This is a genomic window from Nocardia sp. NPDC004711, assembly GCF_053601595.1.
The window spans coordinates 124020-180904 of the sequence record NZ_JBSGCB010000016.1 but is presented as its reverse complement, the minus strand read 5'-3'; the positions used below and the strand labels follow the sequence as shown (position 1 = coordinate 180904).

48 protein-coding genes, 2 tRNA genes and 2 pseudogenes (1 of these 52 only partly in view) are annotated in these 56885 nt (G+C 67.2%); 22 read left to right on the top strand and 30 right to left on the bottom strand.

The features are described 5' to 3' along the window. The 4 genes from ACWEKS_RS18545 to ACWEKS_RS18530 all read left to right on the top strand — a co-directional run. Nucleotides 1-494, top strand: the 3' portion of a protein-coding gene (locus ACWEKS_RS18545; RefSeq protein ID WP_452341205.1) for an LppX_LprAFG lipoprotein. Its footprint begins 337 nt before the window's first position; 494 of the gene's 831 nt are visible here — the last part of the coding sequence; its start codon lies beyond the left edge, outside the window; the stop codon is at nt 492-494. 377 nt (nt 495-871) lie between these two features. Continuing rightward, nucleotides 872-2281, top strand: a complete 1410-nt coding sequence (locus ACWEKS_RS18540; protein WP_452341227.1) for a fatty acid desaturase — start codon at nt 872-874, stop codon at nt 2279-2281. Between the two features lie 137 nt (nt 2282-2418). Beyond that, complete coding sequence (locus tag ACWEKS_RS18535; RefSeq protein ID WP_452341226.1) at nt 2419-3585, top strand: type III polyketide synthase; 1167 nt, start codon at nt 2419-2421, stop codon at nt 3583-3585. Between the two features lie 36 nt (nt 3586-3621). After that, nucleotides 3622-5544: an ATP-binding cassette domain-containing protein gene (locus ACWEKS_RS18530; protein ID WP_452341204.1), complete on the top strand. Its 1923-nt coding sequence runs from the start codon at nt 3622-3624 to the stop codon at nt 5542-5544. Between the two features lie 71 nt (nt 5545-5615). On the opposite strand, the gene uvrA is transcribed toward ACWEKS_RS18530, so the two are convergent. Together uvrA and ACWEKS_RS18520 are read right to left on the bottom strand one after the other, a co-directional pair. Beyond that, entirely contained in the window at nt 5616-8615 is a 3000-nt protein-coding gene (gene uvrA, locus ACWEKS_RS18525; protein ID WP_452341203.1) for an excinuclease ABC subunit UvrA, read from the bottom strand. A gap of 107 nt (nt 8616-8722) precedes the next feature. Then, complete coding sequence (locus tag ACWEKS_RS18520) at nt 8723-9565, bottom strand: sigma 54 modulation/S30EA ribosomal C-terminal domain-containing protein (protein ID WP_452341202.1); 843 nt, start codon at nt 9563-9565, stop codon at nt 8723-8725. Nucleotides 9566-9819: 254 nt separating this feature from the next. Here ACWEKS_RS18520 and ACWEKS_RS18515 point away from each other — a divergent pair, with 254 nt between their 5' ends. Next, nucleotides 9820-10467: a response regulator transcription factor gene (locus ACWEKS_RS18515; protein WP_452341201.1), complete on the top strand. Its 648-nt coding sequence runs from the start codon at nt 9820-9822 to the stop codon at nt 10465-10467. Between the two features lie 72 nt (nt 10468-10539). Continuing rightward, the gene (locus tag ACWEKS_RS18510) at nt 10540-12270 is read left to right on the top strand and encodes a GAF domain-containing sensor histidine kinase (protein WP_452341200.1); all 1731 of its coding nucleotides are present in this window, start codon (nt 10540-10542) and stop codon (nt 12268-12270) included. 46 nt (nt 12271-12316) lie between these two features. Here the strand turns inward: ACWEKS_RS18510 and ACWEKS_RS18505 are convergent, their stop codons facing one another. Further along, nucleotides 12317-13513 carry a beta-ketoacyl synthase N-terminal-like domain-containing protein gene (locus ACWEKS_RS18505; RefSeq protein WP_452341199.1) on the bottom strand — a complete coding sequence of 399 codons (1197 nt, stop codon included), beginning with the start codon at nt 13511-13513 and terminating at the stop codon, nt 12317-12319. Between the two features lie 176 nt (nt 13514-13689). On the opposite strand from ACWEKS_RS18505, the gene ACWEKS_RS18500 reads away from it, so the two are divergent. Both ACWEKS_RS18500 and ACWEKS_RS18495 read left to right on the top strand, forming a co-directional pair. After that, complete coding sequence (locus ACWEKS_RS18500) at nt 13690-15021, top strand: diguanylate cyclase domain-containing protein (RefSeq protein WP_452341225.1); 1332 nt, start codon at nt 13690-13692, stop codon at nt 15019-15021. Between the two features lie 161 nt (nt 15022-15182). Next, nucleotides 15183-17459 (top strand): HelD family protein, encoded by a 2277-nt coding sequence (locus ACWEKS_RS18495; protein WP_452341198.1) that lies wholly within the window; start codon nt 15183-15185, stop codon nt 17457-17459. 89 nt (nt 17460-17548) lie between these two features. Here ACWEKS_RS18495 and ACWEKS_RS18490 read toward each other — a convergent pair whose 3' ends face one another. The 3 genes from ACWEKS_RS18490 to ACWEKS_RS18480 all read right to left on the bottom strand — a co-directional run bounded on the left by ACWEKS_RS18490 (nt 17549) and on the right by ACWEKS_RS18480 (nt 19862). Continuing rightward, nucleotides 17549-18001, bottom strand: coding sequence for a universal stress protein (locus ACWEKS_RS18490; protein ID WP_354846161.1), 453 nt, complete (start codon nt 17999-18001; stop codon nt 17549-17551). 460 nt (nt 18002-18461) lie between these two features. Further along, entirely contained in the window at nt 18462-18878 is a 417-nt protein-coding gene (locus ACWEKS_RS18485; RefSeq protein ID WP_452341197.1) for a DoxX family protein, read from the bottom strand. A gap of 87 nt (nt 18879-18965) precedes the next feature. After that, entirely contained in the window at nt 18966-19862 is an 897-nt protein-coding gene (locus ACWEKS_RS18480; protein WP_452341196.1) for an AraC family transcriptional regulator, read from the bottom strand. A gap of 56 nt (nt 19863-19918) precedes the next feature. On the opposite strand from ACWEKS_RS18480, the gene ACWEKS_RS18475 reads away from it, so the two are divergent. Beyond that, nucleotides 19919-20389, top strand: a complete 471-nt coding sequence (locus tag ACWEKS_RS18475) for a VOC family protein (RefSeq protein ID WP_364619470.1) — start codon at nt 19919-19921, stop codon at nt 20387-20389. Nucleotides 20390-20589: 200 nt separating this feature from the next. Here the strand turns inward: ACWEKS_RS18475 and uvrB are convergent, their stop codons facing one another. Continuing rightward, the gene (gene uvrB, locus ACWEKS_RS18470; RefSeq protein ID WP_364619473.1) at nt 20590-22755 is read right to left on the bottom strand and encodes an excinuclease ABC subunit UvrB; all 2166 of its coding nucleotides are present in this window, start codon (nt 22753-22755) and stop codon (nt 20590-20592) included. Nucleotides 22756-23372: 617 nt separating this feature from the next. On the opposite strand from uvrB, the gene ACWEKS_RS18465 reads away from it, so the two are divergent. Continuing rightward, a complete protein-coding gene (locus ACWEKS_RS18465) occupies nt 23373-23750 on the top strand; it encodes a DUF402 domain-containing protein (protein WP_354846149.1) in 378 nt (125 codons plus the stop codon). A gap of 66 nt (nt 23751-23816) precedes the next feature. Here ACWEKS_RS18465 and ACWEKS_RS18460 read toward each other — a convergent pair whose 3' ends face one another. After that, nucleotides 23817-24239 carry a hypothetical protein gene (locus ACWEKS_RS18460; RefSeq protein WP_354846146.1) on the bottom strand — a complete coding sequence of 141 codons (423 nt, stop codon included), beginning with the start codon at nt 24237-24239 and terminating at the stop codon, nt 23817-23819. Between the two features lie 210 nt (nt 24240-24449). Here ACWEKS_RS18460 and ACWEKS_RS18455 point away from each other — a divergent pair, with 210 nt between their 5' ends. Continuing rightward, nucleotides 24450-24974 carry a DUF402 domain-containing protein gene (locus tag ACWEKS_RS18455; protein WP_452341195.1) on the top strand — a complete coding sequence of 175 codons (525 nt, stop codon included), beginning with the start codon at nt 24450-24452 and terminating at the stop codon, nt 24972-24974. A gap of 79 nt (nt 24975-25053) precedes the next feature. On the opposite strand, the pseudogene coaE reads toward ACWEKS_RS18455, so the two are convergent. Then, nucleotides 25054-26022 (bottom strand): annotated as a pseudogene (coaE, locus tag ACWEKS_RS18450) (dephospho-CoA kinase); the annotation flags it as partial. Nucleotides 26023-26290: 268 nt separating this feature from the next. Between coaE and ACWEKS_RS18445 the strand changes: the two are divergent. Further along, nucleotides 26291-26509, top strand: coding sequence for a hypothetical protein (locus tag ACWEKS_RS18445; protein WP_364619486.1), 219 nt, complete (start codon nt 26291-26293; stop codon nt 26507-26509). 144 nt (nt 26510-26653) lie between these two features. On the opposite strand, the gene ACWEKS_RS18440 is transcribed toward ACWEKS_RS18445, so the two are convergent. Beyond that, nucleotides 26654-28177 carry a phospholipase C gene (locus tag ACWEKS_RS18440; protein WP_452341194.1) on the bottom strand — a complete coding sequence of 508 codons (1524 nt, stop codon included), beginning with the start codon at nt 28175-28177 and terminating at the stop codon, nt 26654-26656. 233 nt (nt 28178-28410) lie between these two features. On the opposite strand from ACWEKS_RS18440, the gene ACWEKS_RS18435 reads away from it, so the two are divergent. After that, nucleotides 28411-30666 carry an MMPL family transporter gene (locus tag ACWEKS_RS18435; protein WP_452341193.1) on the top strand — a complete coding sequence of 752 codons (2256 nt, stop codon included), beginning with the start codon at nt 28411-28413 and terminating at the stop codon, nt 30664-30666. Here ACWEKS_RS18435 and ACWEKS_RS18430 read toward each other — a convergent pair. Then, complete coding sequence (locus ACWEKS_RS18430) at nt 30612-31244, bottom strand: TetR/AcrR family transcriptional regulator (protein ID WP_452341192.1); 633 nt, start codon at nt 31242-31244, stop codon at nt 30612-30614. The genes ACWEKS_RS18435 and ACWEKS_RS18430 overlap by 55 nt on opposite strands. A 78-nt stretch (nt 31245-31322) precedes the next feature. Beyond that, on the bottom strand, nt 31323-32786 hold the full coding sequence (rpsA, locus tag ACWEKS_RS18425; protein WP_040856871.1) for a 30S ribosomal protein S1: 1464 nt from the start codon (nt 32784-32786) through the stop codon (nt 31323-31325). Between the two features lie 281 nt (nt 32787-33067). On the opposite strand from rpsA, the gene ACWEKS_RS18420 reads away from it, so the two are divergent. Further along, entirely contained in the window at nt 33068-33940 is an 873-nt protein-coding gene (locus ACWEKS_RS18420; RefSeq protein ID WP_452341191.1) for a class I SAM-dependent methyltransferase, read from the top strand. Between the two features lie 88 nt (nt 33941-34028). On the opposite strand, the gene ACWEKS_RS18415 is transcribed toward ACWEKS_RS18420, so the two are convergent. The 3 genes from ACWEKS_RS18415 to ACWEKS_RS18405 all read right to left on the bottom strand — a co-directional run bounded on the left by ACWEKS_RS18415 (nt 34029) and on the right by ACWEKS_RS18405 (nt 36558). Continuing rightward, complete coding sequence (locus ACWEKS_RS18415) at nt 34029-34187, bottom strand: hypothetical protein (RefSeq protein ID WP_452341190.1); 159 nt, start codon at nt 34185-34187, stop codon at nt 34029-34031. Beyond that, nucleotides 34187-35065: an SPFH domain-containing protein gene (locus ACWEKS_RS18410; protein ID WP_452341189.1), complete on the bottom strand. Its 879-nt coding sequence runs from the start codon at nt 35063-35065 to the stop codon at nt 34187-34189. The genes ACWEKS_RS18415 and ACWEKS_RS18410 overlap by 1 nt, the downstream gene beginning before the upstream one ends. A gap of 128 nt (nt 35066-35193) precedes the next feature. After that, nucleotides 35194-36558 carry an FAD-binding oxidoreductase gene (locus tag ACWEKS_RS18405; protein WP_452341188.1) on the bottom strand — a complete coding sequence of 455 codons (1365 nt, stop codon included), beginning with the start codon at nt 36556-36558 and terminating at the stop codon, nt 35194-35196. A gap of 71 nt (nt 36559-36629) precedes the next feature. On the opposite strand from ACWEKS_RS18405, the gene ACWEKS_RS18400 reads away from it, so the two are divergent. Further along, nucleotides 36630-37550, top strand: a complete 921-nt coding sequence (locus ACWEKS_RS18400; RefSeq protein WP_452341187.1) for a LysR family transcriptional regulator — start codon at nt 36630-36632, stop codon at nt 37548-37550. 7 nt (nt 37551-37557) lie between these two features. Here the strand turns inward: ACWEKS_RS18400 and ACWEKS_RS18395 are convergent, their stop codons facing one another. Next, nucleotides 37558-38022, bottom strand: a complete 465-nt coding sequence (locus ACWEKS_RS18395; protein ID WP_452341186.1) for a DUF4383 domain-containing protein — start codon at nt 38020-38022, stop codon at nt 37558-37560. 135 nt (nt 38023-38157) lie between these two features. On the opposite strand from ACWEKS_RS18395, the gene ACWEKS_RS18390 reads away from it, so the two are divergent. Then, a complete protein-coding gene (locus tag ACWEKS_RS18390) occupies nt 38158-38589 on the top strand; it encodes a helix-turn-helix domain-containing protein (RefSeq protein WP_452341185.1) in 432 nt (143 codons plus the stop codon). Beyond that, nucleotides 38586-39425 (top strand): alpha/beta fold hydrolase, encoded by an 840-nt coding sequence (locus ACWEKS_RS18385; protein WP_452341184.1) that lies wholly within the window; start codon nt 38586-38588, stop codon nt 39423-39425. Before ACWEKS_RS18390 ends, ACWEKS_RS18385 begins: the two co-directional genes overlap by 4 nt. A 75-nt stretch (nt 39426-39500) precedes the next feature. Here ACWEKS_RS18385 and ACWEKS_RS18380 read toward each other — a convergent pair whose 3' ends face one another. The 4 genes from ACWEKS_RS18380 to ACWEKS_RS18365 form a co-directional block, all read right to left on the bottom strand. Then, nucleotides 39501-40253 (bottom strand): amino acid ABC transporter ATP-binding protein, encoded by a 753-nt coding sequence (locus ACWEKS_RS18380; RefSeq protein WP_452341224.1) that lies wholly within the window; start codon nt 40251-40253, stop codon nt 39501-39503. Nucleotides 40254-40343: 90 nt separating this feature from the next. Then, the gene (locus ACWEKS_RS18375) at nt 40344-41294 is read right to left on the bottom strand and encodes an amino acid ABC transporter permease (RefSeq protein ID WP_354846108.1); all 951 of its coding nucleotides are present in this window, start codon (nt 41292-41294) and stop codon (nt 40344-40346) included. 6 nt (nt 41295-41300) lie between these two features. Further along, on the bottom strand, nt 41301-42209 hold the full coding sequence (locus tag ACWEKS_RS18370; protein ID WP_452341183.1) for an ABC transporter substrate-binding protein: 909 nt from the start codon (nt 42207-42209) through the stop codon (nt 41301-41303). A gap of 153 nt (nt 42210-42362) precedes the next feature. Continuing rightward, nucleotides 42363-43448 (bottom strand): isocitrate/isopropylmalate dehydrogenase family protein, encoded by a 1086-nt coding sequence (locus tag ACWEKS_RS18365; RefSeq protein WP_452341182.1) that lies wholly within the window; start codon nt 43446-43448, stop codon nt 42363-42365. Between the two features lie 89 nt (nt 43449-43537). Between ACWEKS_RS18365 and ACWEKS_RS18360 the strand changes: the two genes are divergently transcribed. After that, a complete protein-coding gene (locus tag ACWEKS_RS18360) occupies nt 43538-44053 on the top strand; it encodes a 2'-5' RNA ligase family protein (protein WP_452341181.1) in 516 nt (171 codons plus the stop codon). A gap of 81 nt (nt 44054-44134) precedes the next feature. Then, nucleotides 44135-44500, top strand: coding sequence for a thioredoxin (gene trxA, locus ACWEKS_RS18355; RefSeq protein ID WP_120739276.1), 366 nt, complete (start codon nt 44135-44137; stop codon nt 44498-44500). Nucleotides 44501-44644: 144 nt separating this feature from the next. Here trxA and ACWEKS_RS18350 read toward each other — a convergent pair whose 3' ends face one another. The 3 genes from ACWEKS_RS18350 to polA form a co-directional block, all read right to left on the bottom strand. After that, entirely contained in the window at nt 44645-45076 is a 432-nt protein-coding gene (locus ACWEKS_RS18350; protein WP_379389778.1) for a 2-isopropylmalate synthase, read from the bottom strand. 91 nt (nt 45077-45167) lie between these two features. Further along, a complete protein-coding gene (locus ACWEKS_RS18345) occupies nt 45168-45311 on the bottom strand; it encodes a hypothetical protein (protein ID WP_452341180.1) in 144 nt (47 codons plus the stop codon). Between the two features lie 337 nt (nt 45312-45648). Continuing rightward, a complete protein-coding gene (gene polA / locus ACWEKS_RS18340) occupies nt 45649-48408 on the bottom strand; it encodes a DNA polymerase I (RefSeq protein WP_452341179.1) in 2760 nt (919 codons plus the stop codon). A 122-nt stretch (nt 48409-48530) separates the two neighbouring features. On the opposite strand from polA, the gene ACWEKS_RS18335 reads away from it, so the two are divergent. Further along, nucleotides 48531-48603 (top strand) — tRNA-Trp (locus ACWEKS_RS18335). A gap of 62 nt (nt 48604-48665) precedes the next feature. Here the strand turns inward: ACWEKS_RS18335 and ACWEKS_RS18330 are convergent. From ACWEKS_RS18330 to ACWEKS_RS18305, 6 genes and pseudogenes are all read right to left on the bottom strand, one after another. Next, nucleotides 48666-49361 (bottom strand): ABC transporter ATP-binding protein, encoded by a 696-nt coding sequence (locus tag ACWEKS_RS18330; protein WP_364619648.1) that lies wholly within the window; start codon nt 49359-49361, stop codon nt 48666-48668. A gap of 171 nt (nt 49362-49532) precedes the next feature. Beyond that, nucleotides 49533-50474 (bottom strand): annotated as a pseudogene (locus ACWEKS_RS18325) (ABC transporter ATP-binding protein); the annotation flags it as partial. Then, nucleotides 50471-51703, bottom strand: a complete 1233-nt coding sequence (locus tag ACWEKS_RS18320; protein ID WP_452341178.1) for a branched-chain amino acid ABC transporter permease — start codon at nt 51701-51703, stop codon at nt 50471-50473. The pseudogene ACWEKS_RS18325 and the gene ACWEKS_RS18320, both read right to left, overlap by 4 nt. Then, entirely contained in the window at nt 51700-52740 is a 1041-nt protein-coding gene (locus ACWEKS_RS18315) for a branched-chain amino acid ABC transporter permease (protein ID WP_452341177.1), read from the bottom strand. The genes ACWEKS_RS18320 and ACWEKS_RS18315 overlap by 4 nt, the downstream gene beginning before the upstream one ends. A gap of 75 nt (nt 52741-52815) precedes the next feature. After that, nucleotides 52816-54027 (bottom strand): branched-chain amino acid ABC transporter substrate-binding protein, encoded by a 1212-nt coding sequence (locus tag ACWEKS_RS18310; RefSeq protein ID WP_452341223.1) that lies wholly within the window; start codon nt 54025-54027, stop codon nt 52816-52818. Nucleotides 54028-54273: 246 nt separating this feature from the next. Then, the gene (locus tag ACWEKS_RS18305; protein WP_387460346.1) at nt 54274-54897 is read right to left on the bottom strand and encodes an ANTAR domain-containing response regulator; all 624 of its coding nucleotides are present in this window, start codon (nt 54895-54897) and stop codon (nt 54274-54276) included. 222 nt (nt 54898-55119) lie between these two features. On the opposite strand from ACWEKS_RS18305, the gene ACWEKS_RS18300 reads away from it, so the two are divergent. Beyond that, nucleotides 55120-55206: transfer RNA gene (locus ACWEKS_RS18300), tRNA-Leu, on the top strand. Between the two features lie 226 nt (nt 55207-55432). On the opposite strand, the gene ACWEKS_RS18295 is transcribed toward ACWEKS_RS18300, so the two are convergent. Continuing rightward, entirely contained in the window at nt 55433-55843 is a 411-nt protein-coding gene (locus tag ACWEKS_RS18295) for a winged helix-turn-helix transcriptional regulator (protein WP_452341176.1), read from the bottom strand. A 106-nt stretch (nt 55844-55949) separates the two neighbouring features. On the opposite strand from ACWEKS_RS18295, the gene ACWEKS_RS18290 reads away from it, so the two are divergent. Next, nucleotides 55950-56438, top strand: a complete 489-nt coding sequence (locus ACWEKS_RS18290; RefSeq protein ID WP_452341175.1) for an SRPBCC family protein — start codon at nt 55950-55952, stop codon at nt 56436-56438. The last annotated feature ends 447 nt before the right edge of the window (nt 56439-56885 follow it).

Below are 56885 nucleotides of genomic sequence, written 5' to 3'. Positions count from 1 at the left end.
CCCAGGTCAAGGTCAAGCCGGACGCCGACTTCACCGACACCAAGTTCATGGTCGTCGACAAGACCCTCTACACCGGCGACGGCAGCAAGTACTCCCCCGTCGGCCCCGCCGAGAAGATCTACGATCCGGGCGTCCTCCTGGACAAGGACAAGGGCCTGGCCAATGTCATTGCGCAGGTGAAGAACGCGAAGGCCGAGAGCCGCGAGAAGATCGACGGCGTCGACACCGTGAAGGTGAGCGGCACCATCGACGCCTCGGTGTTCGACCCGGTCGTGCCGCAGATCGGCAAGGACGGCGGCACCTTCCCCATCACCCTGTACATCAAGGACGTCGCTCCGCCGAGCGGCGCCGGCACCACGCTGCCGTCCACGGCCGCCTCGCCGGGCACCGGTCCCAACCTGGTGCGTGCCGTGGTCACCAAGGACACGGGCACCGTCACGGTTACCCTGTCCGACTGGGCGAAGCCGGTCCACGTCACCAAGCCCGGCAGCTGATCGCGCACATCCCTGTCATGTGAGTTCGGAGCCGGTTCGGGGAAAAAGCAACGGCGGCAACGCCTGTCGTCCGCCCTCCCCGGACCGGCTTTCGCATTTCGGCACACGGTCCGAAATACCCATTGCTTACAACCAATTCCGGCTCGCTCCGCGAGCCGGTTAGTCCGCAGCTATCTCGGCTGCACGCTTAAGAGATTGTTCAGTGAAATGCAAGGCGCAGCAGCGACGATTTCGTCTGAAAGTTCAAACGTCGTGCCTGTGTGTGGAGGGATGAGATGACGATCGAACGACCAGAGGCCGAGGCGACGATCGAACGCCCAGAAACCGCAGTGACGATCGAACGCCAGGAACCCGAAGGGGAGTTCCGCCGGCCCCCGATGGACGGCCCACCGCCGGTATCGAATGTCTGGGTCTACAACGGCAAAGCCTACGACCTCAGCGACTGGATTTCCAAGCATCCGGGTGGCGAGTTCTTCATCGGCCGGACCAAGAATCGCGACATCACCTCGATCGTCGGTTCGTACCACAAGAATCCGGAGGCCATCGGCCGCATCCTGAAGAAGTACGCGCTGGATCGCGACGCCCTGCCGGAGGACATCCACCCCAAGGCCAACGCGCCCGCCTTCCTCTTCAACGAGGGCTTCGACAGCTGGCGCGACACCCCGAAGTTCACCTTCGACAACAAGGATGACCTGCTCCACCAGGTGAAGGCCCGGCTCAAGGAACCCGAGCTGGCCGCCCGCATCCGGCGCATGGACACCTACTTCAATATCGTGGTGGCCACGCTGGCGGTGCTGTACTTCGCGGTGCAGGGCCTGCGGCTGTTCGAGCGCAGCTGGATGCCGCTGCCCGTGTTCGTGATCGCCATGGTGCTGCTGCGCAGCTCGCTGGCCGGCTTCGGGCACTACGCCATCCACCGCGCCCAGAAGGGCATGAACAAGATCTACACGAATGCCTTCGACTTCAATTACGTCGCACTGGCTTTCGTGACCGCGGACGGCCACGCGCTGCTGCACCACCCGCACACCCAGAGTGAAGTCGACATCAAGAAGAACGTCTTCACCATGATGATGCGGGTCCCGCGGCTGTACCGGGTGCCGATCCACACCCTGCACAAGTTCGGTCACACCATCACCGGCATGACCATCCGCCTGCTCGACGTCTGCCGCCTCACCCGCAAGGTGGGCATCAAGGACATGTACGGCACCTGGGGCGGTGCGCTGCCGCACTTCATCGGTTCCTTCGGCGTGCGCTTCCTGCTGCTGGGCGAGCTGATCGTCTTCACCGTGATGGGCGACTTCTGGGCCTGGGCACTGCAATTCGTGATCACGCTGTGGATCTCCACCTTCCTGGTGGTGGCCAGCCACGACTTCGAACTGGAGACCGAGGAGATCGAGTCGAACTCCGAGGACTGGGGCGTCAACCAGATCGAGCAGGCCTACGACCTCAAGGTGGTCGGCAACCGGTACGTCGACTGCTTCCTGTCCGCGGGCCTGAGCTCGCACCGGGTGCATCACGTCCTGCCCTACCAGCGCAGTGGTTTCGCGAACATCGCGACCGAGGACGTGCTGCGCGAGGAGTCCGCGAAGTTCGGGGTGGAGTGGCTGCCGGCCAAGAGTTTCTTCACCGACCGCTTCCCCAAGCAGATCCGGACCTACATTCTCGCGCCGTCCGACGACGCGGTGGAGCGCAAGTGGGGGTTCGCCAAGGAGCACTTCTCACCACTTGCCCTGAAGACCTGCGCCGTCTACACGGTTCAGGGCTTCACCGGAATCGGAACCGTCTGAACCGATTCCACTACCGCGGTGCGTCCGTACATGCGGCGGCCGCACCGCGGGTCGTCATATCGAAACGAGGGGAGAATTTCGTGTCAATCACCATCGATGAAGGGGGCGCCCGCCCCTCGGCGGCGGCGACCCGGCTCGTGGGGGGCGAGCCCGGCTCGGCCTTTCTATACCGGGAAGGCTTCGCACCCGCACCGCTGCCGCCGACCCCGCCGACCACCGTCGGCGTCATCGAATCCATCGCGACCGGTTCGCCGAGCCAGATCTTCTCGCAGGCCGACGCCGCCGCCCAGGTGGCCGGACTGTTCAGCGATCCGGCGCAGCAGGCCCGGATTCCGCGGATCTACCAGAAGACCCGCATCACCACCCGCCACCTCGCGGTCGACCCGATCGACCCCGAATTCCTGTCCTACAGCAAGGAAGTCGGCACCATCCGGGACCGCATGAACACCTTCTACGAGCACGCGGTGCCGCTGGCCGTGGATGTGGCCGGACGCGCCACCGCACACCTGGAGGACCGGGCGTCGGAGATCGGCATGCTGGTCTTCGCCACCAGCACCGGCTTCATCGCACCCGGCGTGGACGTGGCCGTGGTCAAGCAGCTGGGCCTGTCCCCCGCCGTCAACCGTGTCATCGTGAACTTCATGGGCTGCGCCGCGGCCATGAACTCGGTGCGCGCCGCGGTGGACTATGTCCGGGCGCACCCGGACAAGAAGGCGCTGGTCATCTGCATCGAACTCAGCTCGGTGAACGCCGTGTTCGACGACGATATCAACGATGTCATCGTCCACAGCCTCTTCGGAGACGGCTGCGGCGCGGTGGTCATCGGGGCCAGCCAGCCGCACCAGCCGCTGCCGGCCGGCGCGGTGGTCATCCGCGACAGCTTCAGCTACCTGTTCGACGACGCGGAGGACGGAATCGTCCTGGGCGTCAACGACAATGGCATCACCTGCGAGCTGTCGGAGAACCTGCCGCAGTACATTCTGCGCGGCGTGGACCCGGTGGTGACCAGCGTGCTGGCGCGCAACGGCATGACCAAATCCGACATCGACCTGTGGGCGATCCATCCGGGTGGCCCGAAGATCATCGAGGAGTCCGTGCGCTCGCTCGGCCTCGGCTCCGAGCAGGCGGCGACCAGCTGGGACGTGCTCGCCGAGTACGGCAACATGCTCAGCGTCTCGCTGATCTTCGTGCTCGAGCAGATGATCGCGCAGCAGGCCACGCAGCCTATCTCGACCGGGGTGGCGTTCTCGTTCGCGCCCGGCGTCACCCTCGAGGGTGTCGTCTTCGACATCATCCGCCCCTGATCCGGGCATAGCTTCCGTCCAGAGAGCCCAGCAGCCATGCAACTCATCAGATTCCTCATCTCCATCTCGTGGATGCGGATCGCCGGCGTCATCGCCTCCGGTCTGGTCTGCGGTGCGGCCAATACCTACCTGGTGACATTGATTCGGGGAGTGGTGTCACCGGAACCGCATCCGGGCGTCACGGTCCAGGCGTTCGTCGCGACCGCGCTGATCATCCTGATCAGCGGCGTGATCTCGCAGGTGCTGCTGATCCGGCTCGCGCAGGAGGCCATCTACCGCCTGCGCGCGGACCTGAGCGCCCGCATCGTGTCCGCGCCGCTCGAACACCTCGAGCGGCTCGGGCAGCACCGCCTCATCGCGACCCTGACCGAGGATGTGCGGTCACTGTCGCAGGCGGTCACGGCCATTCCGAGCATCTGCATCGACCTGGCGACCATCATCGGCTGCTTCGTGTTCCTCGCGATCGTGTCCGGCCCGATCTTCGCCACCACCGTCGCGGGTACCCTGCTCGGAATCGCCTGTGTCGAAACGGTTCTCAAGAAGGTGCGGCACCTGTACCAGGCCGCCCGCGAGAACGAGGACGGCCTGCTGCGGTCCTTCCAGGAGGTGTCGCTGGGCATCAAGGAGCTCAAGCTGCACCGCGGGCGGCGGCGCGACTTCATGGATCGGCAACTGCTCGGCTCCGCCGAGAAGCTGCGGGTGCAGAACGTCGACGCCGGCTCCAAATTCACCTTCGCCCAGGGTTTCGGCCAGCTGCTGCAGCTGGGCACCATGGCCCTGATCCTGTTCGGCCTGGCGCGCGCCCTGGACCTGCCGCAGAACGTCATGGTCGGCTACGTCCTGGTCACCACGTTCCTCTCGATGCCCATGCAGAACTTCATGCACCGCATTCCCGACCTGCTGCGCGGTGACGTGGCACTGGCCAAGATTCGCTCGCTGAATCTGTCCATCCAGACCGCGCACGACGAATCCACGCTGCCCTACACCGAGCGTCCCGCCGCCACCGCAGCGCGGCTGGAACTCAACGACGTCAGCTACAACTACCTGAGCGAGGCGCCGCCGGCCTTCCCGCCCGTGCCGGGTGGTCCGCCGCCCGGTACCGGAGCCCACCCGGGTGGCGGTGCGCGGCCGCACCCGGGCGGCGGTGGGCGGCCCGGCGCACCCGGTGCGCCCATGGGCGGACGCCCCGGCCCGCATCCGGGCGGACGCCCCGGCGGCCCGCCGCCCGGCCACGGCCCGCGCGACACCGATCGGCCGGATGTCAACGGCCACCGGTTCGTCGACCACGGCGGCCACCCCGTCCCGATGGGCGCGCCCATGGCGCCGCCGCAGGCCGACGGGTCCGGCTTCCACCTCGGACCGCTGGACCTGACCTTCTCACCCGGTCAGATCAGCTTCATCGTGGGCGGCAACGGCAGCGGCAAATCGACACTGGCCAAACTGATCACGGGTCTGTACGTCCCGCAGCACGGCCACCTGTCGCTCAATGGCGAGGCGATCGACCACGAGAACATCGAGTGGTTCCGGCAGAACTCGTCGGCGGTCTTCACCGACTTCCACCTGTTCGAGGACTACCTGGGCTTCGACGAAGGCGTCGACGACGAGGTCCGCAAGTACCTGAAGGAACTCCAGATCGACCACAAGGTCACCGTGGAGAACGGCCGGCTGTCGACGATCGCGCTGTCCCAGGGGCAGCGAAAGCGCCTGGCGCTCTTGACCGCTCTGCTCGAGGATCGCCCGATCTACATGTTCGACGAGTGGGCCGCGGACCAGGAACCGAAGTTCCGCGACGTCTTCTACCGGGAAATCCTGGTGAAGCTCAAGGAACGCGGCAAGACCGTCATCGTGATCACCCACGACGACCGCTACTTCGACTGCGCCGACCAGATCGTGAAACTCGACTTCGGCCACATCGCCGAGGTCAAGGAACTCAGTCCGCCCCTGGCGGCCGCCGAGTAGGCACGAAATACGAAGGCCCCGCACCGATTCCGGTGCGGGGCCTTTCGTCTGCGGTCCGCCGTCTCTCGGCGTCAGCGGAGGGCGGCGGCCTTGCGGCGGGCGGCGGCTGCCTTCTTGGCGGCGGTGGCCTGGGCGTCGGTCTTGGGGGCCGCCTTCTTGGCCGGAGCCTTCTTCGCTGCCTTCTTTGCCGGCCTGGGTTCGGCGAGGGAGGCGGGCTGGGCGGCGAGGACGTGCTTCAGGAACTGGCCGGTGTAGCTTTCCGGGACTTCGGAAATGTCCTCCGGGGTGCCCTGGGCGATGACCGAGCCGCCGCCGGAGCCACCCTCGGGGCCCATGTCGAGGACCCAGTCGGAGGTCTTGATGACGTCGAGGTTGTGCTCGATGACGATGACCGTATTGCCCTTGTCGACCAGGCCGTTGATGACCGCCAGAAGCTTGCGGATGTCCTCGAAGTGCAGGCCGGTGGTGGGCTCGTCGAGGATGTAGATGGTGCGGCCGGTGGAACGCTTCTGGAGTTCGGCGGCCAGCTTCACGCGCTGCGCCTCACCGCCGGAGAGCGTGGGGGCGGACTGGCCGAGGCGGACGTAGCCGAGGCCGACATCCACCAGGGTCTTGAGGTAGCGGTGGATGGAGGTCACCGGCTCGAAGAACTCCGCTGCCTCCTCGATCGGCATATCCAGGACCTCGGCGATGGTCTTGCCCTTGTAGTGCACCTCGAGGGTCTCGCGGTTGTAGCGCGCGCCGTGGCAGACCTCGCACGGGACGTAAACGTCCGGGAGGAAGTTCATTTCGATCTTCAGGGTGCCGTCACCCGAGCATGCCTCGCAGCGGCCGCCCTTCACGTTGAAGGAGAACCGGCCCGGCTGGTAGCCACGCACCTTGGCCTCGGTGGTGGCCGCGAACAGGGTACGGATCTTGTCGAAAACGCCCGTGTACGTAGCCGGATTCGAGCGCGGCGTACGGCCGATCGGCGACTGGTCGACCTGCACCAGCTTGTCCAAGTGGTCCAGGCCGTTGACGCGAGTATGACGACCCGGAACCTGCCGCGCGCCGTTCAGCTTGTTCTGGAGCACGGTCGCCAGAATGTCGTTGACCAGCGTCGACTTACCCGAACCCGACACGCCGGTGATCGACGTCAGCACGCCCAGCGGGAAACTCACGTCGATGTTCTGCAGGTTGTGCTCGACCGCGCCGACCACCGTGAGCTGCTTGCGCTTGTCGACGGGTCGCCGCACCAGCGGCACCTCGATCTGCTCGCGGCCGGAAAGGTAAGCGCCCGTGAGCGATCCCTTGTCCTTCAGCAGCCCCTCGTACGGACCCGAGTACACCACCTGACCGCCGTGCTCGCCGGCCAGCGGGCCGATGTCGACCACCCAGTCCGAGGCGTGAATGGTGTCCTCGTCGTGCTCGACCACGATGAGCGTATTGCCGAGATTCTTCAGCCGCGTGAGGGTTTCGATGAGCCGGCGATTGTCGCGCTGATGCAGACCGATGGACGGCTCGTCCAGCACGTAGAGCACACCCACCAGGCCGGACCCGATCTGGGTGGCCAGGCGAATGCGCTGCGCCTCACCGCCGGACAGCGTGGCCGCGGCGCGCGAGAGCGTCAGGTACTGCAGGCCGACATCCAGCAGGAAGCCCAGGCGCGCCTGGATCTCCTTGATCACCTGCGCCGCGATCGCCGCCTGGCGATCATCGAGGGTCAGGGTGTTCAGGAACTTCGCGGCATCACCGATGGACAGATCCGACAGGTCCGCAATGGATTTGCGCTCCGGGCCCGCCGACAGCGTGACCGCCAGAATCTCCGGCCGCAGTCGCGCGCCATTGCAGACGGGGCACGGGATGTCCCGCATGTACCCGTCGTAGTGCTCCTTCATCGCCTCCGATTCGGTGGCGTCCATGCGCCGCTGCAGGAACGGCATCACGCCCTCGAAATCGGCGTAGTACGAACGCTTGCGGCCGTAGCGGTTGGTGTAGGAGACGTGCACCTGCTCGGAGCTGCCCTCCAGCACCGCCTTGCGGGCCTTGAGCGGCAACTGATTCCACGGCGTGTCCATGGAGAAGCCGATCGCCTCGGCCAGGCCCGACAGCAAACGGGTGAAGTATTCGGCGGTCTGCCCGCGCGACCAGGGCGCGATCGCGCCGTCATTGAGGCTCAGATCCGGGTCCGGCACAACCAGATCCGGATCGACCTCCTTGCGGATCCCCAGACCCGTGCAATCCGGGCAGGCGCCGTAGGGCGAGTTGAAGGAGAACGACCGCGGTTCCAGATCCTCGATATCGAGCGGGTGCCCGTTCGGGCAGGCCAGCCGCTCGGAGAAGCGCCGCTCCCGATCGTGGGCGTGCTCGTCGCGATCCACGAAGTCCAGCACCACGATGCCGTCGGCCAGCCGCAGCGCCGTCTCGATCGAATCGGTCAGGCGCTGTTTGGAACTCGGCTTCACGGCGAGGCGGTCCACGACCACCTCGACATCGTGCTTCTCCTGCTTCTTCAGCTTCGGCGGATCGGTCAGCGGATGCACCACGCCGTCGACCCGGACGCGCGAGTAGCCCTGCGAGTTCAGCGACTCGAACAGGTCCACGAATTCGCCCTTGCGGGTGCGCACCACGGGCGCGAGCACCTGGAACTTGGTGCCCTCCTCCATCGCCAGCACCTGATCCACGATCTGCTGCGGGGTCTGCTTGGCGATCAGATGACCACAGACCGGGCAGTGCGGGGTGCCCGCGCGCGCGAACAGCAGACGCAGATAGTCGTAGACCTCGGTGATGGTGCCGACCGTGGACCGCGGATTGCGGTTGGTCGACTTCTGGTCGATGGACACCGCCGGGGACAGACCCTCGATGAAATCCACATCCGGCTTGTCCATCTGGCCGAGGAACTGCCGCGCATACGCCGACAGTGATTCCACGTACCGCCGCTGGCCCTCGGCGAAAATCGTGTCGAAGGCGAGCGAGGACTTTCCGGACCCGGACAGACCAGTGAAAACGATGAGACTGTCGCGAGGTAGGTCGAGATCGACCCCTTTGAGGTTGTGCTCCCGCGCTCCGCGCACCGTCAGGCGATCCGCCACTGGCCATCCTTCCAACGTTTCAGCATCCAGACATACCCCCGACGCCATGCTAGGGGCACCCACCGACAAGTTTGGTTACGCGTGCTGAAACGCTGGTCACAGTGTGTTTATTGCGAGATGTGACTAGGACCGCCGATCGGCCGCACGGCCGTGACGCCCGCCACACCGGGCAGCGCCCGACGGACACAGCTCGTGATGGCCCGCGGCTGCAGCACCCGATCCCGGTCCCGATCGCGCGAGCGGTCCTCGGCGCCGGCCGCGGTGACCAGCGCGAGATCGCCGTCGAAGCGCCGATACAGCAGCCGGCCGCGGCGGGTATCGGCATCGGTGAAGAACAGATAGGGCAGCCCGCCCAGGCACAGCCGGGCCACCGCCTCGTCTTCGAGCAGGACCGGCACACCGTCGCGCATCCGGCCCAGGGTCCGCACCCCGAGCGGACCGGTCCAGCAGACCACCGCCTCGGATCCGGTCTCGGCATCGATGAACAGGTGCGCGTCGTAATCCATGGCATCGAGCACCCGCGCCGCCGCGGCGGGTGTGGCCACCTGTAGTCGACAATCCTTGCGCCGCACGATCGGTCGTGGCTCGGTCACCGCGGACAGCGACGGCCGCGCGGGATCCGGCCAGGGCCGGGACAATTCGTCCGGCGGGCGGCCCAGCCGCAGATCCAGCCGCTCCAGCGCGAAGGTGGACGCGAACCGTCCCGGCCCGGCGACCTGCACCCGGAATGCCTTCCCCAGCGTCCGGACACCCACCTGCACCAGCGTCGTCTCCTCCTCGGCGGCCGGCCAGCGCAGGCGTGCCCGCACCGGCCCCGCGACCCCGTGCCGGCGCAGGATCCTGCCCAATCCGCGCACCACCCGGGTCACCTCCCCCGACGGGACGGGCCCGTGCGTGGTCACCACGAAATCCGGATCGATTCCACTCGACCACACATCGAATGCGCCCATAGCCGACCCCGCTCTCCCTGTTCCGCCCCCGGCAACCCGTCTCCATGGCAACACACCCATGTCACCCCCGACAGTGCCGAAAGTCCCGAACCAGACCACTTTCGGGGAAAATTCTCCGACAAAAATAACCGGACAAATTCCGGACGGTCCGGACACCGGAAATTAGGGACCTTCGGCGGTATCCGGGCGTCTTCCCGCGAGATACGTTTGCCACTACCGTTTCGCGCGCCCGCGACCCGAGCTTGGAGGCCGTCGTGATCAAAGTCTTCCTGGTCGACGATCACGAGATCGTCCGCCGCGGTCTGACCGACCTGCTGGAGGAGGATCCCGAACTGACCGTCGTCGGCGAGGCGGGTGACGTCGCCCAGGCGCTGGCCCGCATCCCGGCGCTGCGCCCCGACGTGGCGGTGCTGGACGTCCGCCTGCCCGACGGCAACGGCATCGAACTGTGCCGCGACCTGCTCGCCGACATCGACGACCTGCGCTGCCTGATCCTCACCTCCTATACCGACGAACAGGCCATGATGGACGCCATCCTGGCCGGCGCCAGCGGCTACGTGGTCAAGGACATCAAGGGCATGGAGCTGGCCAAGGCCATCAAGGAGGTGGGCGCGGGCCGTTCGCTGCTGGACAATCGCGCGGCGGCGGCGCTCATGGACCGGCTGCGGCGCAGCACCGAACTCGACGGCCCGCTGGCCGGTTTGACCGATCAGGAGCGCAAGCTGCTGGACCTGCTCGGCGACGGCCTCACCAACCGGCAGATCGCGGAACGGATGTTCCTGGCGGAGAAGACCGTCAAGAACTACGTGTCCCGGCTGCTGGCCAAACTCGGCATGGAACGCCGCACCCAGGCCGCCGTGCTGGCCTCGAAATTGCGTACGGGACAGTCACGTTCGGCATGACAACCTCTCGGCATCCTCGGCTCGCATAGAATTCCGCTTGCCGTGTCGTATCCGCCGGACCGCAGGACAACCATGCACGACACACCCCGCACCGGTCCCTACTCGGTGCGTGAAACGCTGTCTCAGCTGCGATTACGCGAATTGCTCAGCGAGGTCAAGGACCGGGTCGAACAGATCATCGACGCCCGGGACCGCATCGACGGGCTGGTCGAGGCCATGCTCGCGGTCACCTCCGGCCTCGATCTGGACCAGACCCTGAGCACGATCGTGCGCGCCGCCACCATTCTGGTCGACGCCCGCTTCGGGGCGCTGGCGGTGCGCGGGCACGAACAACAGCTCAGCCAGTTCATCTTCCACGGCATCGACGAGCAGACCCGGGTGCGGATCGGCGCGCTGCCCGAGGGCCACGGCGTGCTCGGCCTCATGCGCGGCAAGCCCGAACCGCTGCGCCTGGACGATCTCGCGCGCCATCCCACCGCGACCGGATTCCCTGAGCACCATCCGGTCATGCGCACCTTCCTCGGCATGCCGGTGCGGATCCGCGGCGAGATCTTCGGAAACCTGTACCTCACCGAGAAATCCGGCGGGCACCCCTTCACCGAGGACGACGAGGTGCTGCTGCAGGCGCTGGCCGCTGCGGCCGGTATCGCCGTCGACAATGCCCGCCTCTACGAGCAGGCCCGCACCCGGCAGGCCTGGATCGAGGCCACCCGCGATATCGCCACCGAATTCCTGGCCGACACCGAACCCAGCAAGGTGCTGGCCCACGTGGTCGAGCACGCCCGCGAGCTGACCGCCTCCCAGCAGGCGCTGCTGGCCGTGGTCGCTGATCCCGACGACGCGCCCGAGGATGTCGCCGAACTCGTTGTGGCGCAATGGTCCGGCCCCGACGAGCCACCGGCCGGACACGCGGTGCGCACGGCGGCCACCGCCGTCGGGCAGGCCCTCACCACTCGCACCCCGCTGCGCTTCGACGACGCCCGCCACATCGACCTGGGCACGCCCATCGCCGATATCGGCCCGGCCCTGGTGCTGCCGCTGCACACCCCGGACTCCACCCTGGGGGTGCTGATCACGCTGCGCGCCGCCGAATCCGCGCCCTACACCGACGAATTGGTGGAGCTGATCGCCGCCTTCACCGATCAGGCCGCGCTGGCCATGCAACTGGCGGTGGCGCAGCGCCGGATGCGCGAACTCGACATCCTCACCGACCGCGACCGGATCGCTCGCGACCTGCACGACCACGTCATCCAGCGGCTGTTCGCCATCGGGCTCTACCTGCAGGGCACCGTGCCGCGCGCCCGGGTGCCCGAGGTGCAGAAACGGCTGGCCGATGCCATCAACGATCTACAGGACGTGGTGGAGGAGATCCGCACCTCCATCTTCGATCTGCACGGCGGCGACGGCCACAGCACCCGGCTGCGCCAGCGCATCGAACGCGCGGTCAAACAGCAGACCACCGCCACCGACATCCGGGCGCTCATGCACATCACCGGACCGCTGTCGGTGGTCGAGCCGGCGCTCGCCGATCATGCGGAAGCCGTGGTGCGCGAAGCGGTTTCGAACGCGGTCCGGCATTCCGGGGCCGACACCATCACCATCGACATCGGCGTGGCCGACGATCTCACCATCGTGATCTCCGACAACGGCCGCGGCATTCCGGACGACATCACCCCCAGCGGGCTGACCAACCTGGCCCGGCGGGCCGAACAGTCCGGCGGCAGCCTGGCGGTGTATCCGCGGCGCGATCCCAGCGGCGACGGCACCGGCACCAAACTGCACTGGTCGGTGCCACTGCATTGACTCGCCGAGATCGACCGTTCTCGACTCACTGAGATCTCGGATCTCGTCAGCCGACCGGGCCGAGCACCACCGCGGAGTTGTTGCCGCCCATGCCGAGCGCGGTCTTCACCGTGATGCCGTCGACGCCGCGCCGGACGCCGTCGACCAGATTGGGATGCGCGGGCGCCACGATCGGGGCGGACACCAGCAGCCCGCGCTCGTAACCCAGTGCCGCGACGGCCACTTCGACCCCGGCCGAGGCGGCCTGGCAGTGCCCGGCCAGCGGCTTGAGCGCCACCACTGCCGGGCGATCGTCGAAAAGCTCCGCCAGCAGCGCGGTTTCGGCGGCGTCACACTGCGCAGTGCCGGAACCGTGCGAATTGAGGTACGCGACCTCGCCGGGATGGACATCGGCGCCGACCAGGGCACGGCGCACGCACTCGAAGATCTGGGAGTAGGACGGCTCGACGGAGATCACGTGGTGGCCGTCGTTGGACATGGCCCCGCCGAGCATCGCCGCATAGGGCCGTTCGGCGTCACGTGTCGCCAGGAACGCGACCGAGGCCTCGCCGAAACCGAAGCCGCGACTGCCCTGCTGGAAGGGACGGCAGGCGTCGAGGGGGTCGGTGTCGTCCACCGCCGCGCCCAGTACCACGAACGGCTGCACCATCTCCGGGATCCCGGACAGGTCGGTCGCGACCACCAGCACGTCGTCGGCGATGCCCTGGGCCAGCCACAGCTGCGCGGTGACCAGGGCCACGTTCGCCGAGGAGCAGGCGGCGGTCACATTCATGGCCGGGCCGTGAAACCCGAACTCGCTCATCAGCATCGACACCGGGGTCGAGGGAAGTAGTCGCAGATAGTCGCGCGAGCGCCGCTGCCCGCCGTCGACGGTGTAGAAGTCCCGCCACTCGCAGGCGTCTCCGAGCACGATGGCGTGCAGCAGGCCGACCGTCCGGCCGGGCCGCCAGCCGCGTTCGCGCGCATCGGCCACCGCCTCGCGCGCCGAGCCGATGACCGCGCGTAGGTAGCGGCTGGGCGGGAGCTCCGGATCGCCGCCGTCCGGCACGCGGGCGATCCACCCCTGCCGATCGCCTTCGGGCCCGTACCCTGGAAAGAGCCGGGCTGCGGGTTTGCCGGTCAGCAAACCTTTCCAGAGGGTTTCGCGGCCCCAGCCGTACCCGGTGACAGCGCCGATGCCGGCCAGGGTCATATGATCTTGATGCCGACCTGCGGTCATCGGGACGGGGATGATGCCTGGCATTTGCATCGCTCCTCTCGGGCCGTTGCCCGTAATGGTCACCACTCGCGGGCCGATGCTGTGCGGAACTGCAGCTCATTCAATACGGTCGGCAAGGGGCACCAGCAAATTTATAGATAACAGAATGGTGCCGTGCTCCAGTGACGTGTCGGAACGACGATCAGGGGGTGCATGACGTGATGGGTAACGATCGGGCAAATGACTCGGCCAATGCCGAACAGCTGGCCCAGCGATACCGGTCCCTGGTGGATTACAGCCCCGACGGGGTCGTGGTCCACGAGCGTGGCACCGTCGTCTACGCCAACCCGGCGATGCTGCGGCTGCTGGCGGCCGCAGATCCTGACGACGTGATCGGGCAACCGGTCACCAATTTCGTCGAACGAAGTTCCGTCCCTCCCATGCTCGACCGCATCCGCCGCCTCACCATCGCGGGCACCGCGTCCGACCCCGCCGAGATGACACTGATGCGATGCGACGGCGGCTGCGTCGATGTGGAGACCGTGTCGGTGCTCACCGCCTGGCACGAACACCTCGCCTACCAGGTGGTGGTGCGCGATCTCACCGCGCAGCGCCGCGCCGAGGCCGCCCAGCAGCGCGCCGAACAGTTCTTCACCACGGTGGTGTCGCAGCTGGAGGAGGGCGTGGTGGTGATCGACCGGCACGGGCGCATCGAATCCGCCAATCCGGCCGCACGACGCATCTTCGGCTACGACTCCGACGATCTCGTCGGCACCCACATCTACGACATCCCGCTGTCCCTGCTGGACGCCAATGCCCAGCCCATGCCCACGTCCTGGTATCCGGTGATCCGTACCCTCGCCACCGGAGAGACGGTGACCCGCTTCGTGTTCGGGCTCGACCGGCCCGACGGGCAGCGGCGCTGGCTCTCGGCCAACAGCCGGCTGCTCAATCCCAGCGATCCGGAGTCGGCGGCGGTGTCGTCGTTCAACGACATCACCGAATTCCGGGCCAGCCGAAGGCAATTGGAGTACCAGGCCACCCACGACCCGCTCACCGGGCTGGCCAATCGGGCGCTGGTGCTGTCGCGGCTGGCGGCGGCGCTGGGCACCACCGAGACTCTGCCGGTGTCCAGCGTGCTGTTCATCGACCTCGACGGGTTCAAGGCCATCAACGACACCCTCGGGCACGCCATCGGCGATACCGTGCTGCAGATCGTGGCGCAGCGACTGCAGCGCGGACTGCGCTCCGAGGACATCGTGGGCCGAATCGGCGGTGACGAATTCCTGGTGCTGCTGTCCGGCCGCACCCTGGGCGACGATATCGACACGCTCATCGCGCGGCTGCGCCAGACCATGGCCGAGCCGATCATCGCGCGCGGGCACCGCATCCAGGTCGACGCCTCGATCGGGGTGACGGACCTGTGCATGGGGGACGATCGCAGCCCGGAGGCCGTCCTGCACGATGCCGACGTGGCCATGTACCAGGCCAAGCCGCCCAACCATCAGAACGGAACCCTCGGACGCCGCAGCGACAGCACCCACGCCTCCTGAACCTGGCAGTTTCAGGGCCTGTTACCTGGCGGTACGGCGCGCGAGGGAATCGCGAACTAGACTAGACAACTCTGTTCTCGATGCTTCGCGCCCCGTACCCAACACGGCGGACGTGGTGAACAAGGAGTTCCGTTTTGCCCGACCTCACCGAGGAGCGTTCCGTGTCCGATTCCGCTAACGCGGCTTCCCCGGACCTGGAGCGCGAGCAGCAGTACCTCACGAAGCTCTACGAACAGCTCGACGGCATGCGCGCCTACGCCCAGCGGCGGCTGCGCACCGTGCTGTTGGAGACCGGCGGCACGCCGCAGGCCCGTAGTGAGCGCGAGTCGTTCACCCAGCTCTACTCCGAGGACCTGGCCAAGTACGACGCCGCCGAACACGGCCTATGCTTCGGCCGCATCGACATCGCCGAGAACGGTGACAGTGAGCACCGTTACATCGGGCGCATCGGCATCCTCGACGAGAGCGCCGATTACGAGACGCTGCTGCTGGATTGGCGCGCTCCCATGGCCCGGCCCTTCTACCTCGCCACCACCGCCGCGCCCGACGGCGTGACCCGGCGGCGGCACATTCGCTCGCGCAACCGCACGGTCACCGGGGTCAACGACGAGTACCTGGACCTGGATGCCGCGCATCGCGCCGGGGTGATCGGCGGCGAGGGCGGCGTGGGCAGCGAGAGCGCGCTGCTGGCCGCGCTCAATGCCGCCCGCACCGGGCACATGAACGACATCGTCGAGACCATTCAGAGCGAGCAGGACGCCATCATCCGCTCGGAGCACAAGAGCGTGCTGGTGGTGCAGGGCGGGCCCGGCACCGGCAAGACCGCGGTGGCACTGCACCGCGCGGCCTACCTGCTGTACACCTACCGGCAGCAGCTGGACAAGGCCGGCGTGCTCATCATCGGCCCGAACTCCACGTTCCTGGATTACATCGGCCAGGTGCTGCCCTCGCTGGGTGAGACCGGCGTGCTGCTGTCCACCGTCGGCAACCTGTATCCGGGAGTGCAAGCGACACTGGAGGATTCGCTGCGCGCCGGCGAGCTGAAGGGCTCGCTCGACATGCTCGAGGTGCTCAAGAAGGGGGTGCGGGACTGGCAGGAGGTGCCCCGGGAGCCGATCCAGCTCTACTTCGACGGCCACCAGCTGGAGCTGGACCGCAAGATCGCCACCAAGGCCCGCGGCCGCGCCCGCTCCTCGCGCCGCCCGCACAACCTGGCCCGGCCCGTCTTCGCCGCCGCCGTCGTCGACGCGCTCACCGATCAGCTGGCCGCCGCCATCGGCTCGAACCCGCTGGGCGGGCGAAACCTGTTGAGCCAGACCGATCTCACCGAGATCCGCGACGAGATGCGCGCCGATCCCGAGATCCAGCGCGCCATCGCCGGACTGTGGCCCATCCTCACCCCGCAGGAGGTGCTGGGCGGGCTGTGGGCCGACCCCGAGCGCCTGGCCGATGCCGCCGGGCAGCTGAGCCGCGCCGACCGGGCCGAGCTGTACCGGTCCGACAGCGGCGAGTTCAGCGACGCGGACGCGCCCCTGCTGGACGAGCTGGCCGAACTGCTCGGCATCGACGACAGCGAGGAGCGCGAGCGCTCCCGCCGCCGCTGGCGCGCCCAATTGGCCGAGGCCCAGGACGCGCTCGACATCCTCACCGGTTCCGCGCCCCAGGATCTCGAGGACGACCTGGATCCCGAGCTGCTCATGGCCTACGACCTCATCGACGCGTCCCAGCTGGCCGAACGCCAGCAGGTGCGCACCCGGCAGACCACCGCCGAACGCGCCGCCGGCGACCGCACCTGGACCTACGGCCACGTCATCGTGGATGAGGCGCAGGAGCTTTCGGCCATGGCGTGGCGAATGGTCATGCGCCGCATCCCGAATCGCTGGATCACCGCCGTCGGCGACGTGGCCCAGACCGGCGACCCGGCGGGCGCCTCGTCGTGGCAGCAGGTGCTGGAACCCTATGTGGCCAAACGCTGGAAGCTCACCGAGCTGACGGTCAACTACCGCACCCCGTCGGAGATCATGGCGGTGGCGGCGGACGTGCTGACCGCCATCGACCCGGCCGCGCCCGCGCCGCGCTCGGTCCGCGACTCCGGCTTCGAGCCCACCGCGACCCGGGTGGCGGCCGCCGAGCTGGCCGACGAGATCAAGCGGCTGATCGCCGCGGAGGCCGAGCATCCCGGCACCACCGTGGTCATCGCGCCGCACGACCTGGCCCCGGAACTCGCTCACCTGACCGATGATTCGGTGCGCGTGCTCACCGTCCACGACGTGAAGGGCCTGGAGTTCGACGCGGTCATCCTGGCCGAACCGCACCGGATCCTCGGCGAATCGCCGCGTGGCCTCAACGACCTGTACGTGGCGCTCACCCGCGCCACCCAGCGCCTGGCGGTCGTGCATTCCGCCGACCTGCCGGAGGTCCTGCACCGGCTGCGCTGACCAGGACGGCGAACAGCGAAGCGGCCGAGCCCACATGGGGCTCGGCCGCTTCGCTGAAAGGGGTCCGCTCTCCTGGAACGGAGGTTCGCTCAGCGCACGGTGTGCACGATCAGCACGTCGCAGCGGGACTTGCGGGCCACGTCCGACGGCACCGAGCCGAGCAGGCGGCCGGCCAGGGTGTTGAGGCCGCGGTTACCGACGACGAGCAGGTCGGCCTCCACCTCCTTCACCAGGTCCAGCAGCGACTCGACAGGCTCGCCGACGACGGCCTTCTCCACCACGTTCACCGCGCCGACGGCGACGGCCTTGTCCCGCGCGACGCGCAGGATCTCGCTGGTCGGCGCGGAGCCGCGCACCTGGTAGGCCTCGTCCTTCAGCACGTCCGCGGCCGCGGCCACATCGCGGTCGTCGGTCGGGAAATACGCGCAGGCGATGTACAGCGTGGCGCCCTCGTCGCCGGCCAGAGCCGCGGCCCGCTCGACGGCGACGTACGACGAGTCCGAGCCATCGGTACCGACGACGATCGTCCGGTAGGCGGTCATTTCTCCTCCAAGTACAAGGGTCGGGGCCGCGGAATCCTCGACAGTGGGGTTTTCACCGCGGCAACTTCGCCTGACAATAGCGGCATAACCGGCGGAAATATTCGATATCGCAACACATCACACTTCCGTGGCGTGATCGGATCCGGGCACATTCCGGTTCCCACCGCGAAGACAGCCCGGACTACCAGCGAATTTCCCGAGCGCCGCGACGTAGCCCACAATATGCCAACGGTGTTGCCTCCCTGGGAGATTCGTCACAAGCCCGATATCCCCCGGACCGGCCGCGGGCCGTTCGTTGTGACACCGCACAACGAACGGCCCGCGATACAGTGACTTGGCCTTACCTCACAGCTCGCGATATTCGGCCCACAACCAGCCGAGAATCGCGCTGAGGATGGACATGCGATCCTCTTCCCTCCGGCCGATCAATGACGCGCAATACTAACGCGCCCGGATCGGATCAGAGGCTGAAAAGCGGTCCGGTGAGCGTCAATCCGAGATCCCCGCCGGTGTGGGCGAAGAAGGCGAACAGCATCAGCGCCGCGCCCGCGAGCGCGATGTCCTTGTTGAAGTTGACCATCTCGGTCTGCTTGGCCTCCGCGTCGGTCTCCTTCCAGAAGGGGTGCATGAGGAGGGCGGTCGGCACCAGGAAGACGAGCAGCAGCAGCACACCCAGGTCGGCCCAGACGCCCAGTAGCACGCTCAGCCCGCCGGCCAGCAGCAGCACACCCGATGCGGGCACCGCCAACTCGGCCATGGGCACCCCCTTGAACTGCGCGTACTGCACCATCGTCTTCCGCTGCGCGAAATGCCCGAAGCCCGAGCCGAGGAACAGCAGTGCGAACAGGATCCGTCCGATCAATACCAGCACGTCCATAGCCCGCTCCTTCGATGATCGATATGTCATTGGGTGACACGGCAACCAACTTCTGGGGTACCGACATTATTCCCGGACCAGCAGTTGTCAGGATGGTAACGAGATGCGGGCGTATTCGAGCGGAGGCAGCCCGATCTCCTTGGCGAACTCGTTGGAGAAGTGCGCCTGATCGAAGTAGCCGAGCTCGACGGCCAGCGCGGCCAGGTCCGAGGTGCGGCCCTCGGCCAGCAGATGTGCGCCGTCCTGGAGGCGATAGCGGCGCAGCACCCATTTCGGGCCCGCACCGACATAGCGGCGGAACAGCCTTTGCAGGGTTCGGACGGGAATGCCGAAATGCTCGGTGACCTGGTCGACCCGGGTCAGATCGCGATCATGCTCCATGGCCTCGATGATGGCCAGCACCTGGCGGTAGGCGGTGTCGTCGCCCCCACCGGCCTCCTCGCGCCGGACCCCGACCAGGAAATCCTCGATCAGATCCCGGCGGCGTTCGGCATCGGCGGTCGCCAGCACGGCCTCGGCGAGGGCGTCGGCCGCCGGGAAGATATCGGTTGCCGGGACCGAGGTATCACTGAGTGCCCCGACGTCCAGGCCGGTGAACGCGCCGAAGCCGCCGGCCCGGAACTTGACCCCGAAAGTCTCACCCTCCCCGGCCAATTCCCGCACGTACTTGGTGGTCCACACGCCGGTGACGAAGGCGCCGGTGCGTTCGTGGGTGCGCTCGAAGGTGAGGTTCACGCAGGGGTACGACAGCACCTCGGCCTGGAAGGGCGGCTGGCCCCGGCGATCCCAGCGCACCGCCCAGTACCACTCGACATAGCGGGACACCCGCGGGCTTGCGGGCAGCCGGGAGTGATTGTTGGCCTGGTTCTGCTGACGGGGCCGCAGAATGCCCTTGGCGGTCTCCGGCGGCGGCACCGGCCGCGGCGAGAACCGGCCTCCGGCAATGCTTCCACCGCCTCCTTCGGCAGTGTTTCCACTGGTCATCGCGCCTGTCGCTTTCTTACAAGACCATCGCCGCCGCGGCGGCGAGAGTAGTGCGCATGAGCAACGCAGTGAATCCGATCCCCGAGGGCTACCACTCCATCACCTGCTTCCTGGCCGTCCCGGACGCCAATGCGGCCATCGAGTTCTACTCCGCCGTCTTCGGCGCGAAGGTGCTGAGCCGCAACGATCTTCCCGACGGCCAGGCCGCGCACGCCGAACTCCTCATCGGCGACTCCACCATCCAGGTCGGCATGCCCATTCCCGACGAGGGCCTGCGCGCCCCCGCCGACGACTGGGTCCACACCAGCGTCGTCCACTACTGCCCGGATGTGGACGCCGTCTCGAAGCTGGCCTCCGAGAACGGCGCCCGCTTCGTCGCCGAACCCGCCACCTTCGTCACCGGCGACCGCTTCGGCCGCGTCATGGATCCGTTCGGCCACCGCTGGATCGTCATGACGCGAGTTGAAGACGTCTCCCGCGAAGAGGCCGAACGCCGGGTAAACGAATGGATGGCCCAGCAGGCCTGACAAAGCGACTCCCCCGCCCGGCAGACCAGCTGCCGGGCGCGGAGCCTTGTCCGTCATCCGCGCGTGCGTTCGGCTGGAATCCAACCGATTTGCCGCGAATCCCGGCCGAGAGCATGTGGTCATGACAAGGGTCACTGCCGTCGGTCGCGCGGCCGGCCGGCCACCTGCCCGCCGAAGGTCCTTGCGCCGCAGGCTTTCTCTCACGACAGGCCGGCGGCGTCCATGCCGCGTAGTTCCTTCTTCAGATCGGCGATCTCGTCGCGGAGTCGTCCGGCGAGCTCGAACTGCAGTTCACGGGCCGCGTTCATCATCTGCGCGGTCATGTCCTTGATGAGATCGGCCAGTTCGGCGCGCGGCATGTTCTTCACATCGCGGCCCTCGTAGACACCGGCGCTCACCGCCCGGCCGGGCTCGCCCTGGGCGCGGCGGCCGCGGCTGACATTGCGGCCCGAGCCGCCCACCTCGACCTCGGTCTCCTCGGCCTCGCGATACACCTGGTCGAGAATGTCGGCGATCTTCTTGCGCAACGGTTTCGGGTCGATGCCGCGCTCTTCGTTGTAGGCGATCTGCTTGGCCCGGCGGCGTTCGGTCTCGTCGATGGCGTGGCGCATGGAGTCGGTGATCTTGTCCGCGTACATGTGGACCTCGCCCGAGACATTGCGCGCCGCACGGCCGATGGTCTGGATGAGGCTGGTGGCCGAACGCAGGAAGCCCTCCTTGTCGGCATCGAGAATCGCCACCAGTGAGACCTCGGGGAGGTCCAGTCCCTCACGCAGCAGGTTGATGCCGACCAGTACGTCGTATTCGCCCAGCCGCAGCTGCCGCAGCAATTCGACGCGGCGCAGGGTGTCGATCTCCGAGTGCAGATAGCGCACGCGCACACCGAGTCCCAGCAGATAGTCCGTGAGATCCTCGGCCATCTTCTTGGTCAGCGTGGTGACCAGCACGCGCTCGTCGCGCTCGGTGCGCAGCCGGATCTCGTGCACCAGATCGTCGATCTGCCCCTTGGTCGGCTTGACCACCACCTGCGGATCCACCAGGCCGGTGGGCCGAATGACCTGCTCGACGAATTCGCCTCCGGTCTGGCCCAATTCGTACGGGCCGGGCGTGGCCGACAGGTACACCGCCTGCCCGATCCGATCGGCGAACTCCTCCCAGGTGAGCGGCCGGTTGTCCACCGCCGACGGCAGCCGGAAGCCGTACTCCACCAGGTTCCGCTTGCGCGACATATCGCCCTCGTACATGCCGCCGATCTGCGGCACGGTCACATGCGATTCGTCGATGACGAGCAGGAAATCCTCGGGGAAGTAATCCAGCAGCGTGGCCGGCGCGGTTCCGGCGGCACGGCCGTCGATATGCCGCGAATAATTCTCGATACCGGAGCAGAAACCGACCTGCTTGATCATCTCCAGGTCGTACTGGGTGCGCATCCGAAGTCGTTGCGCCTCCAGCAATTTGCCCTGCTTCTCCAAATCCGCGAGCCGCTCGTCGAGCTCCGCTTCGATATCCCGCACGGCCCGCTCCATGCGTTCCGGGCCCGCCACATAGTGGGTGGCCGGGAAAATCCGGACCATATCCACCTGACGCACCACATCACCGGTGAGCGGGTGCAGATAATAGAGCGCCTCGATCTCGTCCCCGAAGAATTCGATGCGCACCGCCAATTCCTCGTAGGAGGGAATGATTTCGACGGTGTCGCCGCGCACCCGGAAACTACCGCGGGTGAACGACATGTCATTGCGGGTGTATTGCACATCCACCAGCAGGCGCAGCAGCCGATCACGATCGATCTCGGTGCCGACCTCCAGCTGCACCGACCGATCCAGGTACGACTGCGGCGTGCCGAGGCCGTAGATGCACGACACCGACGCGACTACCACCACATCCCGCCGCGAGAGCAGGCTCGACGTGGCCGAGTGCCGCAGCCGCTCGACATCGTCGTTGATCGAGCTGTCCTTCTCGATATAGGTGTCGGTCTGCGCGATGTAGGCCTCGGGCTGGTAGTAGTCGTAGTACGAGACGAAGTACTCGACCGCATTGTTCGGCAGCATCTCGCGCAGCTCGTTGGCCAGCTGCGCGGCCAGGGTCTTGTTCGGCGCCATGACCAGCGTGGGCCGCTGCAATCGCTCGATCAGCCAGGCCGTGGTGGCGGACTTACCGGTACCGGTGGCCCCCAGCAGCACCACATCCTTCTCGCCGCCCCGGATGCGCCGCTCGAGCTCCTCGATGGCGGCGGGCTGGTCACCGGCCGGCCGATGTTCGCTGACGACCTGGAACTGCCCGTCGACGCGCTCGACGTCGCTGATGGGCCGGTGCTCGGAATGAGCCAGCGGCAGGTCGTCCGGGATCTCGGTTGCAAACGCCATGACCCCAGCCTAGGACCCCCCACCGACAGTTCCGCCTCGCAATCCCGCCTCCCCGCGTCTTCAGCGGACGGCTGAGAGCCGTTGACAGTGATAACCCGTGCCGGCGGTTGGGTGCCGAACCGATTCTGGTCGTCCCCGGCGAGTTACCCTCGGCTCACGAAATCAGTTGTCGCTTCGGGCGCGGTTGCCGGGGGGTCTAACTCCGAGTCGGCGGCGTCGCCGCTGCTCGGTTCCCCATGGCACGCACACGGTTTCGTAAACCATCGGTAAATGTCCGAATTGACCGTTACCCCAAGGGTTTTCGTGTCGGCGGTGTCGCGTAGATCTCAGTCGGTTCACGACGGTTTGAATCGCGGTTCCCGGGTGTACTCTGAGCTCGCTGGTCGCACGATTCGAGAAGAGGCAGGGCGATGACCGGTCTGCATACGCCACAGCGGAATTCCACTAATGGCGCACATCCCTACGGCACGATCGGCAACACCCCTGCGGTGTCTCCGCATCGCCCAAGACTCGAATACTTCAATCTCGCGGATCTGTCGTGGACCGATTATCGCGGGTTTCTCCACCCCGTGGAGCGTTTACATGCAGAACCGTTCGGTCTGTATGTCGAACGGACAGTGGACAACCCACGTTTCCACTACATCGAGTCCTGGCTGCTGCCCGAGCTCACGCTGCGCGCCACGGTCTACCACCTGCGGCCCGGCCACGATCGCAGCCAGACCTACTACCTCGACATCGGCGAGTACGGGCCGTGCGAGGCCAAGAAGTGGCGGGCCGAGAGTCACTACCTGCACGTGGTGGCGCGCCGGGGCCAGGCACCCGAGCTGGTCGGCATCGACCAGCTGCTGAGCGCCCATGCCGCAGGGCATTTCGACACCGCGCGCACCCATCTCGCCATCGAGCGGGCCACCGCCGTGGTGGACGGCATCGCCGGCTGCGGTCACGATGTCGACCGCTGGCTGGCCGGCCAGGGCATCACGCTCAGCTGGCTGTAGAGGCAAACGCGCCCGGTCCGTGCGGCACGGACCGGGCGGGCTCGAACGGGTCTGTCCGTCCTCCGACTAGCCGGACAGGCTCGGCAGCAGTCCGTTGAGGCCGCAGCCGAAGCTACCGAAGCTGCTGGCCGGATCCACCTGCACGGTGATCGACTTCGAGATGAGGGTCTGAGTGGCCTTCAGCTCGTGCGAACCGGCGGTGCTCGGGGTCCAGTTGATGGTGACCTTGTTGCTCAGCAACGAGGGCGACACCGGGCTGCCCGTCAGCTCGACGCCATTGTCGGTGAACGACACCGAGGTCAGGCGGTCGACCTCGACGCTCGCGGTGAGCGTGTAGGAGCAGCCGACATTGTGGGTGGAGCCCGAGACCTCCAGATTGGACGGCCAGGCACCGGCCTGCGGAGCGACCAGGACGACGGTCCCGGCCACCGCGCCGAAGGTCGTCAATCCCATGCCGACCCGGCGAGCACGGGTTGTGTGTGCGTTCATGCAGTACTTCCCTTGGGTTGAGGCACCCGCCCAGGCGCGGCGAGTGTCGTGCGCGACGAAACGGCGCAGCCGCACATTAGCGAAACACGACCGCTTCAGATCGCGTTTTCGGAAAATTCGCCCCGGTCGGCGCCGGATTCCAGCAATCTGCCGGCGACGCGACATCCGCTCCCCTGGACGACCGCCGCCCGACACGCGATGCTGAATGGCATGACTCGGGCACCCGCGGTAGATCTGCACCGACCCAAGGTGGAGTACTTCAATATCGACGAGCTCACCAATATCGATCCCAAGGGTTTCGTGCGGCAGGTGGAGCGGTACCAGGTCGAGCCATGGGGGATGTACATGGCCCGCACCTCCGACCATCCCGAGTTCCACTACATCGAATCCTGGCTGCTGCCAACGGTGTCCATCCGCGCCACCGTGTTCCACTTCACCCCCGCGCACCGGCGCGACCAGGACTACTACATCGACATCGGCGAATTCGCGCAGGTGGGCCCGAAGCAGTGGAAGTCCGTCGACCACTACCTGGATCTGGTGGTACGCCAGGGCCGCGAGGTCGAGCTGCTCGACGTGGACGAGCTGCTCGCCGCGCATGCCGCCGGCTACGTCACCCTGTCCGAGGCTCAGCAGGCCATCGAGTCGGCGACCGCGACCATCGACGGAATCGCCGCGCACGGCCACAGTTTCGAGGCCTGGCTGGCATCCGAGGGCATCACGCTGACCTGGATGTAGGCCCGAGACAGAGGGGCCGTCCGCACCGAGGGGTGCAGACGGCCCCTCTACCGTCGAGGCGGCGTCGGCGGCCGGGTCAGACGCCGACGATCAGATTGACCGGGCGGCCCGGGTCGGCGTTCGCGTGCAGCCGCTCCCCCGCCGCAAGATCCACCCCCGACGCGGCGAGCAGCCCGTCCCCCGCGGCGACCGGCGGGAAACCGATGTCCGTCAGCCGATCCCGCAGGCCGTCCACGGCGGCGCCGTCGGCGACCGTGATCCGGATGTCGAGGACATCGGCGGCCGGTTTGCCCGCCACCGCGGTCGGCCCGACGTGTTCGATGCTTCGCGCGTCCGCGCCGCACGCCACGGCGAGCCGCGCGATCACCCGCCGGGCCTGCGCGGGCCACTCCGGATTCGCCTCCGCCACGGGCAGTTCCGGCCGAGCGGCGGGCGTGCGGGTGCGCAGGTTGCGTTCGAAGGGAACCAGGCGCTCGTCCCACAGCCGGTGCACCGCGGCATCGATGAGGCCGGTCGCGCCATTGTTGTCGAGCAGCACGTCGGCCACGGCCCGGCGCTGGGCGTCGGTGGCCTGGGCGGCGATGCGGGCGCGGGCATCGGCCTCGTCGATGCCGCGGAACTCCACCAGGCGGCGCAGCCGGGTCTCCTCGGCGGCGTCCACGATGATCACCAAGTTCATGAAGGGCGCGAGGCCGTTCTCGACCAGCAGCGGGATGTCCTGCACCACAATGCCGTCCGCGGGGGCGGCGGCGATGAGCTCGGCGGTGCGCCGGCCGACCAGCGGGTGGGTGATGCCGTTGAGGGTGGCGCGGGCCTCGTCCGAGGCGAAGGCCTTGGCGGCCAGAGCCGGTCGGTCGAGGCTGCCGTCGGCGGCGAGGATGTCCGCACCGAAGGCCGCGACCAGGGCCGCCAGCCCCTCGGTGCCGGGCGCGACCACCTCGCGGGCGATGACGTCACTGTCCACCAGTACGGCTCCGCGCTCGGTGAGAATGCGGGCCACGGTGGATTTGCCCGCTCCCATGCCTCCGGTGAGACCGATTCGCAACATTCGTTCAGTCTCGCATCAGCGCCGGTCATCGCGCCCATCAGGGTTACCCCCTCCGGGCTGCGGTTTCACCTGCAAGTGCAGTAGTTGGCCATTCCGTGACACCCGTGAGACCGTTTCGCAACTTTTTCGGCGAATACGGACCGTATGTCGGCAAGATTCCGACACGCCGGGGTGAATGTCGCGCAATATTCGGTGACGCACACTTTTGTTCGGCTATGGTTCGCCGCAGGCGATCTTAGGCCGGTAACACGCAAGAGAAGGAACATCAGTGGGCACCAAAAAACTCCAGACGGGTCGCCACCGTCTGGGCCTGGCGGGCACCGTGCATTGCATCGAGATCCCCGCCGTCGCAGCCGCTCTCGTCGAGCACCGTCGTTCCTGGCTGAGCACTCTGCTCAACCCGGCCCGGCACAGCGTCGCGGCCCAGCGAAAACGGTCGCCCGAGACTCGCGTCGTGCGGCGCTGGGTACCCGCCACCGCCGGCTGATCCGGCGCGGCCGGCCGATCCGCCGCCCGGGTTGATCCGCTCCCCCGAAACACGCAGTGGCCCGGTCCGATTCGGACCGAGCCACCCTTGTGCGTGCGTGTCACGTGATGCCGCTCAGCCGTGCACCCAGCGACACCGGAACTCCTACACGATTCCGCTGGGCCGCCGCCGTGTGCCGGGATCCTGCTTGGGCATGGAGTTCGGCGGCACCGGATAGGGCGTGCCGACGGTCGCGGTGCCCAGGGCGATATTCGGCCCGCACTGCGCCACAGCCGCATCGACCTTCCGATTCGCCGGGGCGAAGGCGGGTTTCGTGGCGTCCGGGGCCGAGGCGAAGTCGAAGGCCGAGGTCATGTCGCCGGTCACGCTCCGCCGCCACGCCGTCAGGTTGGGCACGTCGACCCCGAAGCGGCGCTCGATCAGGCGCAGCTGCGAGGTGTGGTCGAAGGTCTCCGAGGCCACCAGGCCGCCGCGACTGTAGGGCGAGATCACAAAGCACGGAACGCGATAGCCGAGGCCGATCGGACCGGTGATGCCCTCGAACTTCTTGTCCGTCGGCACCGTGACGAACTCACCCGGCGTGCCAGCGGGCGCGGTCGGCGGGGTGACGTGGTCGAAGAAGCCGCCGTTCTCGTCGTAGGACACGATGAGCGCGGTCTTCTCCCACACCGCCGGGTTGGAGGTCAGGATGTCGAGCACCTGCATGATGCCGACCGCACCGAAAGCCGGTGGCAGCGCAGGGTGTTCGCAGTTCAGCAGCGGCGGGATCACCCAGGAGACCGAGGGGAGCGTACCGGCGGCCACGTCGGCGGCGAAGTCCTTCGGGTACTCCGGGGCCTTACCGCGCCGCGCCAGTTCGGAATTCGGGTCGGCGGCCTGCTTGAAGCAGCCCATCATGCCGTCCAGCAGCACCGAGGACAGCGGGCCGATGTCGCGGTTGTTGTAGATCTTCCAGCTGACGCCGGCCTCGGAGAGGTTCTCCGGCATGGTGCGCCAGCTGTAGGCGTTCTGCGGAATCAGCGTCGGGGTCTCGAGCAGCGGTCCGCCGTTGAGGCCGTCCGGATCGATGGTCGCCGAGACCCAGTACAGGCGGTTGGGGTCGGTCGGGCCGAGCACCGAGCAGTGGTAGCTGTCACAGAGGGTGAAGGCATTGGCCAGGTCCCAATGCACCGGGATGTCGTCCTGGGTGTAGTAACCCATTGCGGCAGGGCCGTTTCCGGCGCCGACGGAGGCGATGGACATGGGCATCCAGCCATCGTTGCGGCCGTTGTTCCACGCCTTGTGCATGGCCGGCCAGCTGTGGTCGGGGTCGTTGATGCATTCGCCGTCGAGGGTCGCGCCGCGGGTGGTGTCGAGGCGGAAGGGGTTGATGAAGCCGTCCGCGGTCGGGCCGACGCCGGGCGCGTACCCGTACTGGTTCCAGGCCGGGGACGGGTCGTCGAATCCGCGCACGCCGGACATGGCGCCGAAGTAGTGGTCGAAGGACCGGTTCTCCTGCATGAGCAGCACGATGTGCTCGATGTCGCCGAGCCCGCCCATGCCGGCCGGATCGGCGGCGTAGGCCCGCTCGATGATCGGTCCGGCCAGTGCGGCGAGCGAGGCCGCACCGCCCGTGGCCATGGCTTTCGCCAGAAAGTCGCGCCTGTTGATTCCGGCGAACACGCCCATGCTCCGGTAGTGCCTTCCCGCTAGGAGTGAAAGGAATTGAACGCGGCGAACACACCCGGTCGCCCGTCCAGTTCGCATCCAACCTTCGAATGGTGACGGCTCAGCGAACCATTCGTAACCGTAGTGAGTCCAGTCGTGGATTCCTGACAGTGACTTGCACCTCATTGCCGGGTCGGCCTAAGCTGTCGGCCATATCTGAGAGTGACTTTCAGGTATCGACCGTGGGAGCCTCCATGACCAGTCCGGCGCTCGCCGACCCGCCCCGATTCCCGGACTCCGCACCGCGATTCGGCATCGTCGGACGCTGGGGCGAATTCATGGCCCGGCATCCCCGAATCGTGATCGGCGTGTGGCTGGTGCTGATCGTGGCGTGCGGCGCGGCGTATCCGGCCCTGCACGCGCGACTGGGCGCACCCGACTACAGCGTGCCGGGATCCGCGTCGGCCACCACCGAAGACCGCGTGGCACAACACTTCTCGCAGCTCGGCGCGGAGCAGGACCTGATCGTGCTGCATTCGGACCGATACACCGTGGACGACCCGCGCTTCCGGGCGGCCATCGAGCGCGTGCTGGGCGCGGCCCGCGGGGTGCCCGGCGTCGCGGGCGCGATCGGGCCGTTCGAAGGCGACGCGAGACAGCAGATCTCCGCCGACCGGCACACCGCGCTGGGCATCGCGGGGATCGACGGCGGCATGTCCGACCGGATCGACGTGGCCGTCCGCCTGCAGACCGCGCTGACCGCCGCCTCCGATGCGGAGGTGCGGGCCGGCCTGACCGGATACTCACCGGTCGAGGGCGAACTGATCCGGATGGAGACCGCCGACATCACCCGCGGCGAGGCCATCGGCCTGCCGATCGCGGCGGTCGTGCTGGTGCTGGCGCTCGGCGCGGCCGTCGCCGCCACCCTCCCCATCTCGGTCACCGCCGCCGGGATCGCGCTCGCCGTGGGCGTGCTGTTCGGGCTGGCCGGTCTGCTGACCTTCGACTCCTTCGTGCTGTCGGTGGCGACCATGATCGGCACCGGCACCGCCATCGACTACGCCATGTTCCTGGTGAGCCGATTCAACGAGGAACTGACCCGGCGCGGGGTGCGGGATCGCAAGGCTCGCCGGGAGATTCGGGCCGCCGTCGGCGCGACCTTCGATACCACGGGCCGCACCATCCTGGCCTCCGGGCTCATCGTCATGATCTCGCTGTGCTCGCTGACCGTGGTCGGCCTGCCCATGCTCGATGGTGTGGCGCTGGGGGTGGTGACCGCCGTGACGGGCACCCTGGCCGCCGCCTTCACGCTGCTGCCCGCCCTGCTGTCCGTACTCGGCCCGGCCGTCAATCGGGGTGCGCTGCCCGCGCGGTTGCGCCCGGCCGAGACCCGATCGACGGCGGCGTCGAGCGCCTGGGCGCGCTGGGCGCACCTGGTGATGGGCAGACCGGTGGTGTTCGGCGTGCTCGGAATGGCGCTGCTGGTCCTGGCGGCACTGCCGATCGCCGGCATCCGCTACGGCATCGACATGGGCCTGAACTCGCTGGGCGATCGGCCCACCGGGCAGGCGACTCGCCTGGTACAGAACGACTTCGGCCCGGGTCTGCTCTCCCCCATCCAGGTCGTCGCCGCCGGACCCGGTGACACCGCGCTGTCCGCCGACGGCCGCACCGAGGTGCTGCGCCTGGTGACCGATCTGGCCCGGGATCCCCGGGTGGCCACCGTGCTCCCCCAGCAGGCCGATGGCCGCTACCTGGCGACCATCGTCCCCAGGGACGCCTTCGACTCGACGACGGTCGGCACGCTCACCGCCGATATCCGTTCCCGCGCAGCGACTGTCGAGTCCGCCGAGGTCCTGGTGGGTGGAACGCCGGCGATGTTCACCGATGTGTCGCAGTTGATCTCACGTGGCTTCCCGTGGGTCATCGCCCTGGTCCTGACCGCCTCGCTGGTCTTCCTGACGGTGACCTTCCGCTCGATCGTGCTGGCGCTCAAGGCGATCCTGCTGAATCTGCTGGCCACCGGTGCGGCCCTGGGCATTACGGTCACCGTCTTCCAGCACGGTGTCGGCCAGGCCGTGCTGGGTTTCCACAGCGCCGGCTTCCTCCAGGTCTTCCTGCCCATGCTGGTCTTCGCCGTCCTGTTCGGATTGTCCATGGACTACGAGGTTTTCCTCATCCGGCGCATGAAGGAGGCCTGGGAGCGCACCCACGACAATGCCACCGCAGTCGCCGAGGGCCTGCAGCGCACCGCCCGGCCCATCACCGCGGCGGCCGCCATCATGGTCGCGGTGTTCGCCAGTTTCCTGAGCGCGGATGTCATGGAGCTGAAGGAGATCGGCTTCGCCCTGGCGGTCGCGGTCGCCATCGACGCGGTGATCGTCCGCCTGATCCTGGTCCCGGCCTGCATGCGGCTGCTGGGCCGCTGGAACTGGTGGCTGCCGGCTCCGCGCCGTCAGCGGAACATGGCCTCCAGCGCGACCACGATGGATTCGACGACGTCACGGTAGACGTCGCGCAGCCGCACGGCGAAACCCGTTCCGGCCCAATGATCCAGCGCCGCCATGGAACCCCAGATGGCGATCGCGGCGGCCAGCCGCATCTGCACGTCGTTGCGGTCGCGACCGGTACGATCGGCGAGCAGGACCCGGAACTGGTCCTCGAGCTCCCGCATCTGCTGCGCCTGGCCGAGTTTCACCTCGGGAATGGTCCGGACATAGCCCATGCGCAGCCGCGTCCGGTACTCGACCTCATCGGTCACGATCTCGTCGATGAGGACGGGGATGAGCGGCCGCGCGGACGCCAAAAGGTCGAGAGGAGCCCGGGTTTCGCCGCCGCCGACCGTCCGCACGATTTCCAGGAGCTTCGGATCGGTCTCGTCGTAGAGGACCAGATTCTCCTTGGTCCCGAAATAGCGGTAGATCGAACTCGGTGACACCCCGGCGGCACCCGCCACCCGCTCGACGGTGACCTCCCGATAGCCGTGCTCGTCGAACAGCTCCAGCGCTACCCGCTGGATACGGCCCATGGCCTCGATCTTGCGGCGCTCCCACAGCGATGGGCTCGACTCGACGGTGGATTCGGACATGTCACTTCCGAGAATAGCGAAGGTCCCCGAGCCATCGGCTCGGGGACCTTCGACTATCGCTTATCGCGTGTCAGCGAATCAGGCGTTGCCCGACAGCTTCTCACGCAGCGCAGCCAGCTGGGCGTCGCTCGCGAGCGAGCCACCGGCCGGCTCGGAGGACGAAGCCGCAGCCTGCGAACCCGACTCCGAGGAGTAGTTCGACGGACCACCGTTGGCAGCCTCGGCGGCGGCGTCGGCGGCCATCTTCTCCATCTGAGCGGTGTGCATCTTGTGGCGACGCTCGGCCTCGGCGTACCGGGTCTCCCACTCCTCACGCTGCTTCTCGAAGCCCTCGAGCCATTCGTTGGTCTCGGAGTCGAAGCCCTCGGGGAAGATGTAGTTGCCCTGGTCGTCGTAGCTGTCGGCCATGCCGTACTTCGACGGGTCGAACTCGGCGGTGTAGTCCTCGTTGGCCTGCTTCAGCGACAGCGAGATCCGGCGACGCTCGAGGTCGATGTCGATGACCTTGACCATGGCGTCGTCGCCGACGGCCACAACCTGGTCCGGGACCTCGACGTGGCGCTCGGCCAGCTCGGAGATGTGCACCAGGCCCTCGATGCCCTCTTCGACGCGCACGAACGCACCGAACGGAACCAGCTTGGTGACCTTGCCCGGCACGATCTGGCCGATCGCGTGGGTGCGGGCGAACTGACGCCACGGGTCTTCCTGGGTCGCCTTGAGCGACAGGGAGACACGCTCGCGGTCCAGGTCGACGTCGAGAACCTCGACGGTGACCTCGTTGCCGACCTCGACAACCTCGGACGGGTGGTCGATGTGCTTCCAGGACAGCTCGGAGACGTGCACCAGACCGTCCACGCCACCCAGGTCCACGAAGGCACCGAAGTTGACGATGGAGGAGACCACACCCTTGCGGACCTGGCCCTTCTGCAGCTGGTGCAGGAACTCGCTGCGGACCTCGGACTGGGTCTGCTCGAGCCAGGCGCGACGCGACAGGACCACGTTGTTGCGGTTCTTGTCGAGCTCGATGATCTTGGCCTCGATCTCCTTGCCGACGTACGGCTGGAGGTCGCGCACACGACGCATCTCGACCAGCGATGCCGGGAGGAAGCCGCGCAGACCGATGTCCAGGATCAGGCCGCCCTTGACGACCTCGATGACGGTGCCCTTGACGGCCTCGTCCTTCTCCTTGAGCTCCTCGATCGTGCCCCAGGCCCGCTCGTACTGAGCGCGCTTCTTCGACAGGATCAGGCGGCCTTCCTTGTCCTCCTTGGTGAGAACGAGGGCCTCGACCTCATCGCCCACGGAAACGACCTCGGCCGGGTCGACATCGTGCTTGATGGACAGTTCGCGAGACGGGATCACGCCTTCGGTCTTGTAACCGATGTCGAGAAGGACCTCATCGCGATCGACCTTGACGATGGTTCCTTCGACGATGTCGCCATCGTTGAAGTACTTGATGGTCTTGTCGATGGCGGCGAGGAAGTCCTCGGCAGTGCCGATGTCGTTGACGGCAACCTGCGGCGAGGTGACAGTGGTGGGCATGTGTTGGGAGGCTCCGGACGGATTGTGGTCGGTAGTGGACATGTGGACTTTCGGTATTGCTGCGAACAGCAGGCGTTGGAACTAACGTTGGTCATGCACAGCACACCGCTGCGACGCTGCACAACGCTGCCCTGAAAAGCATGCGGACCCACAGCACGATTGTCTGCTCTACGCGGTCTCGAGAAACCGGGTACAGAAGACACTCGCGGAAAACAGCGTACGCGACGGGTGTTGTACCAAGCAAACATGGGTCCCGGCGCGCGGGTCGATAGGGTGAGCCCATGTCCGAAGATCACTCCGTCACCACCGACGATGCCCGGCACGCCGAAGCCAACACCCTCCTCGGGACGGTGGGAGTGACCCGGACAAAGGTCGACTCGCAGTCCAGTCAGCGCGCCAGCCGCAAGTGGTGGGACGCCGACGCCGCGGCCTACCACGAGACCCACGCCGACTTCCTCGGCGTGGACTCCCCCGCCGGCGAATTCGTGTGGTGCCCGGAGGGATTGCACGAGGGTGACTGGCATCTGCTGGGGGACATCGCCGGCAAGCGGATCCTGGAGATCGGCTGCGGCTCGGCCCCCTGCTCGCGCTGGCTCGCCTCGCACGGCGCGCACCCGGTCGGACTGGACATCTCCCGCGCCATGCTCGACCGCGGTCTCGCCGCCATGGCCGCGGGCGGCCCCCGCGTCCCGCTCATCCAGGCGGGCGCCGAGGAATTGCCCTTCGCCGACGAGTCCTTCGATCTGGCCTGCTCCGCTTTCGGCGCGGTGCCCTTCGTCGCGGACTCCGCTCAGGTGATGCGGGAGGTTCACCGTGTCCTCGAACCCGGTGGCCGCTGGGTCTTCTCGGTGAACCACCCCATGCGCTGGATCTTCCCCGACGACCCGGGCCCCGAGGGCCTGCGCGCCACCATCCCCTATTTCGACCGCACCCCGTACGTCGAACTCGGCTCCGACGGCGAACCCACCTACGTCGAACACCACCGCACGATCGGCGACCGCGTCCGCGAAATCGTCGCCGCCGGTCTGATCCTCACCGACATCATCGAACCCGACTGGCCCGAGTGGCTCGACCGCGAGTGGGGCCAGTGGAGCCCCCTCCGGGGCGAGATCTTCCCCGGCACAGCCATTTTCGTCACCGAGAAGCCGCGCTGACAGCCGGAGCGGGACCGAGCTGCGGCAGGCGCAGCCGGTCCCGCTCGGCGGGGGCTATCCGATCGACGGTTCGAACGTGGTGTCGTGACTATTTCGGTTCGCGCCCAACCTGTTTCAGGGCCAGGCGCAGCGCGAATTCGATTTGGGCGTTGATGCTGCGGAGATCGTCGGCGGCCCACCTGGCGATGGCTTCGTGGACCGCCGGATCGAGCCGGAGCAGCACCTTTTTCGGCTCGCGCTTGACCATCAGGAGTAGAGGGTTCCGGCGTTGACGACGGGTGCGGCGGAGCGGTCGCCGCACAGGACCACCAGCAGGTTGGACACCATTGCCGCCTTGCGCTCCTCATCGAGTTCGACCACGCCCTGGTCGGCCAGTCGGTCCAGGGCCATGCCGACCATACCGACCGCGCCCTCGACGATGCGGCTGCGGGCGGCGACCACCTGGGCGGCCTGCTGGCGAACCAGCATGGCCTGGGCGATCTCCGGCGCGTAGGCGAGGTGGGTGATGCGGGCCTCGATGATCTCGATGCCGGCCAGTTCGGTGCGGGCGCGCAGTTCGGTGGTGAGCTCGCCGGCCACCTCGGACCCGTCCCGCAGGCTGGCGGTGTTCGCGTCGTCGGACTGGTAGGGGTGGGTGGTGGCCAGGTGCCGGACCGCGGTCTCGGACTGGGTGCGGACGAAGTCCTCGTAGTCGTCGACGGCGAAGGCGGCCTTGTAGCTGTCGACCACCTGGTACACGACCACGGCCGCGATCTCGACCGGGTTGCCGTCCAGATCATTGACCTTCAGCTTCTGGGTCTCGAAGTTCCGGACCCGCAGCGAGATGCCGCGGCGGCTGGACAGCGGGGTGACCCAGTGGAAACCGGATTCGCTGACCGAGCCGATGTACTGGCCGAAGAACTGGATCACCTTGGCCTGGTTGGGATTCACCACGATGAACCCGCTCGCCGCCAGCACCGCGGCCAGCAGCGTGACGGCCAGCGCCACACCCAGGACGGCCGGCGAACCGCCATCGCCGCCCCGGGTATTCAGCGTGTGCGCCTCGACGGCGATCGCGATGATCAGCAGTATCAGGACCCCCAGCATGAGGAATCCGTTCAGCCGGAAGGCTCGACGCAACTCCATGACACTCTCCTAGTATCGAAGTGATATCACGACGATAGCGCGCAAGGGAGCCGGAGCCAAGCCCGGAAACACGGCTCGCCCCGCCACGGACGGGTGTGACGGGGCGAGCACGCGCGGATCCGACGCGGTCAGTGCGGACGGATATTGCGGTTGTTGCGGAACAGGTTTGCCGGGTCGTACTTCGCCTTCAGACCCGACAGCCGGTCGTAGGTGGCGGCGCTGTATCCCGCCCGGGTCTGGTCCTCATCGGCCTGATCGCCGCCGCCGTAGAGGAAGTTCAGGTTCTGGCCGAGAGTCCAGGGCTGCAGGGTCTTCAGCACGAGCGACAGCCGGTCGTCGATCTGGTCCGCGTTGTCCGGGTTCGGCATCGTCAGAATGCGGGCGATGTACTCGGCGTCGCGGTGGTCCATGGCGATGCCGTTCGGCCCTGGGCGGCCCAGCGCGCCGCCCAGATGGCGCAGACCGGCGATCACCGGCACCGGCGACTCGGGGCCGGTGGCCTCCAGGAAGGCGTCGGTGGCGTCGGCGGGCAGGTCGGACAGCAGCGCGTTGGTGGCCAGGTAGGGGTGCGGGTGTTCCGGATCCCGGTAGATGGCATGGCTTTCGGTGTACGGCATGGCCCGCAGGTCGTCGGCCATCCGCGCGCCGACCGCGCGCAGCGGGGCGACCAGGCGCTCACCCTCTTCGGCGGAACCGGTGAACGCGATATTGATGGTCGCGACGTACCGGCCGCGCAGGCGCGGCGGGAATGCCGGAATGTCGGGGAAGGCCATCATGGTGATGGCCGAGGTCATCTGCTCGGGCACGTCCCGGGTCCACAGTCGCCACGCTTCCAGCGCGGGTGCGACCAGCGGGGTGTCGAATTGCAGCTGGCCGCCGTACACCGTGGTGATCGGCAGCAGCGCCAGCTCCAGTGCGGTGACCACCCCGAAGTTGCCGCCGGTGCCGAGCACCGCGCCGAACAGCTCGTCGCCGGGCTCCAGCCGGCGCAGCCGGCCGTCGGCGGTGACTATCTCGATGCCGCGCACATGCTCTGCGGCATAACCGAATTCGCGGGCCAGGATGCCGATGCCGCCACCGAGGGTGTAACCAACCACGCCGACCGAGAGCGACGAGCCGTTCAGCGGCGCGAGGCCGTGCGCGGCGGCCGCCTCGATCAGGGCTCCGGCCTGGACGCCCGCCGCCACCCGGGCGGTCCGGGCGTCGGCGTCGATGCGGATGTCGGTCATGCGGCGGGTGGTGATGAGCACGCCGCCGTCGGTGGCGACCGAGAGACCGTGGCCGGTGTTCTGCACGGCGACCGTAAGGCCGTGGCGCGCTGCGTATTCCACGGCGGCGCGGACGTCCTCGGCGTGTGCAGCGCCCACGACCACGGCGGGACGGTGGGTGTAAGCGGTTTGGAATCCGGCGATCTCGGCGTCGTAGCCGGTGTCGCCGGGCTGGAAGACGGGGCCGGTGGCGGCGGGCAGTTCGGTGATCGCTGTCTTCGTCATGGCACCAACTCTGCTCGGCTCCGATCAAGAACTCCAACAGATAGTTTTTCTCGTTGCTAGAATCAACAGTTATGGAGCTGCGCCAGCTGCGGTACTTCGTGACGGTGGCCGAGGAGGCCAACTTCACCCGGGCGGCCGCCCGGCTGCACCTGGCGCAGCCGGGGCTCAGCGCGCAGATCCGGCAGCTGGAACGCGAACTGGGACAACCACTTCTGGACCGTTCCAGCCGCTCGGTCACGCTCACCCCGGCCGGCGCGGCGGTGCTGCCACTGGCCCGGGCGGCCCTGGATCAGGTCGAGCGCATCACCCACACGGTGGACGAATTCACCGGGCTGCTGCGGGGGCACGTGCGGGTCGGGCTGATCTCCGGCGCGGCCGGCGAGGAGATCGACATCGCCCAGGTGCTGGCCGACTTCCATCGCGACCATCCGCAGATCGTCATCTCCCTGACCGAGGACACCTCCGAATCCATGCACGCAGCGGTCCGCCGCGGTGACCTGGATATCGGGGTACTCAGCGTTTCCGGCGACCTGGATCCGGGCATCGGCACCGAAACCGTCTACGACAGCGCCATTGTCGCGGCAGTGGCGGCCGGGGCCGAGGGCTTCGGCGAAAGAATCACGCTGGCCGAGCTGTGCACCCATCCCCTGATTTGCCTGCCGAGCGGCACCGGCCTGCGCGGGCTGCTCGAAAATGCCTGCGCTGCAGCAGATCTCGCCCCCAACGTGGCGTTCGAGGCCGCCGCTCCCCCACTGCTCATCCGGCTGGCCGCGCACGAGCTGGGCGTGGCCGTCATCCCGCGCGTCCCCGCCGACGAGGCGGCCCAATCGGGGGTGCGCACCCTGGAGATCGATCCGGAGATGCGGGGCCGTTTGGTCCTGGCCTGGAGTACCGAACGGCCACTGAGCCCGGCCGCGAAAGTCCTGCTCGGACAGCTCCGCATCGCGTTGGCACGCTGGAAGGATCCGGCGCCGATGCTCGCCGAGCCATAGCGGTTCGTCACGCCCCGGCCGCGAACAGCGCCCGCAGGCCGCCGTCCCGGATCGCCTGGACACCGACCAGCACCAGCAGCACCACACCGGTCACGATGTGCTCGACGGCATCGCTGCGGTGATTCGGGAAGCTGAGCATCAGCACGCTGTGCGCGAACAGCGCCCAGACGCCGACCACGAATCCGCCTCCGATAGCGGCGATCACGCAATACCAGGCGGCCCAGCGCTTGCGCAGCGCGGCCACCAGCGCGGGCGTGAACAGCAGCAGTCCCGCGAGCCCGTGCCAGCCGTTGTAGTCCATGCCGAGCACGGGTGTGGCCGGGGCGTGCTCGCCCATGGCGAAGCTGGGTTCGGCGACCCAGCCCGCGATCGCCCAGACGATGTGGAGGGCTCCGACCACGAGGACCGCCCACTGCAGGAAGCTCCACCGCGTCGATTCGACCGGATGCTCCGCTACCGCCGTGAACCCCATGTCGCTGCCTCCCACAGTGCGACCGAATGTCTACTACACAATGTAGTTTAGTTTGGCGGCCACCGTAAGGCCCATCACATAGTTACCTAAACTTCCCTATTGCGGACATAGATAGGGATGTTTAAGGTAGTTTTCGTGACAGATCGTCTGTACTCCGTCGACGAGGTAGCCGAGCGTCTCGGCCTGCACGTCCGCACCGTCCGCGGCTACGTGCGCGACGGGAAGCTACCCGCCACCCGCATCGGCAAGCAGTACCGCATCGCCGCCACCGATCTGGCGGCCTTCACCGGCCTGCCCGAGCCCGGCAGCCCGCGCGAATCGGTTGCCCGGCACCGGCATTCGGAAGCGTCGACCATCATCGAGGTCGACGCCGTGGATCCCGGCACCGCCGACCGGGTCAGCACCCTGCTGACCGGCGCGGCGGCGACCCGGGGACCGGACGGGCAGCCCCTGCGGATCCAGACCTTCCACGATCGCGACCGCGCCCGCCTGAAGGTCATTCTCGTCGGCGGCCTGGGCGATACCGCCCGGCTGCTCGAATACATGGAAGGAGTCCTCGCGTCGTGAACGCGATCTACAAATCCGAGGCCGGCCGCGCCGCCGTCCAGGCCCGCTACCGGGATGTCCTGCGGCAGTGGCCGGTTCCCGCCGAGCAGCTGCACCTGACGACCCGCGAGGGCGACACCTTCGTGCTCGCGTCCGGCCCGCAGGACGCCCCGCCGGTGATCCTGCTGCACGGCTCCGGCTCCAACAATTCCGCCTGGCGCGGCGATATCGCCTCCTGGACACGGGATTTCCGGGTCTACACGGTCGACCTGCCCGGCGAACCCGGTGGCAGCACCGAATCGCGCCCGGCTCTCGGCTCCGAGGCGCTCGCCCAGTGGCTCGACGATGTCCTTGCGGGCCTTCAGCTTTCGTCCGCGAGCTTCGTCGGCATGTCCCTGGGCGGCTGGATCGCGCTGGACTACGCCGTCCGCCGGCCCGACCGCGTCACGAAGCTGGCCCTGCTGTGCCCCGGCGGCATCGGCAAGCAGCGCTTCGGCTGGATCTTCAAGAACCTGGTCGACCACCTGTTCAGCAATCACGACCTGCGCCGCTCCGCGGCCATTGTCACCGGCCTGAACCTGACCGACCACGCGGAGATCCTGGACGATGTGACCCTCACGTTCACGCACTTCACTCCGCGCACGGGCAAGCTGCCGATCTTCACCGACGACCAGCTGCGCAGCCTCACGATGCCGGTTCTGGTGATCGTCGGCGACGACGACGTCATGTTCAAGTCCGCCGACACCGCGCGCCGCGCAACGCAATCCATCCCGGATGCGACCACCCTGGTCCTCCCCGGCGTCGGCCACGCCATCCTCGGCCAGACCGCCCCCATCGAGGAGTTCCTCCGGAAATAGCACGATCAGGGAGCTGTCACCGCGGGGAATTCGGGTGAATTCCGCCGGGGACAGCTCCCTGATCGTGTTGTGCGCCTACAGAATGCGCGACAGGAAGGCCTTGGTCCGGTCGTGCTGGGGGTTGGCGAGCACCTCGCGCGGGTTGCCCGCCTCGACGACGACACCGCCGTCCATGAAGACCAGCTGATCGGCCACCTCACGGGCGAAGCCCATTTCGTGGGTCACCACGATCATGGTCATGCCGGATGCCGCGAGTTCTCGCATGACGCCGAGGACCTCGCCCACGAGTTCAGGGTCCAGCGCCGAGGTGGGCTCGTCGAAGAGCATGAGCTTGGGGTCCATGGCCAGGGCCCGCGCGATGGCCACGCGCTGCTGCTGACCGCCGGAGAGCTGGGCGGGGTAGGCATCGGCCTTGTCCGCCAACCCGACTCGGTCCAGCAGCTCCCGGGCCCGGGCGACCGCGGCGGGGCGCTTGAGCTTCTTGACCTGGGTCGGCGCCTCGATGATGTTCTCCAGCGCCGTGCGGTGCGGGAACAGGTTGAAGTGCTGGAAGACCATGCCGATGTCGCGGCGCTGCTTGGCGGCATCGCGCGGGTGCAGCTCGTAGAGCTTGCCGGCCTTCTCGCGGTAGCCGACCAGATCGCCGTCCACATAGAGCCGTCCGGCATTGATCTGCTCGAGATGGTTGATGCAGCGCAGGAAGGTGGACTTGCCGGAACCGGACGGACCGATCAGGCAGAGCACTTCGCCGCGCTTCACCTCCAGCGTGATGCCCTTGAGCACCTTGAGTGCGCCGAAGTTCTTGGCGACCTGGTCGGCGCGCACCATGGGCACGCCCGAAGGCGGCAGCGCGTCTTCGACGAGCGGAATCGGATCCTTGGAGAACGACATCGAGTCCTCGGACATATCAGCGTTCACCTATCCCGTTCCGCCGGCGACTTGCGCCTGAGCCAAGGCGCGCAACTGCTTTGCCGTCAACTGCCGCGACGAACCCCGCGAGTAGTACCGCTCCAGGTAGTACTGGCCGATCATGAGCACGCTCGTGATGAGCAGGTACCAGGTGGCGGCCACCAGCAGCAGCGGAATCGGCTGGAAGTTGATGCTGTAGATGTCGCGGGCCCGGCCGTAGAGGTCGGTGGTGAGCGGGATGGCCGTCACCAGCGAGGTGGTCTTCAGCATGGAGATCAGCTCGTTGCCGGTGGGCGGGATGATCACCCGCATGGCCTGCGGCAGCACCGTGCGGGTCATGGTCTGCGACCACGACATGCCCAGCGCCACCGACGCCTCGCGCTGCCCCTCGCCCACGGAATTGATCCCGGCGCGCACGATCTCGGCCATGTAGGCCGCCTCGTTGAGACCCAGGCCGATCATGGCGAAGAAGAACGGCGCGGACCAGTGCTGCACATCGAAGTGCGTCAGCGACGGCCCGAACGGCACGCCCACGGTCACGGTCTTGTACAGCGAGGGGAACAGACCCCAGAACACCAGCTGCACATAGACCGGGGTACCGCGGAAGATCCACAGGTACGCCCACGCCACCGAGCGCAGCACCGGATTGGGCGACAACCGCATGACCGCCAGCAACACACCCAGCACCACGCCGATCACCATGGCCAGCACGGTCAGTTCCAGAGTGACCAACGCACCCTTGGCGATTCGCTTGTCACCCAGGTACTTGAAGTAGGTGTCCCAGTGGTACGCCTCGTTGGTCTTGGCGCCCCAGACGAACAGGGCCAGGGCAATCAGAATGATCGCGGCGGCGATCCACCGGCCCGGCCGTCGCAGCGGAATCGCTTTGATCGGCTCGGGCTCGGTGCTCGCGACCGCCGACGCAGCCGAGGCTGCGGAATTGGTCTCGTCCTGCGACATAATTCTTTAGCTCGTCGCCCCGTTGATGCCCGACTTGGTGATCGCGCCCTCCTGGACACCCCAGTTCTCGGCGATCTTCTTGTACTGCCCGTTGTCCATCAGGTACTGCACGGCTTCCTGCAGCACCGGCGCGAGCGGCGAGCTCTTCTTGACCGGCCAGCCGTAGGGCGCGGAGTCGAAGATCTTGCCGGCCGCCTCGATCTTGTCGCTGGCCTGCTTGATGGCGTACGCGGTCACCGGGGAGTCGGCGGACATGGCGTCGACCTGACCCTGCACCAGCGCGTTGGCGGCGGCGGACTGCTCGTCGTAGGCGACCTTCTGGATCTCCGGCTTGCCCGCGTCGGTGCAGGCCTTGGACTTGGCCGGGATCTCGTCGGTGTCCTGAACGGTGGTGCGCTGCACCGCGACTCGCTTGCCGCAGGCATTGTTCGGGTCGACCGGCTTGCCCTTCTGCTGGGCCCACTGGCTGCCCGCGGAGAAGTAGTCGACGAAGTCGGCGGTGGCCTCGCGCTCCTTGTTGTCGGTGAAGGAGGACATGCCGAGATTGAAGGTGCCCGCCTCGATGGAGGGGATGATCTTCTCGAAGTCGGCTTCCTTGTAGTCGGCCGACAGGCCCAGCACCTTGGCGACCGCGTCCATCAGATCGACGTCGAAGCCGACGATCTTGCCGCTGCTCGGATCCCGGTACTCGTTGGGCTGATAAGGCACGTTCACACCGACGATCAGCTTGCCGGAGGACTTGATGTCGGCGGGCACCTTGGCGGCGATGGTGTCGACCTTGGTCACATCGACCTTGGCCACAGCGGGGCCGCTGGACTCGGAATTGCTGGTACACGCGGTCAGCGCGAGAGCGCCGCCGGCAACGACGACAGCGGCCCGCAGGACACGCCCGCGAAGAGAGTTACGAACAGACACAGCAGTCCTCCACAGTTCGGGTGCGCGACATCCGGGTGTCGCCCGCCGTTTGAAATGTAAGCGAGTGACACCGTCCGTGTCGGTCGGTAACCGAACATTAATCGGCGACACGCCATCGCGTGGCCGAACACGCCCGGTCCCGGAAGTGCGCGCTCACCAGCGGTGCAGCCGGGCGCGCACCTGCTCGGTGAATTCGGAGGTAGAGGCTAGCCCACCCAAATCGGACGTCGCAACACCGGCCCGCAACGTATCCGCAACCGCGTGTTCCATCCGGTCGCCCACTCGCCGCAGGGCGCTGTAGCGCGGGGTCCGGCTCATCCAGCGCAACATGCCCGCGGCGGAGTTGAACAGCGCCACCGGATTCGCGCGATTGTGCCCGGCCAGCGTGGGGGCCGCGCCGTGCACGGCCTGCGCCATGATCTGCGTGTCCGAACAGTTCACCGACGCCGCCATGCCGAGCGAACCGCTCAGCTCCCCCGCCAGATCGGAAAGGATGTCGCCGAAGAGGTTTTCGGTGACGATCACGTCGTAGTCCTGGGGCGCGCGGACCAGATGCGCGGCCGCCGCGTCGACGTGCTCGTCACCCACCTCGATGTCGGGATACTGCGCAGCCACCTCGTAGCAGACGTCGCGGAACATGCCCATGGTCATGGGCAGCACGTTCGCCTTGTGCACGATGGTCACCTTCTTCGAGCGCTCACCCGCGATCTCGAAACTCAGATGCGCGATGCGTTCGATCGCCGGGCGGGTGAACACGCCGACGGCCAGCGCCACGTCCGGCGACGGCTGGAATTCGCCGGAGCCCGCGGCCATATTGCGGTCGGCGTAGAGGCCCTCGGTGTTCTCGCGCAGGATCAGCAGATCCATGTCGGGGGCGACCGAGCGCACGCCCTCGAGGGTGCGGGCCGGGCGGATATTGGCGTAGAGCCCGAAGCGTTTGCGCACCGCCCCTGCCGGCGGCAGGCCCGTGCGGTGCTCGGGCGCGTAGGAGGCGCTGTCGTGCGGGCCCATGATCCAGGCGTCCAGTCCGGCCAGCCCGTCGAGGGTCTGCTCGGGTACCGGGTTGCCGTACTGCTCGATCGCCGCGTGTCCCAGCGGCAGCGTCACCCATTCCACCGGCGGCAGACCCGTGGCATGGAAGGCGTCGTCGACCACATCCCGGGTGGCGCGCACGATTTCCGGGCCGATACCGTCGCCCTCCAACAGGCCCAGGCGTACTCGAGTGTCGCTGTCGCTCATGGGAGCCATCCTCGCGCAACCCCCACGGCGGCGGCGCTCCGGCACACGGCCGCGCGTGTTTCGAGATCTCGGCGTAGGTTCGGGACACCATGGTGCAATCGGTGGAGCTGGTGCTCGACGTGACGGCCGAGGCCGAGGTGCGGCGGCAGTGGGCGCTGCTGCGCGAAATCGGATTGCACGCGCCCGGGCCCGAGCACCGGCCGCACATCACCCTCGCGGTCGCCTCCGAGATCTGGCCGCGACTCGATAAAGTCTTGGCGCGCCAGGAGTTTCGGCCCTTTCCGATCCGGCTGGGCGGACTGCTGGTGTTCGGCGCACGCACGCCCATTCTGGTCCGGGCCGTGGTGCCCTCCGCAGCACTGATCGCCCTGCAGCACAGGCTGTTCCGCGTCATCGAGGAGTGCCCGGGCATTCCCGCCAACGTGCGCCCGGACATCTGGACGCCGCACGTCACGCTCGCGCGGCGGCTGCGGCCGGGACAACTCGAGGCGGCGCTCGACGCGGTGGCCTGGGACAAGGACTTCCGGGCTACCGTAGAGGGCATCCGTCGATGGGACGGTGACCGGCGTGACGAGTGGCCCGTTTCCGGGACCGAACGACTCTGAACGACCGACCGGCCGATCAGCCAGGGAAGATAACCAGCGGGCCCCGTGTTGGACCGGGGGACATCGATACGAGAGGAAACCATGGCCACCCAGACCCTGACCGAGCAGAACTTCGACGAGGTAGTCACCGGCAACGACGTCGTTCTCGTCGACTTCTGGGCATCGTGGTGCGGCCCCTGCCGCAGCTTCGCCCCGACCTTCGAGAAGTCGTCGGAGACACACCCCGACGTGGTGCACGGCAAGGTGGACACCGAAGACCAGCAGGGCCTGGCCGCCGCCGCCAATATCCGCTCGATCCCGACCATCATGGCCTTCCGCGAGGGCGTGCTCGTCTTCGCCCAGCCCGGCGCGCTGCCCCCGGCCGCCCTCGAGGACCTGGTCACCCAGGTGAAGGCCCTCGACATGGACGAGGTCCGCAAGCAGATCGCCGAGCAAGAGTCGAAGTAGGCCGCGCTCCCCGCGAACTCAGCGCCGCAACGCCGGAAGGAGTTGCGGCGCTTGGCTTTTCAGCCGACATCTCAAGGCTTTCAGCAGACATTTCATGCAACCCGGCCCCGCTGCCTCAGCAGCGGGGCCGGGTTCCTGCTTCGCTCAGAAGTGCGAACCGAGCCGGTTGATGCCGGCGATCATGGCGCGGATGGTGGATTCGGCCGGATCGTCGGCGAGGGCGGCGCCCCAGCCGCGGCGGCCGTTGAACTCGCACTGGATGAAGGTGGCCATGCCGTCCGCGGTGCGGCGCTGGTGGAACGCGAGGATCTCCACCGGGTAGCCCTCGTCGTAGAGGGCCGAGGTCAGCGCCGCCACCGGGCTGCCCGTCGCCACGACGGTGCGCAGGTGATCGGCGATCTCCAGGGTGGCCGTGCCGGCGCGGTGGCCGATCGGGGTCCAGTCGCTGAGCTTGACCGGGCCCGTCGGGGCGCAATACCGGTCGTGGAACTCGGCGGGGGTCAGGCCGATGCACTCGGTCCGCAGACTCGCGGGGGCAGCGGCGATGAACGTGGCGGTATCAATGGTGATGGTCATTGAACTAGGTCTTCCCGACTTCTTCCGAAGAAAGTGACAGAGGGGACCAGCAAGAAAAGTTCATTCGGCCGCAGCGAGGGGCCGGTCCGAATCAGACCCCGCTACGGCGGAGAACTACGAGTACGCGCGCGCCAGCCACACTCGCGGTGAGCGAAATGAGCGCGGCGCGGTCGCGGTCGGCGACTTCGAGCGCTGCGCTGCGGCTGTAGGCGGGATTCGGCACGAAGTCGAGCATAGGGGGACACCCTCGCAATGGCAACCATATTCGCAATCGACCCATGAGTAACTTCGCCGCAGGTCACCGGATATGCGACGGGCACCACACCGGCCGAGAAAGAGTGCGAGCAAACACCATGGGGCCCGCAGACATCCGATACGTGAACATGCCCAGCTCACGGCCGGTCCGCCTCCCCGAAACTTCAGCGGACGGCAGTGTGCCGTCGGAGTCACACACCCGTGCCTGCGGTCAGGCGGGTACCCGAATTTCGGACGTACCCGGCGAGCTACCCATGGCGCAGCGAAATCAGTTGCTACGCGCCGAACGCCTCGACAGCGCCGGCCGCGCTTGCCTCCTAGTGCGCGGCCGAATCCCAGCTGCGGCCCACACCCACCGAGACCTCGAGCGGCACCGAGAGTTCGATGGCATGGGACATGTGCTCGCGCGCAAGCGATTCCAGTTGCTCGCGCTCGCCGGGAGCGACCTCGAAGACGAGTTCGTCGTGAATCTGCAAGAGCATCCGGGACTTCAGCCCGGCCGCCCGGATCGCCTGCTGGGTGTCGATCATGGCGACCTTGATGATGTCGGCCGCCGTGCCCTGGATGGGGGCGTTGAGGGCCATCCGCTCGGCGGCCTCGCGACGCTGCCGGTTGCTGGAATCCAGATCCGGCAGATAGCGGCGGCGGCCGAAGAGGGTCTCGGTGTAGCCGGTCTTGCGGGCCTGCTCGACAGCGTCGCGCAGATAGTCGCGGATGGCGCCGAAACGGTTGAAGTAGATGTCCATCTGGACCTTGGCCTCGTCGGCGCTGATCTTCAACTGCTGGGACAGACCGTAGGCGGACAGGCCGTAGGCCAGGCCGTACGACATCGCCTTGATGCGGCGGCGCAGTTCCGGATCCACGTCGGAGATGGGGATGTCGAAGGCCTTGGAGGCGACGAAGTTGTGCAGGTCCTCGCCGGAGTTGAAGGCCTCGATCAGGCCCTCGTCCTTGGAGAGGTGGGCCATGATCCGCATTTCGATCTGGCTGTAGTCGGCGGTCATCAGCGACTCGTAGGCGGTGACACCGTCGGAGCCCGCCCCGGTGCCCACCACGAAGGTGTCGCGGATGCGGCGGCCCATATCGGTGCGGATCGGGATGTTCTGCAGGTTGGGCTCGGTCGAGGAGAGCCGGCCCGTGGCCGCGACCGTCTGATTGAAGGTGGTGTGGATGCGGCCGTCGTCGGCGACCGATTTGAGCAGCCCGTCCACGGTCACCTTCAGCCGGGTGGCGTCGCGGTGCTCGAGCAGGTGCTGCAGGAACGGGTGCTGGGTCTTCTCGTAGAGACCCTCGAGCGCGTCGGCGTCGGTGGTGTAGCCGGTCTTGGTGCGCTTGGTCTTCGGCATGTCGAGCTCGTCGAACAGCACCACCTGCAGCTGCTTGGGCGAGCCCAGGTTGATCTGCCTGCCGATTTCACCGTAGGCGGCGTTCGCGGCGTCGGCGACGCGGTCGGCGAAGTCTCGCTGCAGCTCTTCCAGCTGGGCCGTGTCGACGGCGATGCCCGCGGCCTCCAGATCGGCCAGCACGCTCAGCAGCGGGAGTTCCATATCGCGCAGCAGGGCGGTGGACTCGATGCGCTCGAGTTCGGTGTCGAACGCGTCGGCGAGGTCGGAAACCGCACGGGCGCGCAGCATCTGGGCATTGGCGACCTCGGCGTCGACCTGCTCCTCGTCGTCGAGCAGCGACAGCTGGCTCTCGCCCACATTGTCGACGCGCAACTCCCGGCTCAGGTAGCGCAGCGACAGGTCCTCCAGGTTGAAGGTGCGCTGGCCGGGCAGGATCAGGTAGGCGGCCAGCGCGGTGTCGCTGGTGAGCCCGCCCAGCTGCCAGCCGCGGCCGCGCAGCGCGTGCATGGCGGTCTTGGCCTCGTGCAACGCCTTCGGGATCTCGGCGGCGGCGAGCCAGGCGCCCAGCGCCTTCTCGTCCTCCGGGGTGAGGGTGTGCACGTCGATGTAGGCGCCCTCGCCGGCGGCGGCGGCCAGCGCGATGGCCTGGGTGTCGCCGTTGATCGGCGAACCGGTGCCGACCACGGAAACACCGTGCCGCACACCGGTTCCGGCGTGCTCGGCCAGCCAGTCCGCGACGGTACCGGCCGCGAGGGTGCTGCCGCTGATCTCGAAACCGGCCTCGGCCTCGGGCTCCACCGGAGCCAGGGTGTCGAAGAGGCGATCGCGCAGGACGCGGAACTCCAGCTCGTCGAACAGGCGGTGGATCTTCTCCCGGTCCCACGGCTGCACGGCCAGCTGCTCCGGGGTGTAGGGCAGCGGCACGTCCTTCACCATCTCGGTGAGCTGACGGTTGAGCACGACGCTGGACAGGTTGGCGCGCAACGCGTCTCCGACCTTGCCCTTGACCTTGTCCACCTGGTCGACCAGCGTGGCCAGATCACCGTATTCGCGCACCCACTTGGCGGCGGTCTTCTCCCCCACACCCGGGATGCCGGGCAGATTGTCGCTCGGGTCGCCGCGCAGCGCCGCGAAGTCCGGATACTGCTGCGGGGTGAGCCCGTACTTCTCCTCCACCGCCGCCGGGGTGAACCGGGTCAGCTCGGAGACGCCCTTCTTCGGGTAGAGGACGGTGACGTTGTCATTGACCAGTTGCAGCGAATCGCGGTCACCGGTGACGATGAGCACCCGGAAACCCTCGGGTACGGCCTGCGTGGTGAGGGTGGCGATCAGATCGTCCGCCTCGTATCCCTCGATGGCCATCACCGGAATCCCCAGTGCCCCCAGCACTTCCTGGGTGGTCTCCACCTGGCCCCGGAACTCGTCGGGCGTGCTGATCCGGTTCGCCTTGTACTCGGGGAACGCCTCGGTCCGGAAGGTCTTCCGGCTCACGTCGAACGCCGCCGCCACATGCGTGGGCTTCTCGTCCCGCAGCAGATTGATCAGCATCGCCGTGAATCCGTACACGGCATTGGTGGTCTGCCCGCTCTGCGTCTTGAAGTTCTCCGCCGGCAGCGCGTAGAACGCGCGATAGGCCAGCGAATGCCCATCCAGCAGCAGCAGGGTCGGCTGCTCCCCGGACGCAGATGCGGGCACAACACCAGGACGCTGATCAGTAGAGGCAGGGGTCACCCGACAGAGTCTAGGTATCCCCTCCGACATCCGTGGGCAGCGGGCATACTCGGCCCGTCGCCGCAGGTCAGCAAAACCGATTTCATCGCGGCCGGGCTACCTGGTAGCGTATGCCCTCGCCAAGGGGTGTAGCTCAATTGGCAGAGCAGCCGTCTCCAAAGCGGCAGGTTGCAGGTTCGATTCCTGTCGCCCCTGCAGAAGGCTTCGGGCCGGTCACCGGAAGGTGACCGGCCCGAATGCTTTTCGGGGCCCGGGCGTCAGCCGACGCCGAGGTAGGCGGATTTGACGGCGGGGTCGTGCAGGAGGGCCCGGCCGCCGCCGGTTTTGGTGACCTCGCCGGTTTCCAGGATGTAGGCGCGGTCGCTGCGGGTCAGCGCCTGCTGGGCGTTCTGCTCGACCAGCAGGACCGTGGTGCCCTGGGCGTTGATATCGGCGATGATGCGGAAGATCTGCTGGATCACCATGGGGGCCAAGCCCATTGACGGCTCGTCGAGCAGCAGCAGCTGGGGGCGGGCCATGAGGGCGCGGCCGATGGCCAGCATCTGCTGTTCGCCGCCGGAGAGGGTGCCGCCCACCTGGCGCCGGCGTTCGAGCAGTCGCGGGAACAGCTCGTAGACCCAGTCCAGGGTGTGGGTGTAGTCGGCCTTGGCCTTGAACGGTCGTGCGTGGCAACCCATGTCGAGGTTTTCCTGGACCGTCATGCCGGGGAAGACGCCCCGGCCCTCGGGGGCCTGGATCAGGCCCGCTACGACGCGTTCGTGGGCCTTCATGCGGGTGATGTCGCGGCCCTGGAACATGATGCGGCCGCGGGAGAGCGGCAGCAGGCCGGACAGGGCACGCATGGTGGTGGTCTTGCCCGCGCCATTGGCGCCCAGCAGGGTCACCAGCTCGCCCTGGCCGACCGACAGCGAGATGCCGTGCAGGGCTTGGATTCTGCCGTAGTTGACCACCATGTCCTCGACCGTCAGCAGGGGCTGATCGGACGGGGTGTCCGGCACATCCGGCACTGGGATGGGCTTGGCCAGGCCCGGAATCGGTTGTGCGCCAGACATGCCCGGGTTCACCTCGGCGCCGGCGGCCGACGCGGCTGCGGCCTGCTCGGCGCCGCTGTCCGCGGCCTCCGCCTCGTCGGGCACGCCCAGATACGCGTTGATCACCGCCGGGTCCTGGCGGATCTGGTCCGGCAGCCCGTCGGCGATCTTGCGGCCGAACTCGAGCACCACGATGCGGTCGGTCACGCCCATGACCAGCCGCATGTCGTGCTCGATGAGCAGCACGGTGTAGCCGTCGTCGCGGATCTTGCGGATCAGATCCATGAGCGCCGACTTCTCGCTCGGGTTGAAGCCGGCGGCCGGCTCGTCCAGGCACAGCAGTTTCGGTTCCGTCGCCAGCGCGCGGGCGATCTCCAGGCGGCGCTGATCGCCGTAGGAGAGATTGCGCGCCTTCTCCACCGCGTGCGCGGCGATGCCGACGAATTCCAGGAGCGCCATGCCTCTTTCGAGCGAGTCGCGCTCCTCGCTCCGGTGCCGGGCGGTGCGGAAGATGGCGCCCGGGACCGAGGTCCGGTGCCGGGCGTCCGCGCCCACCACCACGTTCTCCAGCGCGGTCATCTCACCGAAGAGCCGGATGTTCTGGAAGGTGCGCGCGATACCCAGGCGGGTGATCTCGTTGCGCTTGGTCTTGGTGAGCGGCTTGCCGTCGAAGTAGACGGTGCCGCCCGACGGCCGGTACACGCCGGAGATGGCGTTGAAGCAGGTCGTCTTGCCCGCGCCATTGGGTCCGATGAGCCCGAGGATCTCGCCGCGGCGGATCTCGAAGCTCACGGCGTCCAGCGCGGTGAGACCACCGAACTTCACCGTCAGCCCGTCGGTGCGCAGCAGCGGCGCGCCGATCGCGGTCTCGATCTCCCGGTGCGGCGCAACGACTTCCGCGACCACCTCGTGGTCCTTGTAGACCGGCAGCACCTCGGTCACGTCCAGCGTGCCCGCGCTGGGCTCGACCTCCGGCGCCGCGTACCCGGCCGCCATGTCCTCGTTGTCGAAGAGCGCGTCGCCCGGCCCCGTCATTGCCCCGCTCCCGTCGCCTGCGCTGCCACCACCGGCCGTCGCACCGCCCGATACACCTGCCGCCCGTAGGCGAGCAGTTTCTGCCGAGCCGGGAACAGACCCTGCGGCCGGAAAATCATCACCACCACCAGCGTGAGTCCGAAGAACAGATACTTGTAGTCGCCCAGCGACTGCCCGCCCACGTTCACCGACATGAACCGGTTGGGCAGATACACGATCAGGAACGCACCGACGATCACGCCGAGCTTGTTGCCCTGGCCGCCCAGCACCACCGCGCACAGGAACAGCATCGAGTTGATGACGTTGAATCCGGCCGGGTTGATGAACTGCACCTGGCCCGCGTACAGCGCGCCGGACAGGCCGCCGATGGCCGCGCCGATGGTGAAGGCCCACAGTTTGAACTTGAAGGTGGGCACGCCCATGATCTCGGCGGCGTCCTCGTCCTCGCGGATGGCCACCCAGGCGCGGCCGACACGGCTGCGCTCGAGATTGCCGACCAGCATCAGCACGCCGACCACCAGCACGATGCCGAGCCAGTACCACCAGGTGCCGGAGTTGGCCCGGTCCAAGGGATTCCAGCTGCTCGTGTCGCCCAGGTTGCCGGAGGAGAAATAACCGCCGGGGTGACTGTCCGACTCACCGAGCTTCGGATACTGGATCCGCGACAGCCCGAGGCTGCCATTGGTGATCTCGGGCAGATTGTCGGCCAGCAGCCGCACGATCTCACCGAAGCCGAGGGTCACGATGGCGAGGTAGTCGCCACGCAGGCGGAGGGTGGGCGTGCCCAGGATGAGTCCGGAGATGGCCGTCAGCAGAATCGCGATCGGCACACACGCCAGCCACGCCCACTTGGGGTCGAGGAAGCCGCCGTTGGTCTGATTCCACGGGCTGTTCGGGCTGGTGAGCAGACCCACCGAATACGCGCCGACCGCGTAGAAGCCGACATAACCGAGGTCGAGCAGACCCGCCTGTCCCACAACCACATTCAGGCCGATGGCGATGAGGGCGTACATGGCGAACTGCGCCATCACCCCGCCGAAACTGGTGCCGGGGGTGTCCAGCAGCGGCAGCTTGAACAGCGGCAGCACGGCCAGCACGATGACCGCCGGTACGCCGAACGCCCACTGCGCGGGACGGGACAGCCCGCCCCACCAGTTGCGGATGGCGTCGCCGACGCCCCGTCCGGCGGGCGAATGCTGTGGCACGGGGGCCGGTTTCGTCGTCGTCATGCCCGCGCCCTCCCCAGGCTCTCGCCCAGAATGCCGGTCGGGCGAATCATCAGCACGCCGACCAGCACCACGAAGGCCACCACATCACGCCACTGCGTGCCGAACAGGATCTGCCCGTAGTCCTCGGCCAGACCCAGCAGCAGGCCGCCCAGCAGCGCGCCGCGCAGGTTGCCGATGCCGCCCAGGACCGCGGCGCTGAACGCCTTGATGCCCAGAATGAATCCGCCGTTGTAGATGATGCCGTTGGGGATCTTGAGCGTGTACAGCAGCGCGGCCGCACCCGCGAGCACGCCGCCGATGAGGAAGGTCAGCATGATGACCCGCTCCCGGGAGACGCCCATCAGCGTGGCGGTATCGGGGTCCTGCGCCACCGCGCGAATGCTGCGGCCGAATTTCGTTTTATTGATGAGCAATTCGGTGGTGAGCGCGAGCGCGATCGCCGCCAGCACGATCACCAGCGAGATATTCGTGACCGAGGCGCCGAAGATCTGGAATTGCTCGGTGGGCTTCACCAGCACGATCGGCTGCTGCGCATTGGTGCCGCCGAGCTTGTTGCTGGTCAGCTTCGGCAGCACGTAGTGCACGAATTCCTGCAGTACGAACGACATTCCGATCGCGGTGATCAGGAAGATCAGCGGTTTCGCGCCGCGTTTGCGCAGCGGGCGGTACGCGACCCGCTCCAGGCCCACCGCGGCCGCGCCGGAGACCAGCATGCCGAAGACCATGGCGGCGCCGAGATAGATGACGGTCGAGACGACGCCCTGGGAATACACATCGCCACTGGCGGCGAATCCGAAGACCATCAGCCCGACCAGCTGGCCGAACATGCCCAGCATGAAAACTTCTGAATGGGCGAAATTGATCAGGCGCAACACACCGTAGACCAGTGTGTACCCGACCGCGACCAGGGCGTAGATCGAACCGTAGGTCAAACCTTCGACGGTCAGCCGCCAGAATTGATCGACTACGCCGGAGACATTGAATTCGATGGAACTGCTCGCGAGGAGGGTCACATCGGCCAGAGCGGGTGAAGACATTCGTTACTTTCGCCGTCCGAGGAAAACAGCGTGCGCCGAAAACGATTCGGCACACGCTGTTCCGAATAGTGAGTGCTACTTGACCTGGTACATCCAGATCAAAGCGTTCGCCAATTCACCGGTGGGGCCCCACTTGTATTCGCGGGCCAGGCCCTGGCCGTCGTAGTTGCGCACGAAATCGACCAGATCGGGGCGGGTGACCTTACCGGCCTCGATGCCCTTGAGCACGATGGTGGTCAGGTCGTAGCCCTCGGTCGAATAGGTGCCCGGGTCATAGTTGTTGAATGCCTTGTAGGCGGTGGTGAACTTGTCCGTCGCCGGACCACACGGGCACGACAGCAGCGCATCCTTGGAGGCATTGCCCGCCTGCTTGACGAATTCGACGTCCTTGGTGCCGTCATCGGAGATGAAGGTCGCGGTCACGCCGCCATTGCGCAGCTGGCTGACCAGCGGGGACGCCTCGGCGTAGTAGCCGGCGTAGAAGATGGCGTCCGGCTTGGCCGAGGCCATCTTGGACACCGTCGCGGAGAAGTCCTTGTCCTTCTGCTTCACGTTGGCCGCGCAGCTCGGGTCGGCGATCGAGCCCAGGCCCTCGGTGACGGTCTTGGCCAGGCCGGTGCCGTAGTCCGAGTCGTCGGCGATGACGCAGATCTTCTTGAACTTGCCGGTGCCCTTGAGGTATCCGGCCACCGCCGGACCCTGGATGCCATCGTTGCCCAGGCCGCGGAAGAAGTTGTTCCAGCCGTTGGTGGTGAGGGTGACGTTGGTGGCCGACGGCGTCAGCGACAGCAGATTGGCCTGGTTGAGGATCGCGCCGGTCGCCTTGGTCTCACCGGAGAAGGTCGGGCCGATCAGGGCCACGATCGACGGATCGCTGACGATGGTCGGGATGACCTGGGTGGCCTTCTGCGGGTCGCCCTCGGTGTCGAATTCCTTGACCGTCACCTGACAGCCCGGGTTGGCCTTGTTGTGCTGGTCCAGCGCCAGTTTCACGCCGCGGATGATATTCAGGCCGAGGTTGGCGTTGTCACCGGTGAGCGGGCCCGCCATCGCGATCGTCTGGGATGCGCATTTCCCCTTGCCGTCGCCGGCCGGATCCGCGGCCGCGCTGGTGTCCTTCGCCGGAACTTCCTTGCCCTGGCCATCCACCTGCACGAGAGGCTGAATGGTCAGATTCGAGCCGCCACCCGAATTATCCGTTGATTTGCTACTGCATCCCGCCGACGCCAGAGCGAGTACGGCCGCCGCTCCGATGACCACCGCTCGCGCCGTGCGACTGCGTCGCAGGGACGACGTGCGCGTCAATGAACCAAGCACGATTCACCTCATGTTCTGTGCTCCCCCGGGGTGACCGAGGAGGGCCGCCCCATCGATCGGCCCGTCCAGAACATAGCCCCGCCACGTTAGCTCCGCATCACATTCGAACCATCCATGTAACATCGCAACAAAAGCAGAAGGCCCTGCTGTTACCGCACTGTTAATTCCTCCAGTGCTTTAGCGGCAACAACAGGGCGACGACGTGGCTAATGCGGCTTACTTCGGCGTGAGGTTCTCCAGCACCACTTCCGCGACCGCCTTCATGGTGGTGCGACGATCCATGGCCGTGCGCTGAATCCACTTGAACGCCTGCGGCTCGGACAGCCCCTGGGTCTGCATCAGCACACCCTTGGCACGCTCGACCAGCTTGCGGGTCTCGAGCCGGTCGGTCAGATTCGCGACCTCGCTCTCGAGCGCCGCGATCTCATGGAATCGCGAGGCGGCCAATTCGATGGCCGGCACCAGATCCGACTTGGTGAACGGCTTCACCAGGTACGCCATCGCGCCCGCGTCGCGCGCCCGCTCCACCAGGTCGCGCTGGCTGAAGGCGGTCAGGATGACCACCGGCGCAACGCGTTTCGACGCGATCTCGGCCGCCGCGTCGATGCCGTCCCGACGCGGCATCTTCACGTCCATGATCACCAGATCCGGCCGCAGCTCCTCGGCGAGATCCACGGCCTGCTGACCGTCTCCCGCCTCACCCACCACGTGATAGCCCTCCTCCGAGAGCATCTCCACCAGGTCCATCCGGATGAGCGCCTCGTCCTCGGCAACCACCACCCGCTTGGGGGCGGACGCTGCAGCGTCCTTCTTCGAACCGCCCCCTGCTGTCGTTCCCATAGATGAACCCCTGTCGCTTCCGAATACCGATACCCGATGCCACCTCGCCTTGCGCCACCCTCGCAGGACCAGCACGCATCGAGTCACCCCAAAGAGTACCGTTCACCCGCCCCCACAACCCACGTACCCAGCGCAAACCGACCAGTATCACAACCCGGCAGTCCCCCGACCCCCTCGATTAGTCTCTTCCCCCCTCCACCCGCTATCATTTCTTCCCGGTGCGCCGGGTTGGCGGAACTGGCAGACGCGACGGTCTCAAAAACCGTTGTCCGAAAGGACGTGTGGGTTCGAGTCCCACACTCGGCACCACGGTCGATCCCGACTCCAGGGATCATCTTCCGGCACTCCCCCGAACTGATATGCGGCGGAGTGTCCGGTTGCGGCAAGACTTCGATGATCCGAAGATTGTGCGGCGCAATGTCTTCCGCCTGATTCATCTTCGCCCGGTCGTCCTGTGGAAAAGTGCCCGGGACCGGTCCGCCTGCCGTTGCCGACAGCCGGTACCGATGGGGAAAACGTTGAGAATCAACCGGATTCAGCCCTCCTGGGCGGATTCGGCATGCTTCTCGTCGTAACGCTGCCGTGCGGCTGCGACCTGTGGCGAGTATTCGATAATCGTGGACAGCAGTTCGCCGAGTGAGTCGACGACTGCCTCGCCGGTCGGGGTAAGGCTGTATTCAACGTGAGATGGAATGGAACGCAACAGTTTCCGATCCACCACGCCGTCACGCTCGAGGACCTTCAAGGTCTGCGACAACCTGCGCTCGCTGACGCCGCCCACGGTGCGCTTGAGTTCGTTGTAGCGGAGCGTGCCATCGCGCAGCGCGATCAGAATGAGTAGCGACCAGGTGTTGGCAATGGTGTCGAAGGCCTCCCGCACGGTGCCCGCACGCGCGAGCACCTCACCGACCGATACTCGACGCCCCGGCCGTCGTTCGTCACCCATCGCTCCCACGCTCCTTTCCGCGCATGCAGCCTACACTTTGCGGGTACACCCAGATCGCATGTACTCTCATTTTGAGAGCGCTATTTCTTCCAAGGAGGTCTATGACATGGGCACCGAGTACAACGACTGGACCGTGGGCGACAGCAACACCGTCACCTTCCATGCCCCCGCCCACGCCGTCTTCGATCTGGTGACACAGGCCCGCTTCTGGCCCGAATGGCACGTCGCCAGCCACGACGTCGGTGGCGTCACCGAACGCCCCTACCGCGTCGACGATGTGATCTACGAACACGGCCGCCTCGAGGACGGCAGCGAACAACATCTCTACTGGCGCGTAGTCGACCAGGAGTACGCCAAGTCCTCCCTGATCGTCGACGACAACGTCGGCGCGGGCCTGCGGTACTCGCTCACCGAGAACGGCGACGGCACCACCACGTTCACCCGCCGCACGCTCTACCACCCCGACTCCCCGTTCTCCCCCGCCCAGCGCGCCCTCGTCGCCGAAGCCAGCGCCGAAAGCGTCCAGGGTCTGCACCGTCACATCACCGCGCTCCTGGACAAAGAGCACAGCAGCGTCCCCGCAGCCTCCGCATAAACGACCACCGCGGGCGGCCGTTGCCGAGGGTCCCCCGCGAGCGCGCGGACCTCCGAAGGAGCCCCTGACTGGTGAGGTTGCGCATTCCACCGTCGCCGGTTGCGGTCGATCATTCGGACCACTCGGGCGTCCGTTCGGCCACGCAGACGACGGACTACACCCCCGGCAGCGAATGTGCCGCCGAATCCGGCTGATGGACAACGAATTCGCCGCGTCGTTCAGCGAGCGAGGCGGACCATCGCAAGTTCGCATTCGATGCAATTGGTGGCACTTGCATTAATCGGAGGAAATCCAACGAAGTTCGCGTAGTCGCCGAAGGCCAGTCCCCAAAATGAGATCACCCGCGGCGTCCGCGCCAGCCTCGCGGCAGTCCAAGGCGAAGTGACGGCCACCGAAATCGACTGCGGTACAGGTCGTCTGGCATCGCTACGGAACACGCCTTCCCGC

Excerpts from the sequence above, each read along its gene's own strand:
- ACWEKS_RS18540 (WP_452341227.1), top strand. The coding sequence starts at position 872 with ATGGACGGCCCACCGCCGGTATCGAATGTCTGGGTCTACAACGGCAAA.
- ACWEKS_RS18530 (WP_452341204.1), top strand. The coding sequence starts at position 3,622 with ATGCAACTCATCAGATTCCTCATCTCCATCTCGTGGATGCGGATCGCC.
- ACWEKS_RS18520 (WP_452341202.1), bottom strand. The coding sequence starts at position 9,565 with ATGGGCGCATTCGATGTGTGGTCGAGTGGAATCGATCCGGATTTCGTG.
- ACWEKS_RS18510 (WP_452341200.1), top strand. The coding sequence starts at position 10,540 with ATGCACGACACACCCCGCACCGGTCCCTACTCGGTGCGTGAAACGCTG.
- ACWEKS_RS18505 (WP_452341199.1), bottom strand. The coding sequence starts at position 13,513 with ATGCCAGGCATCATCCCCGTCCCGATGACCGCAGGTCGGCATCAAGAT.
- ACWEKS_RS18500 (WP_452341225.1), top strand. The coding sequence starts at position 13,690 with ATGGGTAACGATCGGGCAAATGACTCGGCCAATGCCGAACAGCTGGCC.
- ACWEKS_RS18490 (WP_354846161.1), bottom strand. The coding sequence starts at position 18,001 with ATGACCGCCTACCGGACGATCGTCGTCGGTACCGATGGCTCGGACTCG.
- ACWEKS_RS18485 (WP_452341197.1), bottom strand. The coding sequence starts at position 18,878 with ATGGACGTGCTGGTATTGATCGGACGGATCCTGTTCGCACTGCTGTTC.
- ACWEKS_RS18480 (WP_452341196.1), bottom strand. The coding sequence starts at position 19,862 with ATGACCAGTGGAAACACTGCCGAAGGAGGCGGTGGAAGCATTGCCGGA.
- ACWEKS_RS18475 (WP_364619470.1), top strand. The coding sequence starts at position 19,919 with ATGAGCAACGCAGTGAATCCGATCCCCGAGGGCTACCACTCCATCACC.
- uvrB (WP_364619473.1), bottom strand. The coding sequence starts at position 22,755 with ATGGCGTTTGCAACCGAGATCCCGGACGACCTGCCGCTGGCTCATTCC.
- ACWEKS_RS18460 (WP_354846146.1), bottom strand. The coding sequence starts at position 24,239 with ATGAACGCACACACAACCCGTGCTCGCCGGGTCGGCATGGGATTGACG.
- ACWEKS_RS18455 (WP_452341195.1), top strand. The coding sequence starts at position 24,450 with ATGACTCGGGCACCCGCGGTAGATCTGCACCGACCCAAGGTGGAGTAC.
- ACWEKS_RS18440 (WP_452341194.1), bottom strand. The coding sequence starts at position 28,177 with ATGGGCGTGTTCGCCGGAATCAACAGGCGCGACTTTCTGGCGAAAGCC.
- ACWEKS_RS18435 (WP_452341193.1), top strand. The coding sequence starts at position 28,411 with ATGACCAGTCCGGCGCTCGCCGACCCGCCCCGATTCCCGGACTCCGCA.
- ACWEKS_RS18430 (WP_452341192.1), bottom strand. The coding sequence starts at position 31,244 with ATGTCCGAATCCACCGTCGAGTCGAGCCCATCGCTGTGGGAGCGCCGC.
- rpsA (WP_040856871.1), bottom strand. The coding sequence starts at position 32,786 with ATGCCCACCACTGTCACCTCGCCGCAGGTTGCCGTCAACGACATCGGC.
- ACWEKS_RS18420 (WP_452341191.1), top strand. The coding sequence starts at position 33,068 with ATGTCCGAAGATCACTCCGTCACCACCGACGATGCCCGGCACGCCGAA.
- ACWEKS_RS18415 (WP_452341190.1), bottom strand. The coding sequence starts at position 34,187 with ATGGTCAAGCGCGAGCCGAAAAAGGTGCTGCTCCGGCTCGATCCGGCG.
- ACWEKS_RS18410 (WP_452341189.1), bottom strand. The coding sequence starts at position 35,065 with ATGGAGTTGCGTCGAGCCTTCCGGCTGAACGGATTCCTCATGCTGGGG.
- ACWEKS_RS18405 (WP_452341188.1), bottom strand. The coding sequence starts at position 36,558 with ATGACGAAGACAGCGATCACCGAACTGCCCGCCGCCACCGGCCCCGTC.
- ACWEKS_RS18400 (WP_452341187.1), top strand. The coding sequence starts at position 36,630 with ATGGAGCTGCGCCAGCTGCGGTACTTCGTGACGGTGGCCGAGGAGGCC.
- ACWEKS_RS18395 (WP_452341186.1), bottom strand. The coding sequence starts at position 38,022 with ATGGGGTTCACGGCGGTAGCGGAGCATCCGGTCGAATCGACGCGGTGG.
- ACWEKS_RS18380 (WP_452341224.1), bottom strand. The coding sequence starts at position 40,253 with ATGGTGCGCGCCGACCAGGTCGCCAAGAACTTCGGCGCACTCAAGGTG.
- ACWEKS_RS18375 (WP_354846108.1), bottom strand. The coding sequence starts at position 41,294 with ATGTCGCAGGACGAGACCAATTCCGCAGCCTCGGCTGCGTCGGCGGTC.
- ACWEKS_RS18365 (WP_452341182.1), bottom strand. The coding sequence starts at position 43,448 with ATGAGCGACAGCGACACTCGAGTACGCCTGGGCCTGTTGGAGGGCGAC.
- ACWEKS_RS18360 (WP_452341181.1), top strand. The coding sequence starts at position 43,538 with ATGGTGCAATCGGTGGAGCTGGTGCTCGACGTGACGGCCGAGGCCGAG.
- trxA (WP_120739276.1), top strand. The coding sequence starts at position 44,135 with ATGGCCACCCAGACCCTGACCGAGCAGAACTTCGACGAGGTAGTCACC.
- ACWEKS_RS18350 (WP_379389778.1), bottom strand. The coding sequence starts at position 45,076 with ATGACCATCACCATTGATACCGCCACGTTCATCGCCGCTGCCCCCGCG.
- ACWEKS_RS18345 (WP_452341180.1), bottom strand. The coding sequence starts at position 45,311 with ATGCTCGACTTCGTGCCGAATCCCGCCTACAGCCGCAGCGCAGCGCTC.
- ACWEKS_RS18330 (WP_364619648.1), bottom strand. The coding sequence starts at position 49,361 with ATGGTGGTCAACTACGGCAGAATCCAAGCCCTGCACGGCATCTCGCTG.
- ACWEKS_RS18320 (WP_452341178.1), bottom strand. The coding sequence starts at position 51,703 with ATGACGACGACGAAACCGGCCCCCGTGCCACAGCATTCGCCCGCCGGA.
- ACWEKS_RS18315 (WP_452341177.1), bottom strand. The coding sequence starts at position 52,740 with ATGTCTTCACCCGCTCTGGCCGATGTGACCCTCCTCGCGAGCAGTTCC.
- ACWEKS_RS18305 (WP_387460346.1), bottom strand. The coding sequence starts at position 54,897 with ATGGGAACGACAGCAGGGGGCGGTTCGAAGAAGGACGCTGCAGCGTCC.
- ACWEKS_RS18295 (WP_452341176.1), bottom strand. The coding sequence starts at position 55,843 with ATGGGTGACGAACGACGGCCGGGGCGTCGAGTATCGGTCGGTGAGGTG.
- ACWEKS_RS18290 (WP_452341175.1), top strand. The coding sequence starts at position 55,950 with ATGGGCACCGAGTACAACGACTGGACCGTGGGCGACAGCAACACCGTC.